Consider the following 55,190-nt stretch of genomic DNA (forward strand, 5'->3'; position numbering starts at 1 on the left):
ACCTGGGACTGGGGCTCCAACAGCACGATCCTCAACAACATGGTCGTCATCGCGATGGCGCACCGGCTGACCGGCCGCGACCGCTACCGGGACGGCGTGCTGACCGGCCTCGACTACCTGTTCGGCCGCAACGCGCTCAACATCTCCTATGTGACCGGCTACGGCGAGGTCAGCTCGCACAACCAGCACAGCCGCTGGTATGCCAAGCAGCTCGACCCGGCCCTGCCCAACCCGCCGGTGGGCACGCTGGCCGGCGGGGCCAACTCGTCGATCCAGGACCCGTACGCCCAGAGCAAGCTCACCGGGTGCGTCGGCCAGTTCTGCTACATCGACGACATCCAGTCGTGGTCGACCAACGAGCTGACCATCAACTGGAACGCGCCACTGGCGTCGATCGCGGCCTACGTCGCGGAGCTGTAAACCCCTCGCCTCGGCGGTGCGGGTGAGTCTACGGTGACGGAATGTCCGCCGAAGCCGCCCGCGCCGCCGAGATCCTGAGCCAGCTCGCCACCCCGTTGCGGTTGCGGGCGTTCGCCGAGCTCGTCCACCGGGGCACCGAGGGGGCCTCCATCGCCGAGCTGGCCTACACGATCGACGTTCCGGTGCAGACGGCCGGCGAGACGCTGGCCCGGCTGGTCGGCGCCGGGCTGGCCAGCGGCACGGGTAACGGCATCTACCGCGCCGCGCCCGGGATCCTGCGTGAGACCGCGCTGGCGCTCGACCGTGAGCAGCCGATCAACCTGCTGCTGGGTGACTATCCCCCGTTGCGGGGCAACTTCACGCACGGGCGGCTGACGACGATGCCGCCGACGCTCAGTGAGCGCTACACGATGCTCGGGGAGCTGCTGGCCCGGTTCCTGGCGCTCGAGGGCCTGCACGACGAGCAGACCATCAACCGCCGGCTGTCCGCCGTGACCGACGACGTGGCCGCGGTGCGGCGCATGCTCGTCGAGACCGGCTGGCTGGAGCGCGACCAGGCCGGCACGACCTATGGCGCGGGCCGTCCGGTGCCGCGGCAGGCGCCGGTGATTTGAACCGTCGCCCCCGGGTAACGGTGAAGGTCATGGCGCTTCCGATCGAGGACTACGCGATCATCGCGGACACGCAGACCGCGGCGCTGGTCAGCCGCAACGGATCCATCGACTGGCTGTGCGTCCCACGCTTCGACTCCGGTGCCATCTTCGCCGACCTGCTGGGCGACGAGGAGAACGGCCACTGGACGATCGCGCCGGCCGGCTCGTTCAGCAGCCGCCGGCGCTACCGCGACGAGACCCTGGTGCTCGAGACCGAGTTCGAGACCGGCGACGGCGTGGTCCGGCTGATCGACTTCATGCCGCCCCGCGACGGGGCCCCGGCCGTCGTCCGGATCGTCGAGGGCGTGCGCGGCGAAGTGCCGATGAGCATGGTGCTGCGACTGCGGTTCGACTACGGCCACGTCGTCCCCTGGGTCTATCAGGAGCAGGGCGACCTGGTCGCGGTGGCCGGCCCCGACGCGGTCTGGTTGCGGACGCCGGCCGAGACACGCGGCGAGAACATGGCCACCCGGGCCGATTTCACCGTCCGCGCCGGCGACCGGGTCCCGTTCGTGCTCACCTGGCGCCCGTCCCACCTGACCCGCCCCGAGCCGCTCGACGCCGTGCACCAGCTGGGTGTCACCGAGGGCTACTGGCGCGGCTGGATCTCGGCCTGCACCTACGAGGGCGAGTGGCGCGACGCGGTGGTGCGCTCCCTGCTGACGCTCAAGGCCCTGACCTACGCCCCCACCGGCGGGATCGTCGCGGCGGCCACCACCAGCCTGCCCGAGAAGCTGGGCGGCGTCCGCAACTGGGATTACCGCTTCTGCTGGCTGCGCGACGCCACGATCACCCTGCAATCGCTGCTTTACAGCGGATTCCAGTCCGAGGCCACCGCCTGGCGCAAATGGCTCCTGCGGGCGATCGCCGGCAACCCCGCGGAGCTGCAGATCATGTACGGGGTGGCCGGCGAGCGCCGCCTCGACGAGTACATCGCCCACTGGCTCACCGGCTACGACGGCAACCCGGTCCGGATCGGCAACGCCGCCGCCGAGCAGTTCCAGCTCGACGTGTACGGCGAGGTCATGGACGCCCTGCACCAGGGCCGCCGGGCCGGGTTGAAGGCGGACGACCCGTCCTGGGGCCTGCAGGTCAAGCTGATGGAGTTCGTCGAGGAGCACTGGCGCGATCCGGACGAGGGGATCTGGGAGGTCCGCGGCGGCTCCAAGCAGTTCGTCCACTCCAAGCTGATGGCCTGGGTGGCCGCCGACCGGGCGGTCAAGGCGGTCGAGGAGTTCGGCCTGCAGGGCCCGGTCGAGCGCTGGGTGGCCCTGCGCGAGGAGATCCGCGAGGAGATCCTGACCCGCGGCTACGACGCCTCCCGCCAGACGTTCACCCAGTTCTACGGCTCGGCCGAGCTGGACGCGTCGTTGCTGATGGTCCCGCTGGTCGGCTTCCTACCGGCCAGCGACGAGCGGGTGGCCGGCACGGTGGCCGCGATCGAGCGCGAGCTGCTGGTCGACGGCTTCGTGCAGCGCTACACCCAGCACCACGACACCGATGTGGACGGTCTGCCCCCGGGCGAGGGTGCCTTCCTGGCCTGCACGTTCTGGCTGGCCGACAACTACGCCCTGATGGGCCGCCACGACGAGGCCCGCGAGACCTTCGCCCGCCTGCTGGCGCTGCGCAACGACGTCGGGCTGCTCTCGGAGGAGTACGACACCGAGGCCGGCCGCCTGGTCGGCAACTTCCCGCAGGCCTTCAGCCACGTCCCCCTGATCGACACGGCCCGCACGCTGACCGCGGCCCTGGCCCCCAGCGAGGCGAGGGCCACCGAAGGTCTGCGCTGAGGTGTTCGCACCTCGGGGGTCCTCATCGCGCCCGACGGGCGCTCCGCGTGGAGACCGGGGCCCACTAAGCTGCGATCATGACAACCCTCGCTGACCGCACCATCGCGGCCCTGCGCGCCGAGCACGACGGCCTCGTGTCGGCGCTCGGCGCCTTCACGCCCGACCAGCTCACCGGCCCGTCCGGCGCCTCGGACTGGACCGTCGCGCAGGTCTACTCCCACCTGGGCAGCGGTGCCGAGATCGCGCTGGCCGCCTTCCGGGCCGAGCTCGGCGAGGCGGAGACGCCCGGGCCCGATTTCAACCAGAGCGTGTGGGACCGGTGGAACGCCCTGAGCGCCGAGGCGCAGGCCGCCGGCTGGCGGACGTCGGACGAGGCGCTGGTGGCCGCGTTCGAGGCCCTGACGCCGGAGCAGCGCGAGACGGTGACGGTCAACCCGGGCTTCCTGCCGCAGCCGATCCCGCTGGCGTCGTTCGCCGGCATGCGGCTCAACGAGGTCGCCCAGCACAGCTGGGACATCCGCGTCGCCGCCGACCCGGCGGCCGGGCTCACCAGCGACTCGGCGGACCTGCTGGCCGAGCACCTCAGCGGTGGCCTGGGCTTCCTGCTCGGCTTCATCGCCAAGCCGGACGCCGTCGCCGAGCCGGTCGTCGCCGAGATCGCCGGCACGCCCTATCGCATCGAGATCGGCGACGACATCCGCCTGACCACCGAGCCGTCCACCGCCACCGCCACCTTCGACGGGCCGCTGGAGTCGGCGATGCGGCTGCTGGCCGGCCGCCTGACCGCGCCGTGGACCCCGGCCGCGGTCAAGGTGACCGGCAACGTCACCCTCGACGACCTGCGGGCCGCGTTCCCCGGGTTCTGACCTCGTCCGCGGATCGGGCGCCGGCGACCGGCGCCGGATCCGGGGCACAGCCACACAGGAACGGGGAACATGCCGTCGAATCGGATCGCGACCAAGCGCTACGGCGGCCCGGCCGAGATCGCCGGGTTCGCCGGCGTTTTCGGCGTCCTGGTGATCATCGCCGCCGGCGTCCTTTTCTCCTCGGCCCACCTCCTGTCGGACGGTTGCGTCGCCGGTTCCGGGCAGGTGCTCTGCCCGATCGACGGCCCGGACTGGTCGCGGCCGCTGCCCGCGGCGGCCATCCTGCTGGGCCTGGTGGCCGGTCTCGTCGGTGTGGCGGCCGGCCGGCCGATCCGCAAGCCCGCCCTCGTCGCCGGGTACGTGCTGGTCGCGGTGGGTCTGGCCCTCAGCCTGCTGATCGGCTGAGCGCGAGGCTCAGACGTCCCGGCCCGTCGCGGCGGCTGTCCGCAGGTGTTCGCGACGGGCGTCCGGTGAGGTGCCGCCCAGGACCTGGAACACGGTGCCGGCCGCCCGCGAGCCGATGCGGTCGGTGACCATCGTGGTGCGCATGGCCGGGAGGACGCCGCTCGCGTTCAGCTCCGCTGCGGTGTAGCCCGCTGTGCACAGCACGACGGCCTTGCGCGTGCGGACCGGCGGGTCGGCGTGGTGGGCGAAGCCGGCGGTCACCCGGCCCGGAAGGCGGCGAGGACCTCGCGGGTGAAGCTCGGCCCGGCCGGATGCGCGTAGACGATGTGCACGTGAGCCACGCCGCCATTGTGCGGGTCGGCCGGGCCGGCGGATTCTGTCGTACCCGGCACGTAGGTTGTCGGCATGACGGAGACCGCCCTCACCGAAGCCGACTTCACCGCCGCCGTCGGCCAGGCGCAGGCCGCCGCCAAGTCGTATTACGACACCGGCGACGTGCTGATGACCGACGCCGACTACGACGCCCTGCTCGACCGCATCGCCGGGGCGAAGCAGGCGCACCCCGAGTGGGACGACCGCGGGCTGACCACCCAGGTGGCGGCGGGCGTCTCCGGTGGTGGCGACGTCCGGCACCCGGTACCGATGATGTCCCTCGGCAAGATCAACGGCGACGACGGCGTCCGGGGTTTCGTCGCCACCCTCGGCGGCGAGCCCTGCCTGGTCGAGGTCAAGCTCGACGGGCTCGCGATCCGGGTGGAATACCGGGCGGGCCGGCTCACCCTGGCCGCCCTGCGCGGCGACGGCAGCACCGGCGAGGACGTCACCGCCCAGGTCCTGCGCGGCGTCGCCGGCCTGCCCGCCCGGCTCCGCAGCGGGTGGACGGGGGAGGTCCGCGGCGAGGTCTACATGACCGTCAGCGACTTCGAGGCGGCCGGCGCCAACCGGGTGGCGGCCGGCGGCAAGCCGTTCATCAACTCGCGCGGTGCGGTCGCCGGCTCGATCCGCACCGTCGACCGGGCCTATGAGGCACCGATGACGTTCGCGGCCTACGACCTCTCCGGCGAGTTCGCCTCCCACCGCGAGCGGATGGCCCACGCGGCCGAGCTGGGCTTCTCCGTGGCCGGGCGGCTCGCCACCGGCGAGATCCAGGTCGCGGCCGACGCCGACGCCGCGCTGGCCGCCATCGCGGGCATCGGCGAGCTGCGCCGCAGCCTCGAGTTCCCGATCGACGGCGCGGTGCTCACCGCCGACCTCGAGTCGACCCGCCGCCGGCTGGGCTCCGGCAGCCGCACACCGCACTGGGCCGCCGCGTTCAAATACCCGGCCGACACCGGCTCCACCGTGCTGCGCGACATCGAGGTCCGGGTCGGGCGGACCGGGCGCATCTCGCTGCGGGCCGTGCTCGACCCGGTCTTCGTCGACGGCACCACCATTTCGTACGCGACCTTGCACAACCCCAAGTTCGTCGAGGATCAGGGTCTCGCCATCGGCCAGACCGTCGCCGTGTGGCGGGCCGGCGACGTGATCCCGCGGGTGACCGCGCCGATCGGCGAGCAGCCGCACGGCCTCACCCCGTGGACGCCACCCGAGACCTGCCCCCAGTGCGGCGAGCCGTGGGACAAATCGAGCCTGCTCTGGCGCTGCCACACCGCGTCGTGCAGCGCCACCAACGCCCTGGAGTATTGGTGCAGCCGCGAGGCCATGGACGTCGAGGGCGCCGGTGAGGCGCTCTGCGTCGCCCTGGTCAGCACCGGCCTGGCCAACGACGTCGCCGACCTCTACGCGCTCACCGAGGACCAGCTGGCCGAGCTGCCGGTCGGCACCACCAAGGCCGGCGGCGTCGTCCTGCTCGGCAAGCTCAACGCGGCCAAGGTCGTGGCGTCGCTCGAGCGCAGCAAGGGCCAGCCGTTCAACCGGGTCATCACCGGCCTCGGCATCCGGATGACCGGCCGCAGTGTCGGCCGCTGGCTGGCCGCCCGCTTCAAGACCATGGACGCGTTGCGCGCGGCCACCGTCGAGGAGATCGCCGAGATCGACAAGATGGGCCTGATCAAGGCGCAGCACGTGGTCGACGGCCTCGCCGCCATGGCCAGCGTCATCGACCGGCTGGCCGCCGCCGGCGTCACCATGAGCGTCCCCGAAACCGAGGGCGACAAGCCCCTGGAGGGCCGGACCTACGTGGTCAGCGGCAGCGTCCCCGGTTACACCCGCACCACCGTGAGCGAGCGCATCGAGCAACTGGGCGGCCGGGCCACCGGCAGCGTCTCCGCCACCACCACCGCCCTGGTCACCGCCGAGACCACCACGACCAAGGCCATCAAGGCGGCCAAGCTCGGCATCCCCATCATCGACCCGGCCGAGTTCGCCGAGCTGCTCGCGGGCTAGCGCTACTGCAAGGCGCCCAGGCCCTGCAGGATCTGGACGACGTCGGCCAGGAAGGCGGTGCCGCCGGTGGCGATCGCGGTTCGGCTCGGCGGCCCCTCCCGATCGCCGGCGGAGGCTCGGCCACCGGTCCGCGTTCCCGCATCCGCCCGAGCCAGGTGCGGGACGAAGGCGCTCATCGGAGTGGCCTTCAGCGTCACCTCGGCGGCTTCGCGGGCGGCGACGGCCTCGTCGAGGTCCTGTTCCGCCGCGCGGAGCTCGGCCTGCCGGACGATCAGTTGCTCATCCCGGACGACGCCGGGGATCTGCGCCCGGACGGCGCCGTCCAGATGCCGCCAGTGATCGTCGAGCTCCGCGTCGGCCAGCGGGGCACGGGATGCGAGCAGCTCGAGAAAGGCCTCCCGGTCGGCCCGGTCGGTCAGGCCGACCAGGCGCGGCAGGTCATCCGGTGAGCGGTCGAGGTGGCTGAGGGCGGCGGTCAGTGCGTCCGCCATCATCGTGGCCAGGTGAGGGTTGTCGGTCACCGGTTCCAACAGCCAGGTCTTGCTCAACCGGCGGACCGTCACATGAAAGGTACGGGCGGCCGAGGCGAGCTCCGGATCGGTCAGCAGGGCACGCAGCGTGTCCGTGCCGAGATGGTCGCCGCCGGCACGCAGTGCGGCCGCGGCCACGGTGTGCCGATCGTCCTCGGTCAGCTTCGCCGCCCATCCGAAGACCTCGCGCGGAGCCGACGGGAACCTGGCGAGGATCCGGTCGGCGCGGCCCAGACCGGCGATGCCGCGGCGAACGGCGGAGCTCATGTCGTCCGCGTGTTCCAGGCGTTCCAAGACCTCGACACTCCGACGGGCGTTTCGCAAGTCTTGTTCGCGGCCCGCCACGGCGTCCGCGGCCTCCCGCGCCCGCTCGGCGGCCCGCAGGAACGCCTGCGTGCCGGGCTCAGCAACGTAGGTGGCGATCGCGTCCTTGAGGGTGGACCACGCCGTTTCCTCGTCGGCCAGGGAGATGACAGCACAACTGTCGTCATCCGACGCGGCCGGGTCGTCCATCGCGACGATGCACGGCAGATAGGAACGGCTGAGCCCGAGGTGAGCGGCGAACTTCAAACTCCACTGCGGGTCGGCCTGATAGAACGCGGCGGCGGGAATCGAGCCCGTCCCGAACCGTTTGGCGACGGCCTGGGTCACCTCCCGTCCACCCGAGGTGGTTTCGGGGAGCTCGATCGTCGGGCCGCCCCTTGCCGGCGGGCGTCTCGACACGGTCCGCGAGCCCGTGTGCAACCGGCCGGACGGATCGTTGCGGCCGTGCAGCACCGCCCGGTCGAGCAGCACGAGGAAGGCCAGCGCTTCACTCGTCTCGACGTCGACCGCCGCGCCGAACTTCTCGAGGAATCGCACCGCGGGCCCGTCGACCGACCGGGCGAGGTAGATCAGATAGCCGCAGTACGGGTGCCCCAGCATCGTCTTCGGCCGGTCGAGGACCCGCCGCAGGGCATCCGCATCCGGGATGAACACGCCGTACATGGGCCGAGTCCAGGTGCCGTCGAGGCGGCCTGCGCCCACCGGTTGTCCGTGCCAGGATGATCGCGTGCCGTACGGATACATCGCCTCCATGAAGACCAAGCCGGGTCACCGCGACGAGGTGGCCGCCATCCTCACCGGTGGTGCTGACGGGCTGCGGGCGGCCGGCTGCCACCTCTACCTGGTGGGCCTGGCCGAGACCGACGACGTGACCATCTGGGTGACCGAGGTCTGGGAGTCCAAGGAACGCCACGACGCCTCGCTGCGGTTGCCGGCCACCCGGGCCGCGATCGCCCGGGCCATGCCCATGCTGACCGGCGAGTTCACCGGCCAGGAGACGGCCATCGCCGGCGGTCTCGGGCTGGGCCTGAGCTGATGGACGCCGACCAGCAGCGGCTGCTGACCCTGGCCAAGCAGCTGCGCGACGCCGCCGAGGCGGCCGGGCGGGCCGATGTGGTGGCGCAGGTCGACGACGTGATCCTGCTGCTGGCGCACGCCGAGCCGCCGGCCGGCGAGACCAAGACCAACGTCGTCCTGCGCATTCTCGACGGGCTCGGTTTCTGAGCGGGCCCGAGTCCTCATGATCAGCTATAGGCATCGATCGCGCCGGGGCTTACGATCACGGAAACGGCCGGAGACGGCAGCGGAGTCCGTCTGATCTGCAAAAAGATTGTCGCCGGGTGGATGCCTTGCGGACGCCTGCTGTCAAGCAAGCACTTTCATGATCACCCAGCGCGTCCCGATCCGGGGCGCGCAGAGGGAGGAACAACGGTGCGTCCCATTACCCGCACGATCGCCATCACTGTGGCGGTCACCACCATAGCCGCCGTGACGGCCTGCTCGCCGCCCGAGAAGGAGACCGCTTCCTCGGGTTCGGGCGCGGCGACCGCCGCCAGCGCGGCCGACCTGGGCGGCATCGACAAGCTGGTCGAGGCGGCCAAGGCCGAGGGCCAGCTCAATGTGATCGCGCTGCCGCCGACCTGGGCGAACTACGGCGAGATCATCAAGGCCTTCGGTGACAAGTACAGCATCAAGGTGAACTCGGCCCAGCCGGACGGCTCGAGCCAGGACGAGATCAACGCGGCCAACCAGCTCAAGGGCCAGGGTGGCGCGCCGGACGTGTTCGACCTCGGTGCCACGGTCGCGACGGCCAACGTCGCCATGTTCGCGCCGTACAAGGTCGAGAAGCACGCCGAGATCCCGGAGGACCTGAAGGACCCGGGCGGCGCCTGGACGAACGACTACGGCGGCTACATGTCGGTCGGCTACGACAGCGCCAAGGTGCCCGCCCCGACCAGCCTGGCCGACCTGCTCAAGCCGGAGTACAAGGGCAAGGTCGCGCTCAACGGCGACCCGACCCAGGCCGGTTCCGCGTTCGGCGCCGTGCAGGCCGCCTCGCTCGGCAACGGCGGCACGGTCGAGGACATCAAGCCCGGTGTCGACTATTTCGGCAAGCTCAAGAAGGCCGGCAACCTGCTGCCCGTCGACCCCGACTCGGCCAGCATCCAGTCCGGTCAGACCCCGGTCGTCTTCGACTGGGACTACCTGAACGCGGCCGAGGCCACCAAGCTCAAGACCTGGAAGACCTTCGTCCCCAGCGGTGCGGTCCTCGGCTCGTACTATGTGCAGGCCATCAACAAGGACGCTCCGCACCCGGCCGCCGCGCGGCTGTGGCAGGAGTTCCTCTACTCCGACGAGGGCCAGAACCTGTGGCTCAAGGGTGGCGCCCGTCCGGTGCGGGCCGAGGCCATGGAGAAGGCCGGCACCATCGACAAGGCCGCGTTCGCCGCGCTGCCCAAGATCGACGGCGAACCGGTGATCCCGACCGAGGCCCAGAACACCAAGGCCAAAGAGATCCTGGCGTCGGACTGGGCCAAGGCCATTGGCTGAGGTCGTCGCGGCCGTCCCGCAGCGCGTGGCCAAGCGGCCGCGCCTGCGGGGCATCACCGCCCTGCTCGGCACGGTGCCGTTCTTCGCGTACGTGACGATCTTCCTGATCATCCCGACGCTGGTCGTGGTGCTCGGCGCGTTCGCCGGTAACGAGGGCGGTGTCAGCCTCGACAGCGTCAAGGCGCTCGGGAATTCCTACATCCTGGACGCCTTCGGCCGCAGCATCGCGCTCTCGGCCATCAGTGCGCTCGTCGGTGCGGTCCTGGGAGCCCTTCTGGCGTACGCCTTGGTGACCGCCAAGCCGGATGGCGTGCTGCGCCGGGTGGTGACCGCGGCGGCCGGCGTGCTCGCCCAGTTCGGCGGGGTCACCCTGGCGTTCGCCTTCCTGGCGACCATCGGCCTGTCCGGCTTCGTCACCGTCTGGCTGCAGGACACGTTCTCCATCAACCTGTACGAGAACGGCGTGTGGCTGTTCGAGCTGCCGGGGCTGACGCTCGTCTACACGTACTTCCAGATCCCGCTGATGGTGATCGTCTTCCTGCCCGCCCTGGACGGCATCCGGCCCCAGTGGCGCGAGGCGACCGAGAGCCTGGGCGGCACCACCTGGCAATACTGGACCCGGGTGGCCGGGCCGCTGCTGGCCCCGGCGTTCCTGGGATCGGCGCTCCTGCTGTTCGCCAACAGCTTCTCCGCGTACGCCACCGCGGCCGCCCTGGTGAGCCAGGGGAGCCCGCTCGTGCCGTTGCAGATCCGCGGCGCCCTCACCAGTGAGGTGCTCCTGGGACAGCAGAACGTCGGCAAGGCGATGGCACTGGGCATGGTCGTCGTCGTGTCCGTCGTGATGACGCTGTACACCCTGCTGCAGAAACGGACGTCCAAATGGCTGGGGTGATCGCCCGCCGCGCGCGCAAGCAGCGCGTGTTCCGGTGGACGGTTCTGACCGTTCTCGGCGTCTTCTTCGTGCTGCCGCTGATCGCCATGGTCGAATTCTCGACGCGTGACTCGACGACGTGGCCGGCGCTGGTCGACTGGCCCGAGCTGAGCGAGCGCTATCCGGCGCTGGCCGAGGGCATCACGTCGTCGCTGTCGCAGGCGGCACTCACCGCCCTGCTGATGCTCTTCCTGCTCGTACCGACGGCCGTCTGGGTTCGTCTGCGGCTGCCGCGCCTGCGGCGCGTGATCGAGTTCCTGTGCCTGCTGCCGTTGACGATCCCGGCCATCGTGCTGGTCGTCGGGCTGGCGCCGGTCTACGCCTGGGTCACGTACTTCTTCGGCGGCTCGTCGCTGACGCTCGTCTTCGCGTACACGATCCTGGTCCTGCCGTACGCCTATCGCGCGATCGACGCCGGGCTGTCCGCGATCGACGTCCGGACGCTGGCCGAGGCCGCCCGCAGTCTGGGCGCCGGCTGGGGCACGGTGATGTGGCGGGTCGTGCTGCCCAACATCCGCTCGGCGGTGCTGTCGGCGGCGTTCCTGACGGTGGCGCTGGTCCTCGGCGAGTTCACCATCGCGTCGCTGCTCAACCGGACCAACCTGCAGGTCGCCATCAACTTCCTGGGCAAGAGCAGCGCGACCATGTCGGTGGCGGTGTCGCTGACCGCGCTGCTTCTCGCCTTCGTCCTGCTGCTCCTGCTGTCCCTGCTGGGCGGACGCCGTCGTTCTGCCACCGCCGTCGCCCCGGCGGCCCCCGCGGCGCCTGCCGCCTCTGTCGCTTCGAAGGAGCCTGCCGCATGACCGGCGTCGCCGTACAACTCCACGGGCTGCGCCGGACGTTCGGCACCGTGCACGCCCTCGACAACCTCGACCTGGCGATCGAGCCCGGCGAGTTCATCGCGCTGCTCGGCCCGTCCGGTTGCGGCAAGACGACGGCGCTGCGCGTGCTGGCCGGCCTCGAGGACGCCGACAGCGGCCGGGTCCTGGTCGGCGGCAAGGACGTGACCGCGCTGCCGGCCAACCGGCGCGACATGGGCATGGTGTTCCAGGCGTACAGCTTGTTCCCGCACCTGACCGCGCTGGCCAACGTGTCGTTCGGGTTGTCGCTGCGCGGCCGGGGGAAATCGCTCGCCCGCGCCCAGGAGATGCTCGAGCTGGTCGGCATCGCCGCGTTCGCCGACCGTTACCCCCACCAGCTCTCCGGCGGTCAGCAGCAGCGGGTCGCGCTGGCCCGGGCACTCGCCATCGAGCCGAGCGTGCTGCTGCTCGACGAGCCGCTGTCGGCGCTCGACGCGAAGGTGCGGGTGCAGCTGCGCGACGAGATCCGCCGGATCCAGACCGAGGTCGGCACGACGACGCTGTTCGTCACGCACGACCAGGAGGAGGCGCTGGCGGTGGCCGACCGGGTGGGCGTGATGCGGGCCGGGAAGCTCGAGCAGCTGGCCGCGCCGGCCGACATCTACCTGACCCCGGCGACGCCGTTCGTGGCCGAGTTCGTCGGCCTGAGCAACCGCCTGCCCGGCACCGTCGTGGGCAACGAGGTCGAGGTGCTGGGCACCCGGCTCCCGCTGCTGTCGCCGTCCTCCACGGCGTCGGTCACTGCCCTCGTACGCCCGGAGTCCGTGCAGGTCACCCCGGAGACCGACGGCGAGGGACGGGTGCTGACGACCAGCTTCCTGGGCCCGATCAGCAAGGTCACGATCACGGTCGGCGACGTCCTGGTGGTCGCGCAGGTGGCCACCGACCGGCTCCCGTCGCTGACCCCGGGCACTCCCGTACGCGTATCGCTGCAGCCCGTCCCGGTCGCGCTCGCCTGACCGCCGGCCGGTGTCGCGGTTTCCCGTGGCACCGGCCGCTCCCGGCCGCACCCGCCCGCTCCCGGCCGCATCCGCCCGTTCCCGGCCGCACCCGCCCGCTCCCGCCCGCTCCCGCCCGCACCCCGCCCGCACCCGGCCGCGATTCTGAATGATGGGCAAGTTTCACGTTTCGCTGCGACACGCCCGGGTTGATTCGTACGGTCTGTACCCGTGCCGAACAGACTCCTAGCCGCCGCCCTGTCCGCCCTGCTGCTCGTGCCGTTCCTGGCACTCTCCCCGGCCGCGGCCACCCCACCGGCGAAGCGGGCCACCGCGGCCTGGCACGTGGTCCGCCCCAACGAGACCCTGAGCTACATCGGCGCCCGATACGGCGTGAGCGCCCAGAATCTGGCCAAGTGGAACCAGATCGCCCTCACCACCCCGATCCAGGTCGACGCCGTCCTGCGTCTCGACCCACCACCGGCCCTGCTGCCCCCGTTCCAGTCCAAGATCCTCCCGGTCACCGCCGGCGAGGTGAACTGGAAACCCGCCTCGGGCTGCCCGGTGATCCCCGGCAACCTGCGCAAGGTCTGGGTGTCCTACATCGACTTCACCGGCGCCTACCACGTGGGCAGCGTCGTGGTCCGCTACGACGTGGCCCGCCGCGTCCAGCAGGTCTTCCGCATCCTCTACAACTGGCGCTTCCGCATCATGGCCATGGCCCCCATGAGGGTCAACATGCCCACCCAGACCAACATGGCTGTGGTGACCGCCGGCTACAACTGCCGCTCCGTCGGCGGCACCAAGGTCTGGTCCGAGCACGCCACCGGCACCGCCATCGACATCAACCCGTTCCAGAACCCCATGCTGCGCGGCCGTTCCCTGTCCCCGGCCAACAGCGCCTTCTACCTCAACCGCAACCGCTACCTGATCGGCATGATCCACCGCGAGGGCGCAGCCCGAGCCTTCCTCTGGAACGGCTTCCACTGGGGCGGCCGCTGGAACAGCCTGAAGGACTACATGCACTTCAGCCTGACCAACCGTTGACCACCTGGCCATCTGTAGATCACCCGGCTCGCGGGGCCACGCTGGAACTGACCGGGGAAGCTGGGCTCGGTGTTCAGGGAGTCAGGTGGCGGGCGAAGACCACCGGGGCCGCCGGACCGGTGCCGAACTGGACGTGGCTGCCGCCGCTTGCCGCAACGGCTTCTTCCCAACCCGTAGGCGTCTCGATGCCGTCGTCGCCGAAACGGGCCATCAGGAATCCCAGGTCTCCTGGGCCGTCCACGATCAGAGTGGTGACGAGCGAGATCACGGACCACTCCGCGGCGAGTGACTCCGCAGGTGGTGAAACGGCGGCTCGGATCAGCGGCTTGCCGTCATGGAGTTCAAGACGGGCCGATTCGGCGGTCAGGAATGTGGACATCGCAGGAGTATGCCAGCGGCATGACGCTCGCCTCCGGCGGGCAGGATCTTTGGCCTGCACCCGTGGATGGCCTCCGGCGGCCGGGGTTCCCGCCCCGGGCGCGGGCGGCTCCGTGATGCCTGCGGTAGCCGGCTCAGGTCGCGCTTCGGAGGCAACCAGGCCCTGCGGCTGCCTGGTCCAGGTCGGTCAGGCGCCGGGTGCTGCACCCGGCCAAGGCAGCCGTCGCGCTCCGAGGTGCTCAGATCGGCCGTGTCAGGAGGTCTTCGGCGTTTAGCGTGGAGCCGTGGCTGGACATGACGGCGGGCCTGCTCGGCGGCGGGTGAAGGTGATGGCGGATTACGGGGCATTCCCGCTGTGGGCTGTTCCCGGCGACCTGCCATCGCTGCCGCCGGGAGACTATGTCTGGACTGCTGGGCGTCCGTCCGCTGATATGTCGTCGCCGGCGGTCGACTGGTGGGCAGGTGGGCTGGCGCCGGACGATCTGCCGTTGTCGGTCTCGTTGATCGCGGCGTTGCAGGACTGGGCGGACGAGCATGATCGCCTGTTGGGTCCGACGTTCGAGTGGCCATCCACAGAGGCGAAGGTTGCCTTCGTTGCCGATGGACGTCAGCTCCTGGCCAGGGTTCGGGAGGAACTGGGACCCGGCTATGAGGTCGTGTACTTCGATGAGGTCACCGGCCGCGTGGAAGAAGAGTAGGCGGCGTCACCTGGAGCATGCTTCCGGAGTCGGTGGAGCTGACTGGCGACGGCTGCTACGGGCCGAAGTCGTACTCGAATTGCCAGGTGCTGGCGGCACCCGCCAAGACCAGAAGGACGCTCGTGGCGCCGGCCAAGGTTCCCAGAAGCAGCCAGAGCGCCCACGGCCGACTACGTCGCCTGGCGGTCAGCGCCAGGACAGCGAGGATGCTGAGCGGAATGATGATGAGCTCGGGCCGACCGTAGACGACATACGGGATGCTGGCCTCACTGCCTTCGGACCAGGTGAACCAGACGTCACGAGGCCACGCGAAGTAGACCAGTACGACCAGGTGTGGTGCTGCGCCGAGCAGGACGGCCAACCACCACCGACGAGGACGGGTCGACGACGACTGCCGTAGTGGATCCGACATCGTCTTACGCTAACCATCACGGAGCAGCCGTGAAGCGGAACGCGTGGGCTGCAACGGCATCGCCCTAGGAGACGTCGGCGTGGTCGAGGGGCGCTGACCACCCGGACAGGACCTCGGCGACGGTTACGGCGGTGGGGGGTTGTGGTTCCCGGGCCGGCGTACGCCCGAAGCGCGGGGCCGGCGCGGGCTGGGTGACACCGTCGACGTCGAGGAACGCGTGACGGGCCTGGTTGTGTGGGTGGGCCGGCGCCTCGGTGGGGGAGAGGACCGGCGCCACGCAGGCGTCCAGGCCGGTGAAGACCGCGGTCCACTCGTCGCGGGTGCGGGACGCGAAGCGTGCGGTGAAGCGCGCCCGCAGCTCCGGCCAGCCCGCCGCGTCGTACTGGTCGGGCAGCACTTCGCCGGTGAGGCCGAGACCGCCGAGCAGGGCCTGGTAGAAGGGCGGTTCGAGCGCCCCGACAGCCATGAACCCACCGTCGGCCGTCTCGTACGTGTCGTAGAACGGCGCCCCACCGTCGAGCAGGTTGGCCCCGCGCCCGCCCGGCCACGCGCCGCCACCGATCATCCCGTGCAGGAAGGTCGTCAGCAGCGCCGACCCGTCCACCATGGCCGCGTCGACGACCTGCCCGCGCCCCGACCGCGAGCGTTCCAGCAGTGCCGCCAGCACACCGACCGCGAGCAGCATGCCCCCGCCGGCGAAGTCGCCCAGCAGGTTGATCGGCGCGTGCGGCCGTTGCCCGTCGCGGCCCAGCGGCTCCAGGGCCCCGGCCACGGCGATGTAGTCGATGTCGTGCCCGGCCCGCGCGGCCAGCGGCCCGTCCTGCCCCCAGCCGGTCATCCGCGCGTACACCAGCCGCGGGTTGATCCTCTCGCACTCGGCCGGGCCGAAGCCGAGGCGTTCGGCGACGCCCGGCCGGTAGCCCTCGACCAGCACGTCGGCCCGCGCGATCAGGCTCAGCAGCTCGGCCAGACCGGCCTGGGTCTTGAGGTCGACGACGACCGTGCGGCGGCCGCGATCGAGCGGGCCCGGTGGCAGGAGCGGGCCGCCGGGCCGGTCGACGCGCACCACGTCGGCGCCGAGGTCGGCCAGCATCATGCACCCGAACGGCCCGGGGGCCAGCCCGGCCAGCTCGACCACCCGGACGCCGGACAGCGCCGTCATGCGGGCTCGAACCGTTTGCCGTAGCGCGCGGCCAGCACCGAGGCCCGCCCCCGGAAGTCGTCGTGCTGCCGGGCGAAGCGCAGCACCCCGCCCGTCCAGGCCGGGTAGCCGATGCCGAGGATCGAGCCGACGTTGCCGTCCTCCTCGGTGCGCAGCACCCCCTCGTCCAGGCAGGCCCGGGCGTCGAGGGCCTCGGCGAACAGGAACCGGTCCTGCAGGTCCTCGAACGGCACGGCCCGGCCGTCGGCTGTGGCCAGCTCGGCCAGTCCCGGCCACAGGCCGGTGCGCTTGCCGTCCTCGTACGCGTAGAAGCCGCGCCCGGCCGCGCGGCCCGGCCGGTCGTGCTGGTCGACCATGGTGTCGACCAGGACGTGCGACGGCTGCTCGGTCAGGCCCTCGGCGGCCGCGTTCTGCCGGCGGATGCGCTGCACCAGCGAGAGACTGACCTCGTCGGCCAGCGCCAGGGGACCGGTCGGGTAGCCGGCCTGCAGCGCCGCGTGCTCGATCGACGCGGCCGGCACCCCCTCGGCGAGCATGCCGATCGCCTCGTCGATGAACTTGCCGATCACCCGGCTGGTGAAGAAGCCGCGCCCGTCGTTGACCACGATCGGCGTCTTGCCGATCCGCCGGGCCAGGTCGAACGCCCGGGCCACGGCCTCGTCCCCCGTCTGCTCACCGACGATGATCTCGAGCAGCGGCATCTTGCCCACCGGCGAGAAGAAGTGCATGCCGACGAACGCCTCCGGACGGGAGACACCGGCGGCCAGACCGGTGATCGGCAGCGTGGACGTGTTCGACGCGATCAGCGCGCCCGGCGCGAGGACCGGTTCGAGCGAGGCGTAGACCTCCTGCTTCAACGCCGGGTCCTCGAACACGGCCTCGATGACGACGTCGCACCCGGCCAGGTCGGCCACGTCGGCCGTGGTGGTGATCCGCTCGTGCTGGGCCGCGCGGGCCGCCAGCTCGGGGGTCACGTCCTTGACCACCACGTCGAGGCCGGCCTTGGCGCAGGCCAGCGCGATGCCCGCGCCCATCATGCCCGCGCCCAGCACCGCCACCTTGCGGGCCGGCGACACCTCGACACTCGGGCGGGCGAGGCCGCCGTTGACCGCGCGCATGTCGAAGAACAGCGCGCCGATCAGGTTTTTGGCGATCTGACCGGTGAGCAGGCTGATCAGGTGCCGCGTCTCGATGACCTGGGCCGTTTCGAAGTCGACCTGGGCGCCCTCGACCGCGGTGGCCAGGATCTTTTCCGGCGCGGGCAGCGAGGCGCCTTTGAGCTGCTGGCGCAGGGTGGCCGGGAAGGCCGGCAGCTGGGCCGCGAGCTTGGGGGAGGAGGGTGTGCCGCCGGGCATCCGGTAGCCCTCGCGGTCCCACGGCTGGGCCGCGTCCGGGTTGGCGGCGATCCACGCCCGGGCCCGCTCGGTCAGCGCGGAGGGCGTCGGCACGACCTCGTCGACCAGGCCGTTGTCGCGCGCGTCGGCCGGGCGCAGGCGCCGGCCGCTGAGCAGCCAGGTGGTGAGCGCCGGGGCCAGGCCGAGCATCCGGACCGTACGGGTCACGCCACCAGCCCCCGGCAGCAGGCCCAGCGTGACCTCGGGGAAGCCGAGCCGGGTGCCCGGCGCGTCGAGCGCGATGCGGTGATGGCAGGCCAGTGCCACCTCCAGACCGCCGCCCAGCGCGGCCCCGTTGATCGCGGCGACCACCGGCCGGCCGTAGGTCTCCAGGCGCCGGAAATCCCGCTTGATCGTCGATAGCAGCTCGAACAGCGCCGGCGCGTCGTCCCTGGTGGCGCGGGCCATCGAGGGCAGGTCACCACCGGCGAAGAACGTCGTCTTGGCGCTGGTCACAATCACTCCGGTGACCTGCTCCCGCTCGGCTTCGAGCCGGTCGAGGGCCGCGGTCATGGCGGCCACGTAGGTGGCGTTCATGGTGTTCGCGCTCTGGGTGGGGTCGTCCAGGGTGAGGGTGACGACGCCGTCGCCGTCGCGCTCGTAGTTGATCATCAGAGCCTCTCCAGGACGGTCGCGACGCCCATGCCGCCGCCGATGCACAGGGTGACCACGGCCCGCCGCTGATCACGGCGTTCCAGCTCGTCGAGCGCGGTGCCGAGCAGCATCGCGCCGGTCGCGCCGAGCGGGTGCCCGAGCGCGATCGCGCCGCCGTTGACATTCACCCGCTCCGGATCGAGCTCGAGGTCACGGATGTATTTGAGGACCACGGCGGCGAACGCCTCGTTGATCTCGAACAGGTCGACGTCGCCGACGGTCAGCCCGGCCGCGGCCAGGGCCTTGCGGGTGGCCGGCGCCGGGCCGGTCAGCATCAGGGTCGGGTCGGCCCCGGTCACGGCGGCCCCGGCGATGCGGGCGCGCGGGGCCAGGCCGAGCTCCTCGCCGACCTGGGCCGAGCCGATCAGGACGACCGCGGCCCCGTCCACGATGCCGGACGAGTTGCCCGCGTGATGGACGTGCTCGATCCGCTCGAGCCAGTGGAACTTGCGCAGCGCCACCGTGTCGAAGAACTCCGTCCGGGCGAACGACGGCTTGAGCTTGCCCAGCCCCTCGACCGTGGTGCCGGGCCGGGGATGCTCGTCGGCGGTGAGGATGTCGAGACCGTTCTCGTCGCGGACCGGCACGATCGAGCGCGCGAAGTGGCCGCCCGCCTGCGCCTTGGCCGCTCGGTCCTGCGACAGCACGGCCCAGGCGTCGACTCGCTCGCGGGTGAAGCCCTCGAGCGTGGCGATGAGGTCGGCGCTGATGCCCTGGGGCACGAAGTCGGTCGCGAACGCGGTCTCGGGGTCGAGGAACCAGGCGCCGCCGTCGGAGCCCATCGGGTTGCGCGACATCGACTCGACGCCGCCCGCCACGATCAGGTGCTCCCAGCCGGAGCGGATGCGGGCCGCGGCCTGGTTGACGGCCTCGAGGCCGGAGCCGCAGAACCGGTCGAGCTGCACGCCGGCGACGGTGTCGGGCAGGCCGGCCAGCAGCGCGGCCGAGCGGGCCAGGTCGCCGCCCTGCTCGCCGACCGGGGTCACGATGCCGAGCACCAGGTCGTCGATGCGGGCCGGGTCGAGGCCGGGCAGCCGGCTGCGCAGGGTGTCGAGCAGACCGGTGACCAGCGAGATCGGCTTCACGCCGTGCAGGGCGCCATTTTCCTTGCCCCGGCCGCGGGGAGTGCGCAGAGCCTCGTACACATAGGCATCAGAGGGCACGGGCGATCAGCTCCTTCATGATCTCGTTCGTCCCGCCGTAGATCTTCTGGACGCGGGCATCGGCATACATCCGGGCGATCGGGTACTCCGTCGTGTAGCCGTAACCGCCGAAGATCTGCAGGCAGCGGTCGACCACCTCGCACTGGCCCTCGGTGAGCCACGCTTTGGCCATGGCGGCGGTCGCCACATCGAGCTCCCCTCGGGTGTGCCGGGTGATGCAGTCGTCCAGGAACACGCGCGAGACCCTCGTTCTGGTTGCGCAGTCGGCGAGAACCATCCGGGTGTTCTGGTGGCCGATGAGCGGCTTGCCGAAGGCGGTCCGCTCCTTCGCGTACGCCGTGGCCAGCTCGACCGCCCGCTGCATGGCCGCCACCGCGCCGACCCCGATGACCAGCCGTTCCTGGGGGAGCTGCCGCATCATCTGGAAGAACCCCGAGCCCTCGGACTCCAGCAGGTTGGCCACCGGCACCCGGAAGTCGTCGAAGAACAGCTCGGCGGTGTCGTTGGAGTGCAGCCCGATCTTCTCGAGCAGCCGCCCCCGCCGGAACCCGGGTGCGTCGTCGCGCAGCTCGCAGACGATCAGGCTGATGCCGGCCGCCCGCTGCGACGGATCGGTCTTCACGGCCAGGATCAGCAGGTCGGCGACACCACCGTTGGTGATGAAGGTCTTGGAGCCGCTGATCACGTAGTGGTCGCCGTCGCGTACGGCCCGGGTCTTGATCTCCTGGAGGTCGGAGCCGCCGCCGGGCTCGGTCATGCCGATCGCGCCGACCAGCTCACCCGAGCACAGTCCGGGCAGCCACCGCCGCTTCTGCTCGTCGTTCCCGTACGCCACCAGGTAGCCCGTGACGATGCCGGAGTGCACAGCCAGGCCCAGGCTGCCCTCCCCGGTCAGCGTCTGCTCGTGCAGCAGCACCGCCTCGTGGGTGAAGTCGCCACCGCCCCCGCCGTACTCCTCGGGCACGCTCAGTCCGAGCAGCCCCAGCTCGCCGGCCTTGAGGTAGTGCTCCCGATCGGGATGACCCTGCTGCTCGTGCCGGGCCGCGTGCGGCAGCACCTCTTTGAGGAAGAAACCGCGGGCCAGCTCGGCCAGGTCGTCGTGTTCGGGCTCGAGCCACGCCGGGGCATAGCCGTCCAGTCCTGGGGTGGGCATGGGTCCTACCTTTTCGGCTTGTTGGCGGGGTGTCAACAACTGGGTGCAGTATGGTCGTCGAGGTGAGTGTCGAGGCAGGCCCGCGCCGCCGGCTGGAACCGGACGCGCGGCGGGAGCAGATCCTGTCGGTGGCGGTGCGGTTGTTCGGGGAGCGCGGTTACGCCGAGGTCTCCACCACCGACGTCGCGCGCGGGGCGGGCGTGGCCCGCGGCCTGGTCAACCACTACTTCGGCACCAAGAAAGACCTCTATCTCGACGTCATCCGGGTGATGCTGACCGTCCCCGGGGTGGCGATCACCAGCCTGCCCCAGGGTGACCTGCCGACCCGGGCCGACGCGATCGTCGGGTGGTATCTCGACGTGGTCTCCCGGCACAGCCGCTCGTGGCTGGCCGCCATCACGGCCGGCGGCATGGCCGGCGACTCCGACGTCGATCGGGTCATCGCCAAGGCCATCGACGACGCCGCCGACGCCGTGCTGCGCGCCGTCGGCCACGAGTCGCCCGGCCCGGCCCTGCACGCGATGGCCCGCTCCTATGTGGGCCTGGCCGTCTCCACCGCCAGCGAATGGTTGCGCCGCGGCGTGCTCACCCGGGCCCAGGTACACCGCCTGCTCGCCGCCACCCTGCTCACCATGGTCGAGCAGGTCTTCCCGGACGCTTAGCGCCGCGACCACCCGCCGCGACCACCCGCCGCGCCTGCCCGCCGCGACCACCCGCGCTGCCGCCGCCCCCGAGGCAGGGCGGCCGCGGCGCGAGTCAGGCCGGGTAGTCGGACGGTGTCGTGAAGAAGCCGATCACGGTGGCCTCGTTGACGTCGAACCCGAGGGTGAGGAACCGGCCCGGCTCCACCTCGACACTCGACGGGTTGGCCTGGTCGGAGTGGCCCGAGTCGTAGAGCTGGACGTCGCCGTACCCGTCCCACGTCTTGCGCGGGTCGCGCACGAGCCGCCCCACCGTCTCGCGGTGCCCCACCCACCGCGAGGACAGATCGCCATAGGTGACCAGCACCTCGCCCGAGCTGAGGGCCAGCGCGTGGTGCGACTGGGCCGGCATGTCGGTCGGCTGCTTCTCGGTCCAGGTGTGCCCGTTGTCCGACGAGCGGCTGAGGTAGGCCCGGTTCTCCGTGGTCCGGATCAGCGCGACCAGCTCGCCGTCGTCCAGCAGGGTCAGCGTCGGCTCCTGGTAGTGGATGCCGCCCGCCTCGTCCTCGGCCAGCAGTACCTCGCTCGCGGCCGGCCAGGTCAGCCCGCCGTCGGTGCTGCGGACGACCGTCGCCTGCATCCACTTGTGACCCGGCAGCCGGCCGTAGAGCGGCAGGAGCACGTCCCCGTCGGGCAGCTGGGTCGCCGCGCCGTGCGAGGCGGCCCAGGTCGGCACGGCCGGGTGGTAGCGGCCGTTCTCGTGGATCATGTTGGTGCCGACCTCGATGGCGTCGCTCCAGGTGCGGCCGCCGTCGGTGCTGCGGTGCACGAACGTCCCGTAGGTCGAGTGCAGCGGCGGGTTGGTGCTCCAGTTGATCACGAAGTAGCTGAGCAGCAGGGTGCCGTCGGCCAGCACCCCCAGCTTGGGGTCGCGGTCGTCCCACTGCCCGTCGACCACCACGCGCGGCTCCGACCAGGTCTGCCCGCCGTCGGCGCTCTCGACCACGGCGAGGCGCCCGTCCGACCGTACGTGTGCGGTGCCCTCGCGATAGGCCGCCAGCAGCCGGCCGTCGGCCAGTTTGACGATGTCGGGGAAGTGCGCCAGCAGACCGTCTTCGGCCCGGGCCACAGTGAACGGCGTCGGCATGCTCGTACCTCCAAGGTTCCGGCTCCGCGTCCATCTAACCGCGTGCCGGACCGGCCCCGGACCCGGCCCCGCGGCCGCTCCGCTGACCAGTGGTTCCTCAGCGGGGTCACGCCCCACCGCGCCGGCGGCGGGAACGGTAGGATCGGCGGCATCGACAGCACTGTCACGCTCTGGCGGCCCACCGGGCAGGCCGAACTCGACCTCGTCGCCGGGTCCGGCTGGCGAGCGTGGCCGGCGCCGCTGTCCGCGGTGCCCGACCGGCGGCAGGCGACAGCGATCGTCCGCGACGAAATCGTGCCGGCCGAGGGTGTCGGCTATGTGACCCGGTTCGAGGTCGACCGCGCCTTCTTCGACGGCCGTGGCGCCGGTCAGGTCCCGGCCGAGGATCTCGACGATTTCAACCGGCACGTCACCGGGGCCATCGTCGAGGAGGCCGACTACCGCGGCCCGGTCGCCGCCGAGGAGTTCGCCGAGGCCGAGGCCGTGCTCGGCCGGCCGCTCCCGGCCGCGTGGCGCGAGCATCTGCAGTCGGCCTCGTGGTTCCGCCGCGGCTGGCTGGCCGACAGCGGGGCGTATGTCTGGCTGCACACCCCGCGCGAGATGCTCGAGATCCACGCGGCCTGGCAGGACTCGGTGGCCGCCCATCCCGGCATCGCCATCATCGGCGGCGACGGCTCCCGCGAGCAGCTGGTGCTCGACCTGCGCGCCGATCCGCCTCCGGTGCTGCTGGCCGACCTGGCCAGCGAGGGCTGGAACACCACGTTCCGCCAGTCGGCCGACGTCACCGAGCTGATCTCACGGGTCGAGGCGGGCACCTTCGAGTTCGACTTCGGCAAGGACTCCTGAGGCTGTCCCGTCGATCACGTCGGTGCGAGGCGAGGTGCGGGACGTCCGGCGCCGCCCCGCATGATCGGGCTCAGGGCAACGGTTTCACGAAGAAGACCCGGCGGAAACCGTGCTCGGTCGACCGCCCGACCTCCCGGAACCCGCGCCGCGGGTAATACGCGATGTTCTCGGTCATCGCCTCGTTGGTGCAGAGGCGCACCTCGGGCAGCCCCAGCGATCGGGCCCGCTCGTCGGCGAACGCCAGGAGCTGCCCGCCGACACCTCGGCCCTGCGCGGCGGGCGCCACCGCGATCGTCACCACCTCGAGGTGGTCCGCGGACGTCTCGAGGTGCAGCACGCCGAGGATGTCGTCGCCGTCGACCGCGACCCAGCAGCGCCCGGCGGCCACCAGGGCGTCGTAGTCGGCCTCCATCGGCATGGGCCGGCACCCGATCCGCGGGATGTAGAGCGTGAACGCGTCGTCGACCAGCCGCCGCACGCGGGCCGCGTCGTCGGAACCGTGGGCCGGCCGGATGTCCATGCCCTCACTGTGCCTCATCGCCGCTGCCACGCCACCGCCAGGACGGCCAGGCCCACGATCACCGCGCCCAGACCCAGAGCCGTTCCCGCGTACGCCGAGAGCAGCCACCAAGCCGCCCCGGCGACCACCATCGTCAGACCGCCGGCCATCAGCAAAGTGGACGGTGATCGTTCGCCCTCCGCCGCGACGGGTGGCAGCGAGGTGTCCGGACCGCGCGGAAGCGTCAGCCGCAACCGGGTCTTGCCGACCCCGATCACGTCGTCGTCGTGCAGCGGCTCGGGTCCGGTCAGCCGCCGCCCGTTGAGAGTCGTCCCGTTGGTGCTGCCCAGATCGCCCACCCAGAACCGCCCACCGGACGGGCTGACCTCGGCGTGCCGCCGGCTCGCATAGGAGTCCGGCACCCGCAGATCGGCGGTGGCGGCGGTGCCGATCGTCACCGCCCGCTGCGACGGCAGGTCGAACCACGTGGTCGAACCGTCCCCGGCGACGACCTCGAGCCCGGCCGCCCGAGCCGGCGCCACCCCCGGCCGAGGCGCCGCCGACCGCGGCGCGGCAACCAGCGGCGCGGCAACCAGCGGCGCGGCAACCAAAGGCAGGGCCCCCCGCGCGCCAACGGAGGGCGCGGCACCCGGCGCGGCGACGGAAGACGCGGCACCCGCTGCGCCAACCGAAGCCGCGTCACCGGGCGCGCCAACCACACGCGCGACAGCGGAAGCGGCAACCAACGGCGCCGCAACCAGCGGCGCGGCGGCCGTTCGGGGCGCATCGCCGCGAGCCAGCAGCGCGCATCCTTCCGCCACCGCCAGTTCCGGCTCCTTGACCGTGACCGGTTCGAGCCCGGTCGCCGCGGCGACCAGGGACCGCAGCAGCGGCATGCGACTGCCCCCACCCACGAGCAGCACCGCCGTCGCCGGGCCGGCCTCGTCCAGCGTGCGCACCACCCGGGAGAGCATCGGCCGGGCCAGGGCCTCGAATTCCGTCCGGGTGACCGTCAGCTCGATGTCGGCCAGCGGCACGGTCAGGGTGGCCGACTCCGCGAACGACAGCCGTTCCTTGAGCGCCCGCACCTCTTCCCAGAGCAGCAGCCGCGCGGCCCGGTCGACCGGTGTGAGCGGATCGTCCAGCCGGTGCCAGACGGCCTTGTCCCGCTCGGCGAGGCGGGCACCGACCATCGACACCAGGTCGGCGTCGAGCCGGATGCCGCCCGTGTCCTCAACCGTGGCGAACCCGTGCTGCTCGTATCCCGCCCCGGTGCGCCGCACCAGGCCCACGTCGCAGCTGCTGGCGCCCGCGTCGACCACGAGCAACGCCCCGCCCACCTCGAGCCGGTCGCCGAGACAGGCCGCGGCGGCCACCGACTCGCCCACCACCTCGACGCCGCCCAGACCCGCGGCGGTCACCGCCTCGGCCAGGGCGATCCGCCGCGGACCGGCCCACTCGGGCGGGCACGCCACGGTCGTCTCGACCACTTGCGGCCCGGCCGCCCGGCGCACCTCGGCGGCGATGCGGGCCAGGTGCCGCGGCATCAGCGAGCCCGCCCACAGAGGATCGCGGTGCCCCGGATAGATCGGGTCGGCCGACGACGGCGTGAGCGGCGAACCACCGGCCAGGATCGGGCGGGGCAGCATGCCCGGCGCGCGCAGCATCGCCACCGTGTGCGCGGTGCCGATGCTGATCCCGGCCCGCCACGCCCGTCCCGGCATGGTCATGTCAGGCATAGTGCCACGTGATCACGCGATCGCGCTGCGCCACGATGCCCGGGACGCCGCTGGGGGGGTTCCACAACTGGACCCGACCTGCGCCGAGGCCGGTCACACCACCGGTGATCGGCCTGCCGCGGGCCGCACGCGGACGAAATCCAGGCTGACCCCAGTTATGAAACGCGCCCCAGGTCGGCGTTGACGTGTTTCAGGATCGCCTCGGCGATGGCTTCGACGGCGAGCACCTGCTGGACCCGGCCGGTGGTCACGGCCGCGGCCGGCATCGACGAGAAATCCGAGCTGGCCTCGTCCTGGGCCAGGACTGTGCCGCCGCAGTGGGCGATCGCGTGGACACCGGCCTGCCCGTCGTGACCCATGCCGGTCAGGATGACCGCCAGGGCTCGGGTGCCGCAGGTGACGGCCAGCGTCGACAGCATCAGGTCGGCCGACGGCCGGGCCGGCGGCAGGGCCCCGGTCGGGATCAGGCCGATCCGTGCCTCCGAGGTGACCAGCAAGTGGCGGGCGGGCGGGACGACCAGGACGGTGCCGGGCTCCATGAGCATGCCGTCGGCGGCCAGGGTGACCCGCAGCCGGGTGGAGCGCCGCAGAATCTCGGCCAGCTGGCTGGCCCGGTTGGGGTCCTGGTGGAGCGCGACGAGAACGGCCGCGGGCAGGTCCGACGGCATCGGCTCGAGCACCCGCACGAGCGCGGTGATCCCGCCGGCCGACGCGACCAGCGCGATCACCGGGAACGGCACCGGGAAGGAATCGGGGGAGGGCAGTCTGAGGTCGACCGCGACCGGCTCCATCGCGGACAGATCCTGGACGCCTTGTTCCGTCATCGCCCTCAGGCTACGCCATCGGACGACGGTCAGACGCTCCAGCCGATGGCCGGTGCGATGTGTTTGGTGATCGTCTCGAGGATCCGGGTGTTGTAGGCGACACCGAGCTGATTCGGGACGGTGAAAAGGATCGTGTCGGCCGCCCGGACGGCGGCGTCGGCCGCGAGTTCCGCGGCGATCTGGTCCGGCTCGCCGGCGTACGTGCGCCCGAAGCGCGACCGGACCCCTTCGAGCAACCCGACCTGGTCCTCGTTGCCCTGGTTGCCGAAGTAGACGCGGTCGATCTCCTCGGTGATCGGCAGCACGCTGCGCGAGATCGACACGCGCGGCTCCCGGTCGTGGCCGGCCTCGGCCCACGACTGGCGGTAGAGCGCGATCTGCTCGGCCTGCAACTCGTCGAACGGCACGCCGGTGTCCTCCGACAGCAGGGTGGAGCTCTGCAGGTTGACGCCGATGCCGGCCGCCCACTGCGCGGTCGCGCGGGTGCCCGCACCCCACCAGATGCGGTCGCGCAGACCGGGGGACTGCGGCTGGATGGCCAGCCCGCCGCTGACGCCGGTGCGGGCCGGGTCGGTGCGGGCCACCGCCGCACCCGAGATGGCCTCGAGGAAGATCTCGGTCTTGGACCGGGCCAGGGCGGCCGCGTCGGCGCCCTCCGGCGGGACGTAGCCGAACACCTCGGCCCCGCGCAGCACCGTCTCGGGCGATCCCCGGCTCACCCCCAGCTGCAGGCGCCCGCCGCTGATCAGATCGGCCGCCGCGGCCTCCTCGGCCATGTAGAACGGGTTCTCGTAGCGCATGTCGATCACGCCGGTGCCGATCTCGATGCGCGAGGTGCGGGCGCCGATCGCCGCCAGCAGCGGGAACGGTGAGGCCAGTTGCCGCTCGAAGTGGTGCACCCGCACGAAGGCCCCGTCGACGCCGAGCTCCTCGGCCGCCTGGGCCAGCTCGATGGTCTGCAGCAGCGAGTCGCCCGCGGTGCGGGTCTGCGACCCGGTCGCGTTGCGCCAGTGCCCGAACGACAGGAACCCGATCTTCTTCTTCACGCCAACCCCCAACCCCGCCGGTGGTCCGGCGATTCCCGCCGGTCACCGGCCCGATCCGGTACGGCGGTGGCCGCGCGCACACCCCTCGCAAGCGGCCCGCTACAGTATGCGCATGCGCCTCTGGCTCACCGGCTCGCCGCCGCTCACCTGAGCGGGACGGCTGCTCAGCCTCATCGCGTCCGGCCCTGATCGGCCCGCCGCGCACCGGCGCATTCCCTCAGCACGTCCCGCTTCCGCGACCATCCGGATCCGCAGTCGCAGGAGCGATAACCCATGCTTGTCATCGAACCGCAAATCCGCACCACCACCGGACTCCGCTATCTGATCGTCGCCGGCTGCCTGTGGGGCACCGGCGGCCTCACCGGCACCCTGCTCGCCCGCGAGGGCGGCCTCTCGTCACTCGGCGTGGCCGCCGCCCGGCTCGGCCTGGGCGGCCTGCTGCTGGTCGCCTTCCTGGTGGCTACCCGGCAACCGGTCCCGCGCGGCCGGGCCGCCTGGACCCGTGTCGCCGTGCTCGGCGTGCTCGCCGCCGAATTCCAGGCCGCCTACTTCGCCGCGGTCGCGCACACCTCGGTCAGCTTGGCCACGCTGCTCACCATCGGCGCCTCCCCGGTGCTGGTGCTGATCGCCGAGGCGGTCACCGGCCGCCGCCGGCTGAGCGGCCGTGTCCTGGCCACGGCGGCCGTCGCCCTGGCCGGGCTGGCGCTGCTGGTCGGCGTCCCGGCGGACGGTCTCGAGCCGGGCCGGATGCTCGCCGGGTCCGGCTTCGCGCTGCTGGCCGCGGCCGGCTTCGCCACCATGACCCTGGTCGCGGCCCGCCCGGTCGAGGGGCTCGACGAGCTGTCCGCCACCGGCTTCGGCTTCACGCTCGGCGCGCTGGTCCTGGCCCCGATCGCGGTCGCGGGTGGCCTGAGCTTCACGGCCACCCCGGCGTCGGTCGGTCTGCTGCTGTTCCTGGGCCTGGGGCCGACGGCGCTCGGCTACGCCGCGTACTTCCGGGGTCTGCGCACCACGGCGGCCGGCACCGCGGCCCTGATGGCGTTGCTGGAACCGCTCGTCGGCACCGCGCTGGCCGTGCTGATCCTGGGTGAGCGGCTGGGCCCGGCCGGCTGGGCCGGCGCCTTCCTGCTGATCGTGGCCCTGGCCGCGGAGAGCCGGTTCAGCGACGTGCGCTGAGCTGGAACTGACCGACGATCTCCTGCAGCTCGCGGGACATCTCACCGAGGTGTTCCGCGGTCTGCTGGGCCTCGTCGACCCCGGCCGAGGTCACCTGGGCCGCGGTCGCCACCCCGGAGACGTTCTGGGCGATCTCGCCGGAGCCGGTGGCCGCCTCGACGATGTTGCGGCTCATCTCGGCGGTCGTCGCGGTCTGCTCCTCCACGGCCGCGGCGATCGTCGTCGAGTGCTCGTTGACCGCCCCGATGATGGTGCTGATCTGGTCGATGGCCGTGATCGCCTCGGTGGTGTCGTTCTGGATGGCCTGCACCCGGGCGGCGATGTCGTCGGTGGCTTTGGCCGTCTCCTGGGCCAGATCCTTCACCTCGCTGGCGACCACGGCGAAGCCCTTGCCGGACTCGCCGGCCCGGGCGGCCTCGATCGTCGCGTTCAGCGCGAGCAGGTTGGTCTGCTCGGCGATGGCAGTGATCAGCTTGACCACCTCGCCGATCTCGGCGCTGCTGCGACCGAGCTGACCGATGGTCTGCCCGGCCCGGCGGGCGCTGTCCACGCCGTCGGCGGCCACCGCGGCGGCCTGGCTGGCACTGCCGGAGATCTCGCGGATCGCGGCGTTCATCTCCTCGGTGCCGGCGGCGACGGTCTGCACGCTGCGCGACACCTCCTCGGCCGACGAGGCGACCCGGTCGGACTGGCTGGAGGCGCCGGCCGCGGCGTCGGCGATGCGGGCCGAGGCGGTGGTCAGCTCCTGCGAGGCGCCGGACAGCGTACGGCTGTGGTCGCTGATCCGGTTGAACGCGTCGAGCAGCACCTCGAGGGTGCTGTTGACCGCCCGCCCCATCACGCCGAGCTCGTCACCGGTGCTGTCGGGCGCGCGTACGGTCAGGTTCTTGGCCGAGACCTCCCGAAGCGTGTCGACGGTCCGGCTCAGCGGTCCGGTGATGCTCCGGGTGACCAGCACGGCGAGCAGCGCGGCCAGGGCCAGGGCCAGGAGCCCGGCCACGATCATGAAGGTGCGCGCGGTGGCCGCGGCCGACTCGGCGCTCCGTTCGGCCGCGGCCGCGTCGCCGATGGCCTGGCCGGTCAGCTCGTCGATGGCGGTGATGATCTCGCGCATCTGGTCGGTGGCGTCGCCGGCCACCAGGTCGCCGGCCTGACCGCGGCCGGCCGCCGTGCCCGCGCGGAAGAGTTCGATGATCTGGTCGTCGGTCGTCATGAACTGCCCGAAGGCCCGCTCGGCGGCGTCGAGAGCGGACTTCTCACCCGCGTCGAGGTCCTCGTCGCGCAGGTCGGCCACGCTCGCGCGGAAGGCACCGGCCGAGGCGAGGAAGCTCTGGCGCGGCCCGGCCGTGTCCGAGGTCGCGCCGGCGACTCCGCGCACGATGTCGAAGGCGTAGCCGTTCTGCCAGCCGTTGAGGTCGGCGGTGCGGAACTTGGCGACCTGCGCCTGCCGGCCGATGTCGCCCGCTTGGCCCAGCTCGGTCGTGGCCCGCGAAGCCGTGCTCTGTCCCCACAACCCGACGCCGAGGGCGATCACCATGCACAGGCACACCCCGGTGAACGCGCCGCCGAGACGCACGCCGATCCGGATGTTGCTGACGAAACGCGTGATCATCGGCATCGCCTTACGCTAGGTCGTGCCCAACGCAAGCGAGGGAGATTCGCGAAACCGTCGTCGTGCGGCGTTCGACGTGCGGGCCGGCGATCCGGGCTCGCCGGTGATCCTGCACGTGCCGCACGCGTCGCGGGAGCTGACGCCGGCCGCGCGGGCGTCGATCGTCCTGGACGACGCGGCGCTGGACGACGAGCTCGATCACCTCACCGACGCGCACACCGATGTGATCGCGCACCGGGCGGCGGACGCGTGCGCCGTACGCCCGTGGGTCTTCACCAACCAGCTGTCGCGCCTGGTCATCGACCCCGAGCGGTTCCCCGACGAGCGCGAGGAGATGCTGGCGGCCGGCATGGCGGCGGTCTACACCCACGGCTACGCCGGCCGCCGGTTGCGCGGGGAGGATCCGGGGCGTGATGCGACGCTGATCCGGGAGCACTACGACCCGTACGCCCGGGCCATGACCGACCTGGTGGCCGACCGCCTGGCCGCCACCGGCCGGGCGGTGATCCTCGACGTGCACTCCTACCCGGCCGAGGCGTTGCCCTACGAACTGCACGGCGACGGTCCGCGCCCGCCGGTCTGCCTGGGCGCCGACGACTTCCACACGCCGCCCGAGCTGCTCACCGGGTTCGGCCCGTTCGCGGTCGAGGTCAACACCCCGTTCGCCGGCTGTTACGTCCCGCTGCGCTACCACCGCCGCGAGCCGGCCGTGACGGCGCTGATGATCGAGATCCGCCGCGACCTCTACGTGCATGACCCCCGAGGTCTGGACGAGCTGGCAGGCGCGCTGGCCGTCCTGGCCGCAACGGTCAGCTGACCTCGGCCCGCACCGGGCCGACGCGCAGAACGCCGTCGTCGAGCGGGGTGCAGCGGATGCCACCCTTGCCGCGCAGCGCCTTCCACGCGCCCGGGCCGACCGTGACGTCCATCCACGCGCACGGGTGAGCCCGCCGGTTGACCCGCAGCCGGACCGGGCCGTCGCCCGAGTCGAGGGTGAGCACCGAGCCGATCAGGTCGTCGACCGGCAGACCGGCGATCAGGATGTTGCGCCGCACCGCGACCAGCCCGGTGCCCGGTGGCAGCGACTCCTGACTGATCACGGTCACGCTCGCGTCGTGATGAGCCGGCCGCCCGAAATACCGGTCACCGGCGATGCCCAGCCCAGCCCGGACCCGTACGTGATCGACCAGCTCTCCCGGCGGTGCCGGCGCCGGACCGTCGGACGGCCGCCCCTCGAACCGATGCACCGGCGAGGCGAGCAGTTCGACGATCTCCGGCACGCGACGATGTTAATCGGTGCAGGCGGCCAGCCCCTTCAAGGTGCCCTCGCGGTAGGCCGCGATGCGCTCGAACGCGGTCGTGCCGTCCCCTTCGGAGTTGCGGCCGAAGGCCAGCAGGGCCTGCACGGCCTCGTCGAGGTCACCGGGGGAGAGGGTCAGCTCACTGTTGGCGGGCCGGGTGAGCAGGTCGTTGGTCCACGAGCCGGCGAGGCAGTCGACCATGAGCTGCCCCTGCTCGGTGCGCGTCGGCTGGCCGCGGCGGGTCTGCGCGGCCCGGGCGAAGAGGTCGCCCAGCAGCATGCCGATGGCGAAGTCGCCGATCCGGTCGTGCAGCGCCGGACCCAGACGGGTGCTGTCGAACGCCACGAAGTCACCGTCGGGGCAGTAGAACGCCGCGCCCTCGGCCGACGCGTCGGGCCGCGGGCAGTCCGGCGGCTCGCCGGCGCGGAACGGCTGGACCGCCAGGTCGGCCCACGTCTGGCCGGTCAGCCGCGGATAGGTGCGCTGCCAGTAGGCCTGGGCGTCGTCGGCCAGCGAGCTCACCGCGTTGTCGTAGGGCAGGTTGCCGCCGGTCGCCGCGTCCCGCTCGGTCTGGAACGGCACCTCGGTGACCGGCAGGTTGGTGCGGCGGTAGCCGGCGCAGGTCGTCACGCCCTCGTCCACGCCGTCCTGCAGGGCGCGGATGCGGTCGAACGCGTTGCCGTGCGCACCCTCGGCCAGCGCCGGGGTGCCCGGCTGGTCACGCAGCGACAACATGCCGGCGACGGTGTCGTCGAGCTGGGCCGGGGTCACGTCCTTGAAGGCCGTCGACCGGCCCGCCAGCACGTCGGCCAGCCAGGCCCCGGCGTAGCAGTCGGCCTGCTGCTCGAGCACGACGGTGGGCTGGTTCCCGGTCCCGATGCGGGTCTGGATGGCGTGCCCGTACTCGTGGGCCATCACGAAGCCGACCAGCAGCGGCCCGAAGTCCTCCTGCAACTGCGGGATCAGCGTCTGGGCGTCCCAGGCGATGAAGTCGTCCGGCGGGCAGTAGAACGCGTTCGGCTCGTACCCCGACTGCTGACCGCCGCACGCCGGCGGCGGGTCGTTCTCGGAGTAGGGGAACCGGCCACCCTGGACGGGAACGAATGTGGCGCCGTCGGCGATGCTGCTGAACTGCGCGGTCCAGAACCGCTCGACGTCCTGGAGGGCGGGCGTGACCACGTCCTCGGCCGAGCGGGCCGGTCGGCGTTCCTGCTCGACGGAGACGATCGAGCAGCCGCCGAGCAGCCCGATCGCCGCGACCAGGGCGGTGGTGAACAGACGCTTAGCCGCCATCGGCTTCCCCTCGACGATCCGGTCTCATCGACGGTAAGTCCCCACGTCCGGGGCACATCAACCGTGGCGACATCGATGAATCGCTCAGCCGGTGACCTTGCCGTCGGCCAGTTCGAGGTGGCGCGTGATCGTGACGGCGTCCAGCATGCGGCGGTCATGAGTGACGAGGAGCAAAGTTCCCTCGTACGACTCCAGGGCCGACTCCAGCTGCTCGATCGCGGCCAGGTCGAGGTGGTTGGTCGGCTCGTCCAGCACGAGCAGGTTGACCCCGCGCGCCTGCAGCAGCGCCAGCGCCGCCCGGGTGCGCTCACCCGGTGAGAGGCTCCCGGCCGGCCGCGGCACGTGCGGCCCGCGCAGCCCGAACTTCGCCAGCAACGTGCGCACCTCGGCGTCGCTGAGCTCGGGCACCGCCTCGCCGAACGCGAGCGCCAGCGACTTGTCCCCCAGGAATAGCCCCCGTGCCTGGTCGATCTCGCCGACGACCACCCCCGACCCGAGGTGCGCGCTGCCCTCGGTGAGCGGGATCCGCTGCAGCAACGCCGCCAGCAGGGTCGACTTGCCGCTGCCGTTGGCCCCGGTGATCGCCACCCGGTCGGCCCAGTCGATCTGCACCGTGACCGGGCCCAGCCGGAAATCCCCCCGCTCCACGACAGCGTCGCGCAGGGTGGCCACCACCGAGCCGGACCGCGGCGCCGCGGCGATCTCCATGCGGAGCTCCCACTCCTTGCGGGGCTCCTCGACCACGTCCAGGCGCTCGATCATCTTCTCGGTCTGCCGGGCCTTGGCCGCCTGCTTCTCGCTGGTCTCGCCCCGCGCGTGTTTGGCGATCTTGTCGTTGTCCGGAGCCTTGCGCCGCGCGTTGCGCACCCCCTTGTCCATCCAGGCCCGTTGCATGCGCGCCCGTTCGAGCAGGTCGTCCTTCTTGCCGGCGTACTCCTCGAACTGCTCCCGGGCGTGCCGCCGTCCCCGCTCGCGCTCGTCGAGGTAACTGGCGTACCCGCCGCCGTACAGGTTGACCTGCTGCTGAGCGAGGTCGAGCTCGAGCACCTTGGTCACCGTGCGGGTCAGGAACTCCCGGTCGTGGCTGACCAGCAGAACCCCTTTGCCGAGCCGCCCCATGAAATCCTCGAGCCGCCGCAGCCCGTCCAGGTCGAGGTCGTTGGTCGGCTCGTCGAGGAGAAAGATGTCGTACCGGCTGAGCAACAGCGACGCCATGCCGGCCCGCGCGGCCTGTCCACCGGAGAGCGCGGTCATCAGATGGTCGAGGCTGACCGTCAGGTTGAGCTCGGCGGCGACCTGCTCGGCCCGCTCCTCGAGGTCGGCGCCACCCAGGTCGAGCCAGCGTTCCAGCGCGGTCGCGTACTCGTCGTCGGCGCCCGCCCGGCTCTCGGTGAGGGCCTCGGTCGCGGCGTCCAGCGCCAGCTGAGCCGGCCCGACACCGGTGCGGCGGGCGAGGAAGTCCCGGACGGTCTCGCCGTCGCGCCGCTCCCGCTCCTGCGGCAGGTAGCCGACGTTGGCGGTGGGCGGGCTCAGTGTGACAGTGCCGCCTTCCGGTGCAACCAGCCCGGCCAGCGTCCGCAACAGCGTCGTCTTCCCGGCGCCGTTGACACCGACCAGCCCGATCACGTCGCCGGGGGCGACCACCAGGTCGAGCGCGGAGAACAGGACGCGGTCGCCGTGCCCGGCGGCCAGATCGCGGGCAATCAGAGTGGCACTCATCGGAGGGTCATCTTAGGGGAGAGGAACCGGGTGACCTCTCGCGACCACAGACTTGTCGCCACCCCGAACGAGTCAGGACAGTGGAACAGCCGCCCCACTGACCCGCACCCCGGGCTCGCCCGGCACCAGGGAAACCGTCAACCGGCTCGGCCGCCCCAAGTCGTCCCCTTGGCGCAGATGCAGGGTCGCGTCCACCGGCACCAGACGCAAAGCCCGGAGATACCCGCCGAGAGCGGCAGCCGCCGCTCCCGTAGCCGGATCCTCCACCACCCCGCCGACCGGGAACGGGTCACGGACGTCGAAGCTGTCCGGCCCGTCCCGATACACCAGCTGGACAGTCGTCCAGCCGCGCGCCTCCATCAGTTCCTTCAGGGCGTCGAACCGGTAATCCAGCCGGCTCAACCGCTCCCGCGAGCGCGCCGCGATGATCGGGTGGTACGCCCCGGCGTAGGCCACCTGCGGCGGAAGTGCCGGGTCGAGATCGTCCGCCTCCCACCGCAGCGCCGTCAGCAGCGCCGCCAACGTCCCGGCCGGCAGTTCGTCGATCGTCGGCGCCACGCTGGTCAGCGTCGCCCGTCCGTCGTCGCCCACCGTCACCGGCACGTCGCCCGCGTTCGTCGTGAAGATGTAGTCGCCCGGTCCGAGCGCCACCGCCGTGGCCACCGTGGCGTGGCCGCAGAACGGGATCTCGGCCAGCGGACTGAAGTAGCGCACCCGGAACCGCCCGTCCCCGAGGTCGCGGGTCACGAACGCCGTCTCCGAATAGCCGACCTCGGCCGCGATCTTCAGCATGGTGCCGTCGTCCAGGCCACCAGCGTCGCGGACCACGCCCGCCGGGTTGCCGCCGGCGGGGTCGTCGCTGAAAGCCGTGTACCTCTCCACGTGAGTCATGCCGTCAGCCTGCCGCCCGACCCCGGCGGCGCGCCAGAGCCACCTCGGCCGCCCTGGACGCGCTGCACGTCACACCCAGGTGGGGGTCATGCCGCCGGCATAGCGGGCGCCCACTCCGCCGGACGGCAGGATCTCTGCGATGGCCGCCAGGTCGGCCGGGGTGAGCTTCAGGTCCACCGCGGCGACATTTTCCTCGACCCGGCTGACGCTGCGGGTGCCCGGGATCGGCACGGTGTGGTCCCGGGTCAGCAGCCAGGCCAGGGCGAGCTGCGAGACGGTGGCGCCCTTGCCGTCGGCGAGTTCCCCGAGCTTCCGTACGGCGTCGAGATTCTTCTCGTAGTTGCCGGGCTGCCACCTCGGGTCGTGGCGGCGCATGTCGCTCTCGTCGTACGCGCCGGACGGTTTCGCGGCGCCGGTGAGGAAGCCGCGCCCCAGCGGTGAGTACGCCACGAAGCCGATCCGCAGCTCGTGCAGCAGCGGGAAGAGCTGTTCGACGTCGCGCTCGAACAACGAGTACTCGGTCTGCAGCACCGACACTGGCTGCACGGCGTGCGCCTTGCGGATGGTCTCGGGGCCGGCCTCGCTCAGCCCGAAATACTTCACCTTGCCGGCGTCGATGAGCTCCTTGACCGTGCCCGCCACGTCCTCGATCGGGACCGCCGGGTCGACCCGGTGCTGATAGAGCACGTCGATCGTGTCCACCCCGAGGTGGCGCAGGCTGTTGTCGGTCACCTCGCGGATGTGCCCGGGGCGGCTGTCGAAGCCGTAGTCGGGGGTGAAACCGAACTTGGTGGCGATGATCACCTCGTCCCGGAAGTCCTTGACCGCCCGGCCCACCACCTTCTCGTTCTCGCCCCAGCCGTACAGCTCGGCGGTGTCGAAGAAGGTGACCCCGAGGTCGTGGGCCCGCCGGATCGCGGCCACCCCTTCCCGCTCGTCGCCGGGACCGTACGCGAGGTTGATGCCCATAGCGCCGTAGCCGAGGGCGGAGACGGTCAGGCCCTGCTGACCGAGAGTGCGCTGTTCCATAGGTGTCTCCCGACAAAGTGTCAAACCAAACGGTTCGGTTCGAACGTAGCTCAGGGACCGAGCCGATGCCAAACCGAACGGTTCGGTTGGCTATTCTGGACCGATGAACGACACCGAGGACCGCATCGTTGCCGCGGCCACGGCCGAGTTCGCCCGGTACGGCATCGCCGGCGCCCGCGTCGAGCGGATCGCCAAACAGGCCCGCACCAGCAAGGAGCGCATCTACGCGTACCACCGGGGCAAGGAGGCGCTCTACCGGCACGTCGCGGCCCAGGAGCTGACAGCGATCGCCGAGGCCACCCGCCTCGATCCGGCCGACCTCCCGGAGTACGCGGGACGCGTCTACGACTACTTCACGACGCACCCCGAGCGCTACCGCCTGATGATGTGGGGTCAGCTCGAACTGCCCGCCGACGACCCCGTCGACAACCCCCTGCGCGTCTCGATGGGCCGCAAGATCGAGACTCTGCGGAAGGCGCAGGAGAACGGGCAGCTGGACGACGGCTGGGACGCCGTCGACATCCTGATGTTCGTCAACCAGATCGCCATGGCCTGGGCCGGTCAGTCCGGGGTGACGCCGGGCCACGACTTCCCGGCCGAGCGCCGGGCCGCGGTCGTCGCCGCGGTGCAGCGGCTCTTCCCGGCGAGCGAGCGGCGGCCGATTGTCACAGGGGCGGAGTAGCGTTCTTGCGGTGACTGATGCTCCAACCGCGATCACACCCCCAACCGACCTTCCGCGCACCCTGGGCGAGCTCCGGGCCTCGGGCCACGAGTTCCGCACCGTCAAGGAAGAGCTGCGCGACAACCTGCTTTCCCGGCTGCGCTCCGGCGAGCCGCGCTTCCCCGGCATCGTGGGCTACGACGACACCGTCCTGCCCGAGGTCGAGCGGGCCCTGCTGGCCGGTCACGACATGGTCCTGCTGGGCGAGCGAGGCCAGGGCAAGACCCGGCTCATCCGCGGGCTGATCGACCTGCTCGACGAGTGGACGCCGGTGATCACCGGCTCCGAGCTGCACGAGCACCCCTATCACCCGCTCACCCCGGCCTCCCGGCGGCTGGTCGACGAGACCGGCGACCTGCTGCCGATCGGGTGGCTGCACCGCTCCGAGCGGTATGGCGAGAAGCTGGCCACCCCCGACACGAGCGTGGGCGACCTGATCGGCGACGTCGATCCGATCAAGGTGGCCGAGGGCCGGTCGCTGGGTGACCCCGACACGATCCACTTCGGGCTGGTGCCGCGCACCAACCGGGGCATCTTCGCGGTCAACGAGCTGCCCGACCTGGCCGAGCGCATCCAGGTGTCGCTGCTCAACGTGCTCGAGGAGCGCGACATCCAGGTCCGCGGCTACCAGCTGCGGCTGCCGCTCGACCTGCTGCTGGTGGCCTCGGCCAACCCGGAGGACTACACCAACCGCGGCCGCATCATCACGCCGCTCAAGGACCGGTTCGGCGCCGAGATCCGGACCCACTACCCGGTCGACCTGTCGCTCGAGACCGCCCTGGTGCGGCAGGAGGCGGCTCTGGTCGCCGCCGTGCCCGACCACCTGATCGACGTGCTGGCCCGTTACACCCGCGCGGTGCGCGAGTCGCCCGCGGTCGACGCGCGCTCGGGCATCTCGGCCCGGTTCGCGATCGCCGCGGCCGAGACCACGGCCGCCTCGGCCCTGCGGCGCAGCGGTCTGCGGCAGGAGCGCGAGGCCGTGGCGCGCATCTGCGACACCGTGTCGGTGACGTCCACGCTGCGCGGCAAGGTCGAGTTCGAGAGCGGCGAGGAGGGGCGCGAGACCGAGGTGCTCGCCCACCTGCTGCGGGTGGCCACCGCCGAGACGTTCCGCGACCGGCTGTCCGGGCTCGACCTGTCCGGGTTCACCGATCTGGTGGCCGAGGGCGCCATCATCGAGACCGGTGACCTGGTCAGCGCGGACGAGCTGCTGGGCCAGATCGGCACCGTGCCGGGGCTGGCCAAGGTGCTCGACCGGCTCGGCCTGGGCGACGCGCCCTCGCCGGGGCAGGCGGCGTCGGCCATCGAGTTCGTGCTCGAGGGGCTCCACCTGACCAGACGCCTGGCCAAGGAGCTCACCGACGACGGCCGCACGCTCTACGGGAGCTAGACGTGGCCGGGGGACGGTTCAGATATGGCGCCTGGCGCGACGGGCCCGACCCGCTCGCGCCGCCGTACGACGTGCGGGCGGCCGTCGACGAGGTCGGTGAGCGGGTGCTGGCCGGCGACAGCCTGCGGGACGTGCTGCGCGACCTCGTGCGGCGGGGCCCGCAGGAGGGCCGGGGGCTCGACGAGCTGCGCGACCGGGCCCGGCGGATGCGTCGCGAGGCGCTGCGCCGGGGCAACCTCGACGGCGCGGTGACCCGGGCCCAGCAGCTGCTCGACCAGGCGATCGCGGCCGAGCGCGACGAGCTGACCCGGCGCGACGACGACACGGCCCGGTTCAACGAGGCCGTGCTCGACAACCTGCCGCGGTCGACGTCGCGGGCGGTCGAGGAGCTGTCCGACTACAGCTGGGCGTCGGCCGAGGCCCAGCAGCTCTACCAGCAGATCCTCGACGGGTTGCGCCGCGAGGTGGTCGAGCAGCGGTTCGCCGGCATGAAACAGGCGCTCGAGCAGGGCGACCTCGACGGCGTGGCCGAGATGGTGTCCGACCTCAACGACCTGCTGTCCAAGCACGCCCGCGGCGAGGACACCGCCGACGCGTTCCAGCAGTTCATGGCCAAACACGGCCAGTTCTTCCCGGAGAACCCGAAAGACGTCGAGGAGCTGATCGACTCGCTGGCCCGGCGGGCAGCGGCGGCCGAGCGGCTTATGCGGTCACTGAGCCCGCAGCAGCAGGAGGAGCTGTCCCGGCTGATGGACCAAGCGCTGGGCGAGGGCCCGCTGCGCGGTCAATTGGGCGAGCTGACCGACAACCTGCGGGCGCTGCGACCCCAGCTCAACTGGGGCCGGGGCGAGCGCATGCGCGGCCCGGAGGATCTGGGCTACGGCGACGCGGCGGCCGCCCTGGGCGAGATCGGCGAGCTCGACGAGTTGCTCGATCAGCTCGGTCAGGAGCATCCGGGGGCCACGCTCGACGACGTGGACGTCGAGATGGTCGAGCGTCAGCTGGGCCGGGGAGCGGCCGACGACGTACGCCGGCTGCGGGAGCTCGAACGGGAGCTGGCCCGCCAGGGGTGGGTCACCCGCGACGCGGAAGGGCTGACGCTCTCGCCGAAGGCGTTGCGCCGGCTCGGGCGCACGGCCCTGGCCCAGGTCTTCGAGGACCTGTCGGGCCGCAAGCAGGGTCAGCACGACCTGCGCGACGCCGGTGCGGCCGGTGACCTGATCGGGTCGTCGCGGCGCTGGGAGTTCGGCGACGAGCAGCCGCTCGACGTCGTACGCACGATCGGCAACGCGGTCCGGCGGCAGGCCGCGGGCGGCGGGGTGGGTGTCCTGCCCGTGCGGCTCGAGCCCGACGACTTCGAGGTGGCCGAGACCGAGCGGCGCGCGTCGGCGGCGGTCGCGCTCTGCGTCGACCTGTCCTACTCGATGTACGCCGACGGGCGCTGGGGCCCGATGAAACAGACCGCCCTGGCGCTCTCGCACCTGGTCGCGACCCAGTTCCCGCAGGATTCGCTGCAGATCATCGGCTTCGGCAAGTATGCGAACGCGCTGTCCCAGGGGCAGCTGGCCGCGATCGACCCGACCGCCGAGAAGGGCACCAACCTGCAGCACGCGCTCAAGCTGGCCGGCCGGCACCTGCGCCGGCACCCGGGGGCCGAGCCGGTGGTGCTGGTGGTGACCGACGGCGAGCCGACAGCCCACCTCGAGCCCGACGGCGAGGCGACGTTCTGGTGGCCGCCGCTGCCCGAGACGATCCGGGCCACGATCCACGAGGTCGACCACCTGACCCGGGCCGGGGCCACGCTCAACTTCTTCATGCTGGGCGAGGACGACGGTCTGCAGCGGTTCGTGGCCGCGGTGGCCGAGCGCAACGGCGGCCGGGTGTTCAGCCCGGACGCCGACGAGCTGGGCCGTTACGTGGTGGACGACTACGTGCGGGCCCGGCGCGGGCGCTGATCAGTCATTCGTGCCGCGCGACTCATCAACCTGGTTCTGCTGCTGCAGTCGCGCGGCACGATGACCGCGGCCGAGCTGGCCGCCGAGCTCGAGGTCTCGGAGCGCACCGTCTATCGCGACGTCGTCGAGCTGTCGTCGGCCGGCGTGCCGGTCTACGCGTCGCAAGGCCGCACCGGCGGCTACCACCTGGTCGACGGCTACCGCACCCGGCTGACCGGCCTGTCCCGGGCCGAGGCGGAGGCGTTGTTCCTGGCCGGGCTGCCGGGGCCGGCGGCCGACATGGGGCTCGGCGAGCCGGTGCGGGCGGCCCGGCTCAAAGTGCTGGCGGCGCTGCCACCCGGACTGCGGGACGCGTCCTCGGTGGCCGGGCAGCGGTTCCACCTGGACGCGCCGGGCTGGTTCCACGACCCGCAGACCCCACCCCTGCTGGTGTCGCTGGCTCAGGCGGTGTGGCAGGACCACGAACTGACGATGACCTACCGGCGCCGCGACGAGGTGACGCGCACGGTCGCGCCGTACGGCCTGGTCCTGAAGAACGGGACCTGGTATCTGGTCGGCCGGGTGAAGGAGGATCTGCGCTCCTACCGCGTCGACCGGATCACCGCGGTCGAGCCGACCGGCGCCACCTTCACCCGCGACCCCGGGTTCGACCTGCCGTCGTTCTGGGCGCAGCGGGCGGTCGCGTTCGTCCGGCAGATGCTGCGCGAGACGATCACGATCCGGCTGTCACCCGACGGCGTACGGCTTCTGCGGTTCGCCGTCGAGCCGGTGGCCGCGGAGCAGGCTCAGGCCGAGGCCGGCGAGCCGGATCCGGAGGGCTGGGTCCGGACCCGGCTCCCGGTCGAGTCGCTCGACGTGGCCTACACCTACATGATGCGGCTCGGCCCCGAGGTCGAGGTGCTCGAACCGCCGTCGTTGCGGGCCCGGCTGGGCGAGGCGGCCGCGCGGACGGCCCAGCTCTACCGGTAACCGGTCACGTCGGCCGGCCGGCCCGGGTCCTGCACCTCGACCAGGTAACGCCAGGCGTCCGGCCGGCTGCCGTCGAGGTCGGTGAAGCCGTACACCTGGGCGAGCTCGCCGCTGGAGACGGACTTGCCGTTCCAGCGGGCCCGGCCGGGGTCACCGGCCAGGGCGGCGACGGCCCGGCCGACGTACGCGGGGGACTCCGAGATCGCGAAGTGCGGCTCCTGGGCGGTGGCGTCGTGCCAGTTGTCCTCGGTGACGCCGAAGTTGTCGAGCATCATCTCGGAGCGCAGCCACCCCGGCGTCAGCGCCACGGCGGTTCCCTGGTGCGGGGCCAGATCCTGGGACCACGCGAACGCCAGCCGGTTGACGCTGACCTTGGCCAGGTCGTAGAACACGGACAGGCGGTAGTTGGTCTCGTTGTAGGCCGTCGTGCCGTCGCCCACCTCGATCACCAGACCGCCCGGCCGGCGGATCAGCAACGGCATCGCGTAGTGGCTGGTGACGATGTGGGTGTCGACGGCCAGCCGCAGCAGCCGGAAGCCCTTGTCCAGCGGCTGCTCCCACACCGGCTGATGCCAGGTGGCCAGCGGGTCGCCGCCCCAGACGTCGTTGACCAGCACGTCCAGCCGGCCCTGCTCGTCGTCGATGCGCCGGACGAGCCGGTCGACCTGCTCCGGCACGAGATGGTCCACGGCCACCGCGATGCCCCGGCCGCCGGCCGCGGTGACCAGCTCGGCGGTTTCCTCGATCGTCTCGGGCCGGTTCATCTCGGAGCGCCGGTCCCGGGTGCTGCGCCCGGTGGCGTAGACCGTGGCGCCGGCCGCGCCGAGTTGCACCGCGATCTGCCGTCCGGCCCCGCGGGTGGCTCCGGCGACGAGCGCCACCTTGCCGTTCATCGTCTGCTTCGTCATGCGACCCATGCTCACGACAAAACCTGACAGCCGATGGCACCTTTTCCAGCGATCTCCGGACCGCCGCGCAGCGGGGTCAGGCAATGAACTAGGTTCCTAGGACGGCGTACGGAATGTGCGACACGTGACTGGTTCGCGACGAGGATTCTGAAGCTCGTTATAGTTGCTCGGCGAGTGGCCGGTCGGGGGGTCCGGGCGTCGGGGGACGTTTGCATCCGGGCAGGGCCGTGCGCTCGCCGGGGTGTCGCCGGGGCATCCGGCACCGCAGGGGGAGAGGAAGTCGTGATGTCGCAGCAGCCTGCGCCGTCCCTCTCCGCCCCGTCCAACCGGATCTGGACGATTCCCAACGTCATCAGCTTCATCCGGCTGCTCGGCGTGCCGCTCTTCCTCTATCTGCTGCTGGGCCCGCAGCACGACGTCGCGGCGGTGATCGTGCTGGCCGTCGGCGGCACCACCGACTGGGTCGACGGCTTCGTGGCCCGGCGGATGAACTCGGTGAGCCGGCTCGGTGAGCTGCTCGACCCGTTCGCCGACCGGCTCTACATCCTGGCCACGCTGATCGGCTTCACCGTGCGCGGCGTGGTTCCGTACTGGTTGACCGGTGCCCTGCTGCTGCGCGAGCTGGTGCTGGCCATCGCGCTGGTGGTGCTGCGGCGCAACGGGTACGGACCGCCGCCCGTCCACTACGTCGGCAAGACCGGCACGTTCGTGCTGCTCGCGGCGTTCCCGGTGATCCTGCTGGCCCGGGCCGTGCCGTCGATCGACTCGTGGGCCGGGCCGCTCGGCTGGGGGCTGGCCTGGTGGGCGCTCGGGCTCTACTGGGCGGCCGGCGTCCTCTATCTGCTGCAGACCGGCCAGCTCCTGCGGGCCCGCCGGGCGGCGGCCTGATGAGTGTTCCTCCCGACGCGCCCGTCGACCGCGCCGAGGAGGGGCAGCCCCCGAAACGGGTCTACCCCGCCGACTTCCTGACCGAGCTGTTCCGCAACCCGCTCGACGCCGGCTATGCCGACGCGGCCGCCCGCAAGCTGAGCGACGGCGAGCCGACCGGCGCCCGCAAGGCCGTGGCCAGCGGCAGCCTGGCGGTCGCGCTCGTGGTGCTCGGCTTCCTGCTCGTCGTCGCCTATCAGCAGACCGTCGCCGAGGAGCCGGCCCGCACCACTGCCCGGGCCGAGCTGATCGACCAGGTCGAGAAGCGCCGCGACACCACCAGCACCCTGCAGCGGCGGGCCGACGGGCTGGCCGACGAGGTGTCCCAGCTGCGCGAGCGCGAGCTCGGCGGCCAGGCGGCCAGGAAACTGCGCGACACCGAGGCCGCCACGGGTCTGGCCCCGGTGACCGGCTCGGGCGCGCGGATCACCGTGGGGGACGGGCCGACCCCGATCAACGCGGTCACCGGGGAGCGCAACCTGGTGGCCCGGGTCAAGGACTCCGACCTGCAGCTGGCCGCGAACGCGCTGTGGTCGCTGGGGGCCGAGGCGATCGCGGTCAACGGGCAGCGGCTGACCGCCACGTCGACGATCCGGCAGGCCGGCGAGGCGATCCTGGTCGACCTGAGCCCGGTCACCACCCCGTACGAAGTGGTGGCGATCGGCCCGGACGACCTCGCCCAGGACTTCCGCGACGGCTACGCGGGCCGGTTCTTCGAGCAGCTCTCGGCCAAGTACGGCATGTCGTTCGACGCCCGGGCCGCCGACGACCTGCGGTTGGAGGCCGCGACCGAGCTCAAGCTGCGGGTCGCGCAGCCGTCCACGCCGCCGTCGGCACCCGCCACCATCGTCTCCGGTTCGGCGCCCACGCCGGCCGGTTCGCCCCGCTCATCGTCGGAAGGCGGCCGATGATCGCCGTTCTCGCCCTGATCGCCGGTGTCGCCCTGGGCATCTGGTTCCACCCCACGGTGCCGCCGGAACTGGCGCCCTACCTGCCGATCGCGGTGGTGGCGGCGCTGGACGCGGTGTTCGGCGGGGTGCGGGCCAAGCTCGACGGCATCTTCGACGACAAGCAGTTCGTGGTCTCGTTCATCTCGAACGTGCTGGTCGCGGCACTGATCGTCTATCTGGGGGACCAGCTCGGGGTGGGCACCCAGCTGTCCACCGGCGTGGTGGTCGTCCTAGGCGTGCGTATCTTCGGCAATGTGGCGGCGATCCGCCGGCACCTGTTCCGGGCGTGAGCGGGTGAGGGACCGATGACTGACAAGCAGGAGCACGAGGGCGACCCCGAGCAGGGCATGCCCACGGCGGGCCGCAAGCCGGCGCCGGTCGAGAACGAGGCCGACGAGGTCACCCAGCTGCTAGGCGGCGGCCGTCCCGCCCCGGCGGGCACCGACCCCGGCGAATCGACTCGGCTGTTGAGCAGCCGCCCGGTCCCGGCAGCGAGCGACCCCGGCGAGGCCACTCGGTTGCTGAGCAGCCGCCCGGTCCCGGCGAGCGACCCCGGCGAGGCCACCCAGCTGTTGAGCAGCCGGCCGGTCCCGGCGGCGAGCGATCCGGGCGAGGCCACCCAGCTGCTGGGCGGGGGCGACGACGGGCCGACGGTGGAGACGTCGCGGCGGGCGCTGCTGGAACCGAAGACGGTGGATCTCGACGGGCCGACGCGGCGGCTGTCCATGTCGTCACCCGATCCGGTGACAGCGCCGGGCTCGGCGGACGGAACTGCACCGGCGGTGGGTGCTGCGGACCCGGCTGCGCCCGTCGACTCCGCTCCGAGCGAGGCGGTCACACCAGAACTCGTACGAAAAGAAGAGCCGCCGCCGAATCCGCCGTCGAAAGTCGGCGCGGGGTTCTTGCGGTTGCTGGGCAAGCGTCCGGCCAGTCCGGCCGGGCTGCTGATCCTGGTGCTGCTGGCGCTGTTCGGGTTCACCCTGGTGGTGCAGCTGCGCAACAACGACGGGGCCGACGGTCTGGCCAGCGCCCGCCAGGAGGACCTGGTGCGCATCCTCAGCGACCTCGAGGCTCGGGACAGCCGGCTGCAGAGCGAGATCAGCGCGCTGGAGACCAGCCAGCGTCAGCTCACCTCGGGTGTGGCCGGGCGGCAGGCCGCGCTGGCCGAGGCCGAGAAGCGCGCCGACGAGCTGGGTCTGCTGGCCGGCACGGTGGCCGGGCGCGGGCCGGGTCTGCGGATCGTGATCAACGGGGTGAAGGCGTCGGCGATCCTCAACACCGTGCAGGAGCTGCGCGGGGCCGGGGGTGAGGTCATGCAGATCGCCGGGGCTGAGAACAAGGCCGTCCGGATCGTCGCGTCCAGTTATTTCGTGGACGCCGAGGGCGGCGGGGTGATCGTCGATGGGCAACGGTTGACCGGGCCCTACACGATGACCGTGATCGGGGTGCCGCAGGTCATGCAGACGGCGCTGCAGATCCCCGGCGGGGTGGTGGCGTCGGTGAACAGCGGCGGCGGTAGCGTGACGTTGGAACAACGGACCTTGGTCGAAGTGACCGCGGTCCGTGATGCGACCACATTGCAATACGCACGGCCGGCGTCCTGAAAGGGGCGGCGGGGATTCGTGATAACGGGAGAGAACGCGTGATTCCTGAGGACCTGCGGTACACGGCTGAGCACGAGTGGGTGGCCGGAGACGGCAGCGGGCCCGTGCGGGTGGGCATCACCCACTTCGCGCAGGACGCACTCGGCGACATCGTCTTCGTGGACCTGCCCGACGAGGGCACCGAGGTGACCGCGGGCGAGACGTTCGGCGAGGTCGAGTCGACCAAGAGCGTGTCCGAGCTGTACGCGCCGATCTCGGGCACGGTGGTCGCCAAGAACGCCTCGCTGACCGACGAGCCCGAGCTGATCAACGCCGAGCCCTATGCGGCGGGCTGGCTGGTGGAAATCGCGCCCGCCGATTCCGCGGCGATAACGCAGCTGCTCGACGCCGAGGCTTACAAAGCTCTGACGGAGAGCTGAGCCGAAGCTGTCCCGGGCCGGGTTGACGGAAGTCAGCGCGTCCGGTTGCCCCGCGATATTGGCGCTGACTAGGCTCGCGGGGCACAACGAATGTTATGCCTTTGAAACCGATAGTCGTGCGTCCAAGCCTTCCGGCTGCGGCGGGGGAGACCCGTGCCGCGAGGCGACGACCAACTGATCCGTGAGGTGGTCCATGACGCGCCCAGACGACGAGTTCCCCCCACTCGACGTCACGTCCACGCTGAACCTCGGAGCCCTCGACGAGGTCCTCGAGGGTCCCGACACCGACGTGGTGCCGAGCCGCATGTCCGGTTCGCTCCCGCCCGGGATGGCGCTGCTGGTGGTGCGCCGGGGTCCCAACGCGGGAGCCCGCTTCCTGCTGGATCACGACGTGACGACCAGTGGACGGCATCCCGACAGCGACATCTTCCTCGACGACGTGACGGTGTCCCGCCGGCACGCCGAGTTCCACCGCGACGGCGGCACCTTCACGGTGCGCGACGTGGGCTCGCTGAACGGCACGTATGTCAACCGCGAGCGGGTCGAGGCGGCCACCCTCAGCAACGGTGACGAGGTGCAGATCGGCAAGTTCCGGCTGGTCTTCATCGCCGGCCCGCGGCCCGAGGGAGAGGGCAGCTAGCAGTGAATTCGTCGGGGGCGGCCGCACGCGACCCGGGGGCCTCGCGTCCTCAGGGTCAGCGTGAGGCTGCGCTGATGAGCATCGGGGAGGTGCTGGCCCACCTGCGCACCGAGTTCCCCGACACGACGATCTCCAAGTTGCGGTTCCTGGAGGCGGAGGGGCTGGTCGATCCCCAGCGCACCGCCTCCGGGTATCGCAAGTACTCGTGGAACGACATCGCGCGGCTGCGTTTCGTGCTGACCGCGCAACGCGATCAGTACCTGCCGCTGCGGGTGATCCGCGAGCAGTTGGAGCAGATGGAGTCCGAGCCGGTGGCGCCCAGCCGCCCGGCCCTGGTCGCGGTGGGCGCCGAGAGGGCCGCCGATCCGTCCGACACCCGGGTCCCCCGGGAGGATGTGATGGAACGCACGGGCGTCACCGCCGAGCTGCTCGACGAACTCGAGCGGATGGGCCTGGTGACCGCGCGGCCCCCGGGCTGGTATGACGGCGACGCCGTGATCATCGTCGAGGCCGTCGTCGGTCTGACCAAGTACGGCCTGGAGTTGCGCCACCTGCGCGGTTTCCGGGCTGCCTCCGACCGTGAGGTCGGCCTGTTCACCCAGTTGCTGGCGCCGCTGGTGCGTCAGAGCGACCCGGCCGCACGGGCCCGGGCCAACGAGACAGCCCGTGATCTGCAGGCACTCTCGCAGCGTCTGCACGCCGCTTTGGTCCGGGCCGGACTGCGCGGCGAACTCGGTCGTTGAGGCTGATTCGCCTAGGCTTTCCAGGGGTATGCCGCACCCGTCGGATACGGACGGCAGGCGTGTAACGTGCAGGTGAGGGGCAGCCGTGCGGGGCGGCGCGACAACGACACGGAGGCGGGGCTGTGCGCGAGCTGAGCGTGGTCGGAGTTCGGGTGGAGCTGCCGAGCAACCAGCCGATCGTCCTGCTGCGAGAGGTGGATGGCGATCGCTATCTGCCGATCTGGATCGGCGCCGTCGAGGCGACGGCGATCGCCTATGAGCAGCAGGGTGTCAAGCCGGCCCGGCCGCTGACCCACGATCTCCTGCGCGACATCCTGACGGCGCTCGAGGCGCCGCTGACCGCGGTCGAGATCACCGAGCTCAAGGACAACGTCTTCTACGCCGATCTGCTGATCGGCGAGGACGTCCGGGTGTCGGCGCGCCCGAGCGACTCGATCGCGCTGGCTCTGCGGGTCGGTGCGCCGATCCGCTGCGCCGAGCAGGTGCTGACCGAGGCCGGCATCGTCATCCCCGACGAGCAGGAGGACGAGGTCGAGAAGTTCCGCGAGTTCCTCGACCAGGTGCGTCCCGAGGATTTCGCCGGCTGACTTGATCGACAACCACCTCGCTCTCGCGCGGCGTGTCGCTCGGTTACTTCTCTGTTTCCGCGGGCGCTGAGATATACGCTCGTGAAGTCCAGGTGAAGCGGCGGCACCGCGCAGCGGGGAGGTGGTCGCGTGCACGAGCAGCCTCTTGAACAAGATGGGCCCCTCGTCGGCGAGGACGGATCGGTCGGTTATCGCGGGGTCACGGCATGCCAGGCGGTCGGCATCAGCTACCGCCAGCTCGACTACTGGGCGCGGACGACACTGGTGATCCCGAGCATCCGGGACGCCTCCGGTTCGGGCACCCAGCGGCTCTACTCGTTCCGTGACCTGGTCGTGCTCAAGGTCGTGAAGCGCTTGCTCGACGCGGGCGTGTCGCTGCAGAACATCCGCCGGGCCATCGAGACGCTGCGATCGCGCGGCGTCGAGGACCTGGCCGGCATCACGCTGATCTCCGACGGCACCACGGTCTACGAGTGCCGGTCGCCGGAGGAGGTCGTCGATCTGCTCCAGGGCGGTCAGGGCGTGTTCGGCATCGCCATCGGCGGCGCCTTCAAGGAGATCCAGGGTTCCCTGTCCCACCTGCCCGCGGAGCCCGCGGGTGGCCCGGTGCCGGTCGGCACGGGCACCGAACCCGAGCCCGCCGCCGGCGACGAGCTGGCCGCACGCCGGGCCCGCCGCCGCGCCGGCTGACCCGCCGCCGCGTTTGCTGATCCGGCAAGTTCGGTTGGCGTTGGCTGCGGTGTGCCGCAGGCTGGGCGCATGAGTGACGAACAGGCTTGGGACACCCGGTACAGCGAGAAGGCCCGGATCTGGAGCGGCAACCCTAATGTGGTGCTGGCGCGGGAGGCCGGCGACCTGCCGCCCGGTCGCGCGCTCGACCTGGGGTGTGGCGAGGGCGGCGACGCGATCTGGCTGGCCCGGCGGGGCTGGCAGGTCACCGCGGCCGACATCTCCGGGGTGGCACTGGCCCGGGCCCAGCAGCACGCCGACGACGCGGGCGTGACCGTCGACTGGCAGAAGCGCGACCTGCTGACCGACTTCCCCGAGGGCCGCTACGACCTGGTCAGCGCCCAGTTCCTGCACTTCTGGGGCGAGTTCGACCGGGAGAGCATCCTGCGCAAGGCCGCGGCCGCGGTGGCTCCGGGCGGCATCCTGCTGATCGAGGGGCACCTGGACACCGGCCCGGTGCACCGCCCCGAGCACGAGAACGCCCCCGAGCTGCCCGGCCCCGACGAGGTGATCGAGCGGCTGCACCTGGACGAGGGCTGGGAGGTGCTGCTGGCCGAGGTCCACCCGCGCGAGCACGTCATCGACGGCGTGACCCACCAGCGCACCGACAACACGGTCAAGGTGCGCCGCCGGGCTTGACCCTCACACGGTGTCAGCCGCGAGCCTGAGGGCATGACGACATCAACGATGACGGATCTCGGCCGCCACGCGAGCGCGGTGGCCGGCCTGCCCGGTGACCTGGCCTCGATCGTCGGCACGGTGCAGGGACTGCTTCTGCATGAGGGCTGGGCCGCCCGGTACGGCGTCGAGGTCGCCGACCCCGGCACGGCGAACCTGCGGCGAACCGAGGAACTGCTGGACGCGGCCGGTGACCGGCCGCTCGGCGAGGCCCGGGAACCCGGCGACCGGGTGGCCACCATGTGCCGCAGCTTCACCGTCGTCACGGTCGCGCTGCTGCGGGCGCACGGCTTCGAGGCCCGCGCCCGGTGTGGCTTCGGTGCCTACTTCACGCCCGGTCGCTTCGACGACCACTGGGTGGTCGAGGTCGGCGGCAAGCTGGTCGACGCGCAGCTCGACGCCCTCCAGTGCGCGGCCCTGGGGGTCACCTTCGACCCGCTCGACGTTCCGCGCGACCAGTTCCTGCCGGGGCCGGACGCGTGGCGGCTCGTGCGTGGCGGTGGGGCCGATCCGTCGCTGTTCGGGCACCCACCGGCCCGGATGGCGGGGGAGTGGTTCATCGCCGGCAACGTGATCCGGGACCGGGCCGCGACGGCCGGGGCCGTGGCGTTGCCGTGGGACGTCTGGGAGCCGATGCCGGGGCCGGACGACGAGGTCGATGTGGCCTTGATCGACCGGATCGCCGCCGGGGAGGAGTCAGTCGTCGTCCCGGCGGAAGTTCTCAACGTCCGCCGGGGGAGGGTGGAGAAGCTGTAGCGTCGCAGATGTGATTCCGCAGCACTATCCGCTCTATCTGCGCGAGCCGGGCGCCCGGCCGGCCGAGGACAAGATCTGGCTGGTCGTGGGCTGGATGCCGGACAAGATCTCCGGTCTGCCGCGCCAGCCGGTGGCCCTGCTCTGCGACGGCGATGTCGAGGAGCCCCGGGTCCTCGAGCAGACCTCGGTCTTCCGGGTGCTGGGCACCAGCCGCCACTGAGGTTCATTCACGCAGCGTGCCAGTGACATGACCATTGCGTGTTGTCTATGCTTCCAGGTGCCTCGACCGGGGATCTGGGGGTTACGCCGTGCCGCTGCCGACCGCGAGAAAAGCCGCCGTCCGTCCGCTCGACGAGGCTCGCCGCAGCCCGATCGACCGGATCGAGCGCGCCGCCTCGGCCATCATCGTCCGGCGCATCGTCCGGCTCGAGCGATCGCGGGACCGCGCGGAGGTGTGACATCGCGGTCGACGAGCACCCGGGCCCGGTCGCGGGCGATCTCGGCGCGCTGCCGGCGGACGCTTTCGACGGGCTCGCCGGCGGCTTCGGCGACGCCGCCACGATAGCCCTGCTGGCCGACGCCGAGCTCGCCGTCAACCGGGCGCTGGTCGGCGAGGTCGCGGGTGAGACGGCGGCCGGTGCGCAGGTGCTGGCCGAGCTTGAGCGGCGGGCGCCCGAGGTCTTCGACGAGGTGCTGCGGCACCCGTTCGTCCGGTCGTGGGCGGTGAGTTGTCTCGCCGGTGGCGCCGACTGCGATCCGGACTGGGCGGCGGCGATCGCGGCGGCCGTGGCCGTGCGGGCGGGCCTCGAGCTCGACGTGCCGGTCCGCGCCCACGGCGGGCGCATCCACCTGCCGACGATCGGGTTCTTCGCCGCCCCGGCCCCCGAGGTGACGGTGGTGGCCGGGCCCTCCTCCTTCACGCTGCGCTGGCCGGGCGGCCGGGCCCGGGTGCCCGGCACAGCCGGCGGCTGGCACGCCGCGCGGTGGGTCACCCTCGACGGCGTGCGGATCCTGATCGAGGACGCCGACCCCTACCGGGAGAGCGTGCCGCACGCCGCGGCCGGACGGCTCGACCCGGAGGCGGCCGGCGGCTGGTCGGAGATGCTCGGCCGGGCCTGGTCGCACCTGGTGACCGACGCTCCCGGGCAGGTCGACGGGCTGCGCAAGGGGCTGCGGGCGATCGTGCCGCTCACCCCGGCGCCCGACGGCACGCCGCGCGGCGCCACCTCGCGGCACGCGTTCGGCGCGCTCGGGCTGACCCGCACCGACGACCCGGCGGTGGTGGCCGTGCTGCTGGTGCACGAGTTCCAGCACACCAAGCTGGGGGCGGTCCTCGACCTGATCGATCTGGTGCCCCAGCACGCCGTGGCGCAGCGGCTGCCGGTCGGCTGGCGGTCCGGCCCGCTCCCGGTCGAGGCGGTGCTCCGGGGGGCGTACGCGCAGCTGGCGGTGGCCGACGTCTGGCGGCACCGAGCCGAGCGCGGGGCCCGGGACGGCGACATCCTGTTCCGCCGGCATCGTGACTGGACGGTCCGCGCCATCGACGCGTTGCGCGCCGGCGACCGGCTCACGGCGGCCGGTTCCCGGTTCGTGGGACGGATGGCCGACACCGTGGCCACGTGGGGCTAGTTAGAACCTTGACGTTTAGGGCTCTAACAGTTAGAGTTCTGACCATGGACGCACCGAAGCTCACGACTTCCCTCGAACTGCTGCGCTGGGTCGGCTGGGCCCAGCGCAAGGCCGCCGAGGACTGGGTGCGGGCGCGCGAGCTCAGCTTCGAGCAGAGCTTCGTGCTCGGCTACCTGGGGCAGCAGCCCGGCGCGATCCAGCGCGACATCGCGCAGATGACCCGCACCAGCGCGGCCAGCGTCTCGAGCCTGCTGCAGGGGCTCGAGCGCCGCGGGCTGATCGAGCGCCGGACCGAGCCCGGCAACGAGCGCGTGAAGCGGGTGTTCGCGACGCCGGCCGGTGAGCAGCTCGTGGCCGGCTTCGCCGAGGCGATGGCAGCGGCCGACGAGACGATCCTGGCCCCGCTCGACGCGACCGAGCGGGCCACCCTGCACGCCCTGCTGACCAAGATCACCGCGGAACTGCCCCAACCCAGCCGCGACTAGCCAACCCCGCACCACTTCTCCCGCGACGGCATCAGCCGCCGCGCGATCCCACCCGCCCGAGAACTGAACGCGCCGGCCCACGCCGCCGCGCGCTCGGTCCTGCCCCGAACCGGACGCGCCGGCCTACGCCGCCGCGTGCTGACGAGCCCCGAAGCGGACGCGCCGGCCCACGCCGCCGCGTGCTGACGAGCCCCGAACCGGACGCGCCGGCCCACGCCGCCGCGTGCTTACCCCTGCCCCAGCATCGAACGCTCTGGCCTGTGCCGCTGCGCTTGGTCCTGTCGCATCACCGAAGGCTCTGGCCTGTGCCGCCGCGCTTGGTCCTGCCCCATCACCGGACGCGCCGCGCTTGGTCCTGCCCCAGCACCCGACGCGACAGCTTGTGTCGCCGCGCGCCCGGACCCGCCCTCCAGCTTCTCGAAAGAGGTTGCCATGACCGCCGCACCGCACGAATCCGCCGCCGCCCCGGCCGCCGCCGCCGGCCGCAACCGCTGGTACCTCTCCACCGCCCCGATCGCCCGCGCCCTCGTGCACCTGTGCGTGCCGATGGCCGCCGCGATGATCGTCGGCGCGGTCTACAACGTCATCAACGCCGGCTTCATCGGCTCGCAGCACGACACCGCGCTGCTCGCCGCCATCACGTTCGGCACACCTTTGCTCGGCCTCGTCATGGCGGTCGGCGGCGTCTTCGGGGTCGGCGGCGGCGCGCTCATCTCCCGGCTGCTCGGTGCGGCCGAGCACGTTCCGGCCCGGGCCGCCGGGATCAAGCACGTCTCGGCCTTCGCGGTCTGGGGCTCGGCGGTCGCCGGGGCCGTGGTCGGCGGGGCCGGACTGCTCCTGCTGCACCCACTGGTGACGCTGCTCGGCGCGGACACCGCCGCCGCACCGGCGACCCGCGAGTACGTCGCCGTGATGCTGGCCTTCGTGCCCGTGCTGGCCGCGGCGTTCTGCCTCGAGCAGATCGTCCGGGCCGAGGGGGCCGCCCGCCAGGCCATGAACGGGCTCATCCTCTCCACGGTGGCCAACGTCGTTTTCGACGTCGTGTTCATCCTCGTCCTGCACCAGGGTGTCGCCGGCGCCGCGCTCGGCACCGGCCTGGCCAACCTGGTGACGGTCGCCTACTTCGCCTTCTGGTTGCAGCGCAACAGCGAGCACGTGAGCCTGGCGCCGCGCTGGTTCACCCTGCGCGCCGACGTGGTCAAGCCGGTCTTCGGCGTGGGGGTCGGCGAGCTGCTCCAGTCCGCCTTCATGATCGTCACCGTGCTGGTGCTCAACAACCTCGCGGCCGGCTACGGCGACGGCCCGCTGGCCGCCATGGGCGTCGCGGTCCGCATTGCCCAGGTGCCCGAGTTCCTCATCATGGGGGTGACGCTGGGTGTGCTGCCGCTGCTGGCCTACGCGTACGGCAAGGGGGACCGCGCCCGCCTCAACGCGGCCTTGCGGGCCTCGGCGATCACGGTCGGCGGCGTCATGCTCGTGCTCGGCGGGGCACTGTTCCTCTTCCGCGAGCAGGTGCTGACGGCGTTCTCGGCGGACGCGTCGGTGCTCACAATCGGGGTCACGATCCTGGCCGCCCAGCTCGTGGCGACGGTGGCCAACGGCTTCGCCGGCCTGATCACCTCGCTGTTCCAGGCGACCGGCCGCGCCCGGCCGGCGATCGTGATGTCGATGGCCCAAGGCATCCTGTTCATCCCGATCGTGCTGCTCGGCAACCAGATGTTCGGCCTCCCCGGCATCATCTGGGCGCTGACCGTCACCGAGGGCCTGGTCTTCCTCATCGGCGCCGGCATGTGGCTGGCCGCCCGCCCGGCCATCGACCGCGGCCTGGCCGAGGGCAGTCCCGAGCGGGCCGAGCAGGTCCTTGAGGAGGCCGCGGCCTGACCGGTCCGGCGTTCGAGCCCGGCGTGGAATTCACCACGCCGGGCTCTTACGCTTCCGGAGTGCCCGATCCGACCGCGAGCGGCGCTGGACAGCCTCGCCGCCGCAGGCGAAGCAGGCCTGCCGGACAGCCTCGCCGCCGCCGCAGGCGAAGCCGGCCTGCCGGACGACCCGAGCGGAGCAGCGCCGGATGCGCGAGCCGGACGGCGCCAGTGGGCCGCGCGAGATGAGCGGGCCGGACGGCGCGAGCGGGCCGCGCGAGATGAGCGGGCCGGACGGCGCGAGCGGGCCGCGCCGGATGAGCGGGCCGGACGGCGCGAGCGGGCAGCGCCAGATGAGCGGGCCGGACGGCGCGAGGGGGCAGCGCCGGATGACCGAGCGGCTGCGGCTCGAACCGGCCGGGCCGGGCAACGCCCGGGATCTGGCGCTGGTGCTCACGGACGACGCGGTCTGGCCCTGGTACGGCCGCACGAAGCCGACCGCCGACCAGGTGGACCGGACGGCCCACGCGATGGGGGAGTCGTGGCGGCTCCACGGCGTGCACAAGTGGATCGCCTACGACCGGGGGACCGGCGAGGTCGTCGGCCGCGGCGGCCTGTCACGGACGCCCGTGGACGACGACTGGGCGCAGCTCTACGCCTTCCTGCCGGCCGAGCCCTGGACCCGGGCCGAGCACCCGGTCCGCCGGCCGTTCGCCGCCCACGCCGCCTGGGTCGAGGTCGGCTGGGCCGTGCGCGGGGCGTTCC

At 72.0% G+C, this 55,190-nt stretch carries 59 protein-coding genes (2 of these 59 running past the window's edge); 38 read left to right on the plus strand and 21 right to left on the minus strand.

The annotated features are described in order from the left end of the window. The 5 genes from NAG42_RS29075 to NAG42_RS29095 all read left to right on the plus strand — a co-directional run. A protein-coding gene (locus NAG42_RS29075) for a glycoside hydrolase family 9 protein (protein ID WP_250035016.1) crosses the window boundary here: on the plus strand, positions 1–420 show its final stretch. It extends 1,800 nt beyond the left edge of the window; 420 of the gene's 2,220 nt are visible here — the last part of the coding sequence; its start codon lies beyond the left edge, outside the window; the stop codon is at positions 418–420. Between the two features lie 41 nt (positions 421–461). After that, entirely contained in the window at positions 462–1,034 is a 573-nt protein-coding gene (locus tag NAG42_RS29080) for a DUF2087 domain-containing protein (RefSeq protein WP_250035017.1), read from the plus strand. A gap of 29 nt (positions 1,035–1,063) precedes the next feature. Then, positions 1,064–2,863, plus strand: coding sequence for a glycoside hydrolase family 15 protein (locus NAG42_RS29085; protein ID WP_250035018.1), 1,800 nt, complete (start codon positions 1,064–1,066; stop codon positions 2,861–2,863). A gap of 77 nt (positions 2,864–2,940) precedes the next feature. Continuing rightward, positions 2,941–3,729: a maleylpyruvate isomerase family mycothiol-dependent enzyme gene (locus NAG42_RS29090; protein ID WP_250035019.1), complete on the plus strand. Its 789-nt coding sequence runs from the start codon at positions 2,941–2,943 to the stop codon at positions 3,727–3,729. Positions 3,730–3,798: 69 nt separating this feature from the next. Then, positions 3,799–4,134 carry a hypothetical protein gene (locus NAG42_RS29095; RefSeq protein ID WP_250035020.1) on the plus strand — a complete coding sequence of 112 codons (336 nt, stop codon included), beginning with the start codon at positions 3,799–3,801 and terminating at the stop codon, positions 4,132–4,134. Positions 4,135–4,143: 9 nt separating this feature from the next. On the opposite strand, the gene NAG42_RS29100 is transcribed toward NAG42_RS29095, so the two are convergent. Then, complete coding sequence (locus NAG42_RS29100; protein WP_250035022.1) at positions 4,144–4,395, minus strand: hypothetical protein; 252 nt, start codon at positions 4,393–4,395, stop codon at positions 4,144–4,146. After that, positions 4,392–4,541 carry a hypothetical protein gene (locus NAG42_RS29105; protein ID WP_250035023.1) on the minus strand — a complete coding sequence of 50 codons (150 nt, stop codon included), beginning with the start codon at positions 4,539–4,541 and terminating at the stop codon, positions 4,392–4,394. The genes NAG42_RS29100 and NAG42_RS29105 overlap by 4 nt, the downstream gene beginning before the upstream one ends. Here NAG42_RS29105 and ligA point away from each other — a divergent pair. After that, positions 4,540–6,519 carry an NAD-dependent DNA ligase LigA gene (gene ligA / locus NAG42_RS29110; protein WP_250035024.1) on the plus strand — a complete coding sequence of 660 codons (1,980 nt, stop codon included), beginning with the start codon at positions 4,540–4,542 and terminating at the stop codon, positions 6,517–6,519. The two genes, NAG42_RS29105 and ligA, sit on opposite strands and share 2 nt — an antisense overlap. A 2-nt stretch (positions 6,520–6,521) precedes the next feature. Here ligA and NAG42_RS29115 read toward each other — a convergent pair whose 3' ends face one another. Continuing rightward, the gene (locus tag NAG42_RS29115) at positions 6,522–8,075 is read right to left on the minus strand and encodes a hypothetical protein (RefSeq protein WP_250035026.1); all 1,554 of its coding nucleotides are present in this window, start codon (positions 8,073–8,075) and stop codon (positions 6,522–6,524) included. 25 nt (positions 8,076–8,100) lie between these two features. Here NAG42_RS29115 and NAG42_RS29120 point away from each other — a divergent pair, with 25 nt between their 5' ends. The 7 genes from NAG42_RS29120 (at position 8,101) to NAG42_RS29150 (ending at position 13,699) form a co-directional block, all read left to right on the plus strand. Continuing rightward, positions 8,101–8,409 carry a putative quinol monooxygenase gene (locus NAG42_RS29120; protein WP_250035027.1) on the plus strand — a complete coding sequence of 103 codons (309 nt, stop codon included), beginning with the start codon at positions 8,101–8,103 and terminating at the stop codon, positions 8,407–8,409. Beyond that, positions 8,409–8,597, plus strand: coding sequence for a hypothetical protein (locus tag NAG42_RS29125; RefSeq protein WP_250035028.1), 189 nt, complete (start codon positions 8,409–8,411; stop codon positions 8,595–8,597). The genes NAG42_RS29120 and NAG42_RS29125 overlap by 1 nt, the downstream gene beginning before the upstream one ends. 207 nt (positions 8,598–8,804) lie before the next feature. Further along, entirely contained in the window at positions 8,805–9,923 is a 1,119-nt protein-coding gene (locus NAG42_RS29130; RefSeq protein ID WP_250035030.1) for an ABC transporter substrate-binding protein, read from the plus strand. Then, complete coding sequence (locus tag NAG42_RS29135) at positions 9,916–10,815, plus strand: ABC transporter permease (RefSeq protein ID WP_250035032.1); 900 nt, start codon at positions 9,916–9,918, stop codon at positions 10,813–10,815. The genes NAG42_RS29130 and NAG42_RS29135 overlap by 8 nt, the downstream gene beginning before the upstream one ends. Then, positions 10,803–11,657 (plus strand): ABC transporter permease, encoded by an 855-nt coding sequence (locus tag NAG42_RS29140; protein WP_250035034.1) that lies wholly within the window; start codon positions 10,803–10,805, stop codon positions 11,655–11,657. The genes NAG42_RS29135 and NAG42_RS29140 overlap by 13 nt, the downstream gene beginning before the upstream one ends. Beyond that, on the plus strand, positions 11,654–12,673 hold the full coding sequence (locus NAG42_RS29145) for an ABC transporter ATP-binding protein (protein WP_250035036.1): 1,020 nt from the start codon (positions 11,654–11,656) through the stop codon (positions 12,671–12,673). Before NAG42_RS29140 ends, NAG42_RS29145 begins: the two co-directional genes overlap by 4 nt. Before the next feature lie 210 nt (positions 12,674–12,883). Then, positions 12,884–13,699 carry a M15 family metallopeptidase gene (locus NAG42_RS29150; RefSeq protein ID WP_250035037.1) on the plus strand — a complete coding sequence of 272 codons (816 nt, stop codon included), beginning with the start codon at positions 12,884–12,886 and terminating at the stop codon, positions 13,697–13,699. A 73-nt stretch (positions 13,700–13,772) separates the two neighbouring features. On the opposite strand, the gene NAG42_RS29155 is transcribed toward NAG42_RS29150, so the two are convergent. After that, positions 13,773–14,078: a hypothetical protein gene (locus NAG42_RS29155; RefSeq protein ID WP_250035038.1), complete on the minus strand. Its 306-nt coding sequence runs from the start codon at positions 14,076–14,078 to the stop codon at positions 13,773–13,775. Positions 14,079–14,361: 283 nt separating this feature from the next. Between NAG42_RS29155 and NAG42_RS29160 the strand changes: the two genes are divergently transcribed. Further along, positions 14,362–14,775: an immunity protein CdiI family protein gene (locus tag NAG42_RS29160; RefSeq protein ID WP_250035039.1), complete on the plus strand. Its 414-nt coding sequence runs from the start codon at positions 14,362–14,364 to the stop codon at positions 14,773–14,775. A 55-nt stretch (positions 14,776–14,830) separates the two neighbouring features. On the opposite strand, the gene NAG42_RS29165 is transcribed toward NAG42_RS29160, so the two are convergent. From NAG42_RS29165 to NAG42_RS29185, 5 genes are all read right to left on the minus strand, one after another. Then, positions 14,831–15,187, minus strand: coding sequence for a hypothetical protein (locus tag NAG42_RS29165; RefSeq protein WP_250035040.1), 357 nt, complete (start codon positions 15,185–15,187; stop codon positions 14,831–14,833). Positions 15,188–15,251: 64 nt separating this feature from the next. Then, positions 15,252–16,349, minus strand: coding sequence for a CaiB/BaiF CoA transferase family protein (locus NAG42_RS29170; RefSeq protein ID WP_250035041.1), 1,098 nt, complete (start codon positions 16,347–16,349; stop codon positions 15,252–15,254). Next, the gene (locus tag NAG42_RS29175; protein ID WP_250035042.1) at positions 16,346–18,355 is read right to left on the minus strand and encodes a 3-hydroxyacyl-CoA dehydrogenase NAD-binding domain-containing protein; all 2,010 of its coding nucleotides are present in this window, start codon (positions 18,353–18,355) and stop codon (positions 16,346–16,348) included. The genes NAG42_RS29170 and NAG42_RS29175 overlap by 4 nt, the downstream gene beginning before the upstream one ends. Further along, positions 18,355–19,560: an acetyl-CoA C-acetyltransferase gene (locus tag NAG42_RS29180; protein WP_250035044.1), complete on the minus strand. Its 1,206-nt coding sequence runs from the start codon at positions 19,558–19,560 to the stop codon at positions 18,355–18,357. The genes NAG42_RS29175 and NAG42_RS29180 overlap by 1 nt, the downstream gene beginning before the upstream one ends. Then, the gene (locus NAG42_RS29185; protein WP_250035045.1) at positions 19,550–20,713 is read right to left on the minus strand and encodes an acyl-CoA dehydrogenase family protein; all 1,164 of its coding nucleotides are present in this window, start codon (positions 20,711–20,713) and stop codon (positions 19,550–19,552) included. The genes NAG42_RS29180 and NAG42_RS29185 overlap by 11 nt, the downstream gene beginning before the upstream one ends. A 62-nt stretch (positions 20,714–20,775) precedes the next feature. Here NAG42_RS29185 and NAG42_RS29190 point away from each other — a divergent pair, with 62 nt between their 5' ends. Further along, a complete protein-coding gene (locus NAG42_RS29190; RefSeq protein ID WP_250035046.1) occupies positions 20,776–21,375 on the plus strand; it encodes a TetR/AcrR family transcriptional regulator in 600 nt (199 codons plus the stop codon). 94 nt (positions 21,376–21,469) lie between these two features. Here NAG42_RS29190 and NAG42_RS29195 read toward each other — a convergent pair whose 3' ends face one another. Continuing rightward, a complete protein-coding gene (locus tag NAG42_RS29195) occupies positions 21,470–22,501 on the minus strand; it encodes a sialidase family protein (protein ID WP_250035048.1) in 1,032 nt (343 codons plus the stop codon). 42 nt (positions 22,502–22,543) lie between these two features. Between NAG42_RS29195 and NAG42_RS45555 the strand changes: the two genes are divergently transcribed. Further along, entirely contained in the window at positions 22,544–23,347 is an 804-nt protein-coding gene (locus tag NAG42_RS45555; protein WP_438872455.1) for a hypothetical protein, read from the plus strand. Positions 23,348–23,417: 70 nt separating this feature from the next. Here the strand turns inward: NAG42_RS45555 and NAG42_RS29205 are convergent, their stop codons facing one another. The 4 genes from NAG42_RS29205 to NAG42_RS29220 form a co-directional block, all read right to left on the minus strand. Beyond that, entirely contained in the window at positions 23,418–23,867 is a 450-nt protein-coding gene (locus NAG42_RS29205) for a GNAT family N-acetyltransferase (protein WP_250035049.1), read from the minus strand. Between the two features lie 14 nt (positions 23,868–23,881). Then, complete coding sequence (locus NAG42_RS29210; RefSeq protein ID WP_250035050.1) at positions 23,882–25,576, minus strand: Hsp70 family protein; 1,695 nt, start codon at positions 25,574–25,576, stop codon at positions 23,882–23,884. A gap of 164 nt (positions 25,577–25,740) precedes the next feature. Further along, positions 25,741–26,409, minus strand: coding sequence for a chemotaxis protein CheB (locus tag NAG42_RS29215; RefSeq protein ID WP_250035051.1), 669 nt, complete (start codon positions 26,407–26,409; stop codon positions 25,741–25,743). A gap of 29 nt (positions 26,410–26,438) precedes the next feature. Continuing rightward, positions 26,439–27,455: an LLM class flavin-dependent oxidoreductase gene (locus tag NAG42_RS29220; protein WP_250035052.1), complete on the minus strand. Its 1,017-nt coding sequence runs from the start codon at positions 27,453–27,455 to the stop codon at positions 26,439–26,441. A 273-nt stretch (positions 27,456–27,728) separates the two neighbouring features. On the opposite strand from NAG42_RS29220, the gene NAG42_RS29225 reads away from it, so the two are divergent. Beyond that, the gene (locus NAG42_RS29225) at positions 27,729–28,631 is read left to right on the plus strand and encodes a DMT family transporter (protein ID WP_250035053.1); all 903 of its coding nucleotides are present in this window, start codon (positions 27,729–27,731) and stop codon (positions 28,629–28,631) included. Here NAG42_RS29225 and NAG42_RS29230 read toward each other — a convergent pair. Beyond that, positions 28,615–30,249, minus strand: a complete 1,635-nt coding sequence (locus NAG42_RS29230; protein ID WP_250035054.1) for a methyl-accepting chemotaxis protein — start codon at positions 30,247–30,249, stop codon at positions 28,615–28,617. The genes NAG42_RS29225 and NAG42_RS29230 overlap by 17 nt on opposite strands. 16 nt (positions 30,250–30,265) lie before the next feature. Here NAG42_RS29230 and NAG42_RS29235 point away from each other — a divergent pair, with 16 nt between their 5' ends. After that, the gene (locus tag NAG42_RS29235; protein ID WP_250035055.1) at positions 30,266–31,060 is read left to right on the plus strand and encodes an N-formylglutamate amidohydrolase; all 795 of its coding nucleotides are present in this window, start codon (positions 30,266–30,268) and stop codon (positions 31,058–31,060) included. On the opposite strand, the gene NAG42_RS29240 is transcribed toward NAG42_RS29235, so the two are convergent. The 5 genes from NAG42_RS29240 to NAG42_RS29260 form a co-directional block, all read right to left on the minus strand. Continuing rightward, positions 31,053–31,523, minus strand: a complete 471-nt coding sequence (locus NAG42_RS29240) for a molybdenum cofactor biosysynthesis protein (protein WP_250035057.1) — start codon at positions 31,521–31,523, stop codon at positions 31,053–31,055. The genes NAG42_RS29235 and NAG42_RS29240 overlap by 8 nt on opposite strands. Positions 31,524–31,532: 9 nt before the next feature. Beyond that, entirely contained in the window at positions 31,533–32,837 is a 1,305-nt protein-coding gene (locus NAG42_RS29245) for a neutral zinc metallopeptidase (RefSeq protein ID WP_250035058.1), read from the minus strand. 84 nt (positions 32,838–32,921) lie between these two features. Continuing rightward, positions 32,922–34,556: an ABC-F family ATP-binding cassette domain-containing protein gene (locus NAG42_RS29250; protein WP_250035060.1), complete on the minus strand. Its 1,635-nt coding sequence runs from the start codon at positions 34,554–34,556 to the stop codon at positions 32,922–32,924. A 72-nt stretch (positions 34,557–34,628) separates the two neighbouring features. Then, positions 34,629–35,447: a PhzF family phenazine biosynthesis protein gene (locus NAG42_RS29255; protein ID WP_250035062.1), complete on the minus strand. Its 819-nt coding sequence runs from the start codon at positions 35,445–35,447 to the stop codon at positions 34,629–34,631. A 69-nt stretch (positions 35,448–35,516) separates the two neighbouring features. Further along, positions 35,517–36,476 carry an aldo/keto reductase gene (locus NAG42_RS29260; RefSeq protein WP_250035063.1) on the minus strand — a complete coding sequence of 320 codons (960 nt, stop codon included), beginning with the start codon at positions 36,474–36,476 and terminating at the stop codon, positions 35,517–35,519. A 103-nt stretch (positions 36,477–36,579) separates the two neighbouring features. On the opposite strand from NAG42_RS29260, the gene NAG42_RS29265 reads away from it, so the two are divergent. From NAG42_RS29265 to NAG42_RS29280, 4 genes are read left to right on the plus strand one after another with little or no spacing between them, the layout of a single operon-like run. Next, positions 36,580–37,158, plus strand: coding sequence for a TetR family transcriptional regulator (locus NAG42_RS29265; protein WP_250035064.1), 579 nt, complete (start codon positions 36,580–36,582; stop codon positions 37,156–37,158). 10 nt (positions 37,159–37,168) lie between these two features. Further along, positions 37,169–38,587: a sigma 54-interacting transcriptional regulator gene (locus NAG42_RS29270; RefSeq protein WP_250035066.1), complete on the plus strand. Its 1,419-nt coding sequence runs from the start codon at positions 37,169–37,171 to the stop codon at positions 38,585–38,587. 2 nt (positions 38,588–38,589) lie between these two features. Continuing rightward, positions 38,590–40,542 carry a vWA domain-containing protein gene (locus NAG42_RS29275; protein WP_250035067.1) on the plus strand — a complete coding sequence of 651 codons (1,953 nt, stop codon included), beginning with the start codon at positions 38,590–38,592 and terminating at the stop codon, positions 40,540–40,542. A gap of 30 nt (positions 40,543–40,572) precedes the next feature. Next, on the plus strand, positions 40,573–41,511 hold the full coding sequence (locus NAG42_RS29280) for a WYL domain-containing protein (protein WP_284046067.1): 939 nt from the start codon (positions 40,573–40,575) through the stop codon (positions 41,509–41,511). Here the strand turns inward: NAG42_RS29280 and NAG42_RS29285 are convergent. Next, entirely contained in the window at positions 41,502–42,419 is a 918-nt protein-coding gene (locus NAG42_RS29285; RefSeq protein ID WP_250035069.1) for an SDR family oxidoreductase, read from the minus strand. The two genes, NAG42_RS29280 and NAG42_RS29285, sit on opposite strands and share 10 nt — an antisense overlap. Positions 42,420–42,704: 285 nt before the next feature. On the opposite strand from NAG42_RS29285, the gene clsA reads away from it, so the two are divergent. From clsA to NAG42_RS29365, 16 genes are all read left to right on the plus strand, one after another. Continuing rightward, on the plus strand, positions 42,705–43,307 hold the full coding sequence (gene clsA / locus NAG42_RS29290) for a cardiolipin synthase ClsA (protein WP_250035070.1): 603 nt from the start codon (positions 42,705–42,707) through the stop codon (positions 43,305–43,307). Beyond that, positions 43,307–44,257: a DUF881 domain-containing protein gene (locus NAG42_RS29295; RefSeq protein ID WP_250035071.1), complete on the plus strand. Its 951-nt coding sequence runs from the start codon at positions 43,307–43,309 to the stop codon at positions 44,255–44,257. The genes clsA and NAG42_RS29295 overlap by 1 nt, the downstream gene beginning before the upstream one ends. Beyond that, positions 44,254–44,586 (plus strand): small basic family protein, encoded by a 333-nt coding sequence (locus tag NAG42_RS29300; protein ID WP_250035072.1) that lies wholly within the window; start codon positions 44,254–44,256, stop codon positions 44,584–44,586. The genes NAG42_RS29295 and NAG42_RS29300 overlap by 4 nt, the downstream gene beginning before the upstream one ends. A gap of 15 nt (positions 44,587–44,601) precedes the next feature. Further along, complete coding sequence (locus NAG42_RS29305) at positions 44,602–45,900, plus strand: DUF881 domain-containing protein (protein WP_250035073.1); 1,299 nt, start codon at positions 44,602–44,604, stop codon at positions 45,898–45,900. Between the two features lie 38 nt (positions 45,901–45,938). Beyond that, on the plus strand, positions 45,939–46,319 hold the full coding sequence (gene gcvH / locus NAG42_RS29310; protein WP_250035074.1) for a glycine cleavage system protein GcvH: 381 nt from the start codon (positions 45,939–45,941) through the stop codon (positions 46,317–46,319). Positions 46,320–46,512: 193 nt separating this feature from the next. After that, positions 46,513–46,959: an oxoglutarate dehydrogenase inhibitor Odhl gene (gene odhI / locus NAG42_RS29315; RefSeq protein WP_202994510.1), complete on the plus strand. Its 447-nt coding sequence runs from the start codon at positions 46,513–46,515 to the stop codon at positions 46,957–46,959. 74 nt (positions 46,960–47,033) lie between these two features. Beyond that, entirely contained in the window at positions 47,034–47,702 is a 669-nt protein-coding gene (gene ftsR / locus NAG42_RS29320) for a transcriptional regulator FtsR (RefSeq protein ID WP_250035075.1), read from the plus strand. Positions 47,703–47,824: 122 nt separating this feature from the next. Beyond that, a complete protein-coding gene (locus NAG42_RS29325; protein ID WP_221377409.1) occupies positions 47,825–48,289 on the plus strand; it encodes a bifunctional nuclease family protein in 465 nt (154 codons plus the stop codon). A 129-nt stretch (positions 48,290–48,418) separates the two neighbouring features. Then, positions 48,419–48,979: a MerR family transcriptional regulator gene (locus tag NAG42_RS29330; RefSeq protein ID WP_250035076.1), complete on the plus strand. Its 561-nt coding sequence runs from the start codon at positions 48,419–48,421 to the stop codon at positions 48,977–48,979. Positions 48,980–49,048: 69 nt separating this feature from the next. Beyond that, positions 49,049–49,657, plus strand: coding sequence for a class I SAM-dependent methyltransferase (locus NAG42_RS29335; RefSeq protein WP_250035077.1), 609 nt, complete (start codon positions 49,049–49,051; stop codon positions 49,655–49,657). A gap of 33 nt (positions 49,658–49,690) precedes the next feature. Then, positions 49,691–50,452 carry a transglutaminase-like domain-containing protein gene (locus tag NAG42_RS29340; protein ID WP_250035078.1) on the plus strand — a complete coding sequence of 254 codons (762 nt, stop codon included), beginning with the start codon at positions 49,691–49,693 and terminating at the stop codon, positions 50,450–50,452. Positions 50,453–50,462: 10 nt separating this feature from the next. After that, on the plus strand, positions 50,463–50,672 hold the full coding sequence (locus NAG42_RS29345; RefSeq protein WP_250035079.1) for a hypothetical protein: 210 nt from the start codon (positions 50,463–50,465) through the stop codon (positions 50,670–50,672). A 47-nt stretch (positions 50,673–50,719) separates the two neighbouring features. Beyond that, positions 50,720–52,081 (plus strand): aKG-HExxH-type peptide beta-hydroxylase, encoded by a 1,362-nt coding sequence (locus tag NAG42_RS29350; RefSeq protein ID WP_250035112.1) that lies wholly within the window; start codon positions 50,720–50,722, stop codon positions 52,079–52,081. A gap of 44 nt (positions 52,082–52,125) precedes the next feature. Continuing rightward, on the plus strand, positions 52,126–52,566 hold the full coding sequence (locus NAG42_RS29355) for a MarR family winged helix-turn-helix transcriptional regulator (protein ID WP_250035080.1): 441 nt from the start codon (positions 52,126–52,128) through the stop codon (positions 52,564–52,566). A 432-nt stretch (positions 52,567–52,998) separates the two neighbouring features. Then, entirely contained in the window at positions 52,999–54,447 is a 1,449-nt protein-coding gene (locus NAG42_RS29360; RefSeq protein ID WP_250035081.1) for an MATE family efflux transporter, read from the plus strand. 187 nt (positions 54,448–54,634) lie between these two features. Next, positions 54,635–55,190 carry the 5' portion of a GNAT family N-acetyltransferase gene (locus NAG42_RS29365; RefSeq protein ID WP_250035082.1) on the plus strand. The gene runs 233 nt beyond the window's last position, so only the first 556 of its 789 coding nucleotides appear in the window; the start codon lies at positions 54,635–54,637; its stop codon lies beyond the right edge, outside the window.

This window comes from Paractinoplanes maris (assembly GCF_023544465.1).
Taxonomy (GTDB): Bacteria; Actinomycetota; Actinomycetes; order Mycobacteriales; family Micromonosporaceae; genus Actinoplanes; species Actinoplanes maris.

Bases quoted from the DNA above. Each gene is read 5' to 3' on its own strand.
- NAG42_RS29305 (WP_250035073.1), top strand. From the start codon at position 44,602: ATGACTGACAAGCAGGAGCACGAGGGCGACCCCGAGCAGGGCATGCCC.
- NAG42_RS29165 (WP_250035040.1), bottom strand. From the start codon at position 15,187: ATGTCGGATCCACTACGGCAGTCGTCGTCGACCCGTCCTCGTCGGTGG.
- NAG42_RS29245 (WP_250035058.1), bottom strand. From the start codon at position 32,837: ATGGCGGCTAAGCGTCTGTTCACCACCGCCCTGGTCGCGGCGATCGGG.
- ligA (WP_250035024.1), top strand. From the start codon at position 4,540: ATGACGGAGACCGCCCTCACCGAAGCCGACTTCACCGCCGCCGTCGGC.
- NAG42_RS29085 (WP_250035018.1), top strand. From the start codon at position 1,064: ATGGCGCTTCCGATCGAGGACTACGCGATCATCGCGGACACGCAGACC.
- NAG42_RS29265 (WP_250035064.1), top strand. From the start codon at position 36,580: ATGAACGACACCGAGGACCGCATCGTTGCCGCGGCCACGGCCGAGTTC.
- odhI (WP_202994510.1), top strand. From the start codon at position 46,513: ATGACGCGCCCAGACGACGAGTTCCCCCCACTCGACGTCACGTCCACG.
- NAG42_RS29225 (WP_250035053.1), top strand. From the start codon at position 27,729: ATGCTTGTCATCGAACCGCAAATCCGCACCACCACCGGACTCCGCTAT.
- NAG42_RS29300 (WP_250035072.1), top strand. From the start codon at position 44,254: ATGATCGCCGTTCTCGCCCTGATCGCCGGTGTCGCCCTGGGCATCTGG.
- NAG42_RS29155 (WP_250035038.1), bottom strand. From the start codon at position 14,078: ATGTCCACATTCCTGACCGCCGAATCGGCCCGTCTTGAACTCCATGAC.
- NAG42_RS29295 (WP_250035071.1), top strand. From the start codon at position 43,307: ATGAGTGTTCCTCCCGACGCGCCCGTCGACCGCGCCGAGGAGGGGCAG.
- NAG42_RS29140 (WP_250035034.1), top strand. From the start codon at position 10,803: ATGGCTGGGGTGATCGCCCGCCGCGCGCGCAAGCAGCGCGTGTTCCGG.
- NAG42_RS29335 (WP_250035077.1), top strand. From the start codon at position 49,049: ATGAGTGACGAACAGGCTTGGGACACCCGGTACAGCGAGAAGGCCCGG.
- NAG42_RS29215 (WP_250035051.1), bottom strand. From the start codon at position 26,409: ATGACGGAACAAGGCGTCCAGGATCTGTCCGCGATGGAGCCGGTCGCG.
- NAG42_RS29175 (WP_250035042.1), bottom strand. From the start codon at position 18,355: ATGATCAACTACGAGCGCGACGGCGACGGCGTCGTCACCCTCACCCTG.
- NAG42_RS29095 (WP_250035020.1), top strand. From the start codon at position 3,799: ATGCCGTCGAATCGGATCGCGACCAAGCGCTACGGCGGCCCGGCCGAG.
- NAG42_RS29105 (WP_250035023.1), bottom strand. From the start codon at position 4,541: ATGCCGACAACCTACGTGCCGGGTACGACAGAATCCGCCGGCCCGGCC.
- NAG42_RS29090 (WP_250035019.1), top strand. From the start codon at position 2,941: ATGACAACCCTCGCTGACCGCACCATCGCGGCCCTGCGCGCCGAGCAC.
- NAG42_RS29340 (WP_250035078.1), top strand. From the start codon at position 49,691: ATGACGACATCAACGATGACGGATCTCGGCCGCCACGCGAGCGCGGTG.
- NAG42_RS29360 (WP_250035081.1), top strand. From the start codon at position 52,999: ATGACCGCCGCACCGCACGAATCCGCCGCCGCCCCGGCCGCCGCCGCC.
- clsA (WP_250035070.1), top strand. From the start codon at position 42,705: ATGTCGCAGCAGCCTGCGCCGTCCCTCTCCGCCCCGTCCAACCGGATC.
- NAG42_RS29260 (WP_250035063.1), bottom strand. From the start codon at position 36,476: ATGGAACAGCGCACTCTCGGTCAGCAGGGCCTGACCGTCTCCGCCCTC.
- ftsR (WP_250035075.1), top strand. From the start codon at position 47,034: ATGAGCATCGGGGAGGTGCTGGCCCACCTGCGCACCGAGTTCCCCGAC.
- NAG42_RS29210 (WP_250035050.1), bottom strand. From the start codon at position 25,576: ATGACCATGCCGGGACGGGCGTGGCGGGCCGGGATCAGCATCGGCACC.
- NAG42_RS29355 (WP_250035080.1), top strand. From the start codon at position 52,126: ATGGACGCACCGAAGCTCACGACTTCCCTCGAACTGCTGCGCTGGGTC.
- NAG42_RS29185 (WP_250035045.1), bottom strand. From the start codon at position 20,713: ATGCCCACCCCAGGACTGGACGGCTATGCCCCGGCGTGGCTCGAGCCC.
- NAG42_RS29250 (WP_250035060.1), bottom strand. From the start codon at position 34,556: ATGAGTGCCACTCTGATTGCCCGCGATCTGGCCGCCGGGCACGGCGAC.
- NAG42_RS29195 (WP_250035048.1), bottom strand. From the start codon at position 22,501: ATGCCGACGCCGTTCACTGTGGCCCGGGCCGAAGACGGTCTGCTGGCG.
- NAG42_RS29255 (WP_250035062.1), bottom strand. From the start codon at position 35,447: ATGACTCACGTGGAGAGGTACACGGCTTTCAGCGACGACCCCGCCGGC.
- NAG42_RS29145 (WP_250035036.1), top strand. From the start codon at position 11,654: ATGACCGGCGTCGCCGTACAACTCCACGGGCTGCGCCGGACGTTCGGC.
- NAG42_RS29350 (WP_250035112.1), top strand. From the start codon at position 50,720: ATGCTTCCAGGTGCCTCGACCGGGGATCTGGGGGTTACGCCGTGCCGC.
- NAG42_RS29125 (WP_250035028.1), top strand. From the start codon at position 8,409: ATGGACGCCGACCAGCAGCGGCTGCTGACCCTGGCCAAGCAGCTGCGC.
- NAG42_RS29170 (WP_250035041.1), bottom strand. From the start codon at position 16,349: ATGACGGCGCTGTCCGGCGTCCGGGTGGTCGAGCTGGCCGGGCTGGCC.
- NAG42_RS29230 (WP_250035054.1), bottom strand. From the start codon at position 30,249: ATGCCGATGATCACGCGTTTCGTCAGCAACATCCGGATCGGCGTGCGT.
- NAG42_RS29080 (WP_250035017.1), top strand. From the start codon at position 462: ATGTCCGCCGAAGCCGCCCGCGCCGCCGAGATCCTGAGCCAGCTCGCC.
- NAG42_RS29205 (WP_250035049.1), bottom strand. From the start codon at position 23,867: ATGGACATCCGGCCGGCCCACGGTTCCGACGACGCGGCCCGCGTGCGG.
- NAG42_RS29285 (WP_250035069.1), bottom strand. From the start codon at position 42,419: ATGACGAAGCAGACGATGAACGGCAAGGTGGCGCTCGTCGCCGGAGCC.